Source organism: Nisaea nitritireducens (assembly GCF_014904795.1).
GTDB classification, from domain to species: Bacteria; Pseudomonadota; Alphaproteobacteria; order Thalassobaculales; family Thalassobaculaceae; genus Nisaea; species Nisaea nitritireducens.
Genome location: NZ_JACZFS010000017.1, coordinates 114,246 through 170,492 on the forward strand (window position 1 = coordinate 114,246; position 56,247 = coordinate 170,492).

General features: G+C 59.5%; 55 protein-coding genes (1 of these 55 cut by a window edge). 19 read left to right on the forward strand and 36 right to left on the reverse strand.

Annotated features, from left to right (window positions below; genetic code table 11):
• Positions 1-69: 69 nt before the first annotated feature.
• Positions 70-864 carry a 2-keto-4-pentenoate hydratase gene (locus tag IG629_RS06780; protein ID WP_193171201.1) on the reverse strand — a complete coding sequence of 265 codons (795 nt, stop codon included), beginning with the start codon at positions 862-864 and terminating at the stop codon, positions 70-72.
• Positions 861-2,102 (reverse strand): M20 family metallo-hydrolase, encoded by a 1,242-nt coding sequence (locus tag IG629_RS06785; RefSeq protein ID WP_193171202.1) that lies wholly within the window; start codon positions 2,100-2,102, stop codon positions 861-863. Before IG629_RS06785 ends, IG629_RS06780 begins: the two co-directional genes overlap by 4 nt.
• A 174-nt stretch (positions 2,103-2,276) precedes the next feature.
• Between IG629_RS06785 and fghA the strand changes: the two genes are divergently transcribed.
• Both fghA and IG629_RS06795 read left to right on the forward strand, forming a co-directional pair.
• On the forward strand, positions 2,277-3,128 hold the full coding sequence (gene fghA / locus IG629_RS06790; protein ID WP_193171203.1) for an S-formylglutathione hydrolase: 852 nt from the start codon (positions 2,277-2,279) through the stop codon (positions 3,126-3,128).
• Positions 3,129-3,176: 48 nt separating this feature from the next.
• A complete protein-coding gene (locus IG629_RS06795) occupies positions 3,177-4,802 on the forward strand; it encodes a Na/Pi cotransporter family protein (RefSeq protein ID WP_193171204.1) in 1,626 nt (541 codons plus the stop codon).
• Positions 4,803-4,811: 9 nt separating this feature from the next.
• Here IG629_RS06795 and IG629_RS06800 read toward each other — a convergent pair whose 3' ends face one another.
• On the reverse strand, positions 4,812-5,414 hold the full coding sequence (locus IG629_RS06800) for a class I SAM-dependent methyltransferase (RefSeq protein WP_193171205.1): 603 nt from the start codon (positions 5,412-5,414) through the stop codon (positions 4,812-4,814).
• A 59-nt stretch (positions 5,415-5,473) separates the two neighbouring features.
• Between IG629_RS06800 and IG629_RS06805 the strand changes: the two genes are divergently transcribed.
• The gene (locus IG629_RS06805) at positions 5,474-6,700 is read left to right on the forward strand and encodes an MFS transporter (RefSeq protein WP_193171206.1); all 1,227 of its coding nucleotides are present in this window, start codon (positions 5,474-5,476) and stop codon (positions 6,698-6,700) included.
• Positions 6,701-6,707: 7 nt separating this feature from the next.
• On the opposite strand, the gene IG629_RS06810 is transcribed toward IG629_RS06805, so the two are convergent.
• Positions 6,708-7,679, reverse strand: coding sequence for an alpha/beta hydrolase fold domain-containing protein (locus IG629_RS06810; RefSeq protein ID WP_193171207.1), 972 nt, complete (start codon positions 7,677-7,679; stop codon positions 6,708-6,710).
• A gap of 148 nt (positions 7,680-7,827) precedes the next feature.
• Positions 7,828-9,378, reverse strand: a complete 1,551-nt coding sequence (locus tag IG629_RS06815) for an alkaline phosphatase family protein (RefSeq protein ID WP_193171208.1) — start codon at positions 9,376-9,378, stop codon at positions 7,828-7,830.
• 191 nt (positions 9,379-9,569) lie between these two features.
• Between IG629_RS06815 and IG629_RS06820 the strand changes: the two genes are divergently transcribed.
• Positions 9,570-10,676 (forward strand): M14 family metallopeptidase, encoded by a 1,107-nt coding sequence (locus tag IG629_RS06820; RefSeq protein ID WP_193171209.1) that lies wholly within the window; start codon positions 9,570-9,572, stop codon positions 10,674-10,676.
• A gap of 89 nt (positions 10,677-10,765) precedes the next feature.
• On the opposite strand, the gene IG629_RS06825 is transcribed toward IG629_RS06820, so the two are convergent.
• The 5 genes from IG629_RS06825 to IG629_RS06845 all read right to left on the reverse strand — a co-directional run bounded on the left by IG629_RS06825 (position 10,766) and on the right by IG629_RS06845 (position 15,743).
• Entirely contained in the window at positions 10,766-11,512 is a 747-nt protein-coding gene (locus IG629_RS06825; protein WP_193171210.1) for an OmpA family protein, read from the reverse strand.
• Positions 11,513-11,819: 307 nt separating this feature from the next.
• Positions 11,820-13,070, reverse strand: coding sequence for an NAD(P)/FAD-dependent oxidoreductase (locus IG629_RS06830; protein ID WP_193171211.1), 1,251 nt, complete (start codon positions 13,068-13,070; stop codon positions 11,820-11,822).
• Between the two features lie 8 nt (positions 13,071-13,078).
• The gene (locus IG629_RS06835; protein WP_193171212.1) at positions 13,079-14,029 is read right to left on the reverse strand and encodes a 3-hydroxyacyl-CoA dehydrogenase NAD-binding domain-containing protein; all 951 of its coding nucleotides are present in this window, start codon (positions 14,027-14,029) and stop codon (positions 13,079-13,081) included.
• 69 nt (positions 14,030-14,098) lie between these two features.
• Positions 14,099-15,319, reverse strand: coding sequence for an O-antigen ligase family protein (locus IG629_RS06840; RefSeq protein WP_193171213.1), 1,221 nt, complete (start codon positions 15,317-15,319; stop codon positions 14,099-14,101).
• A 7-nt stretch (positions 15,320-15,326) separates the two neighbouring features.
• A complete protein-coding gene (locus tag IG629_RS06845) occupies positions 15,327-15,743 on the reverse strand; it encodes a DUF6165 family protein (protein ID WP_193171214.1) in 417 nt (138 codons plus the stop codon).
• A 131-nt stretch (positions 15,744-15,874) separates the two neighbouring features.
• Between IG629_RS06845 and IG629_RS06850 the strand changes: the two genes are divergently transcribed.
• Positions 15,875-16,915 carry a glycosyltransferase family 9 protein gene (locus tag IG629_RS06850; protein ID WP_193171215.1) on the forward strand — a complete coding sequence of 347 codons (1,041 nt, stop codon included), beginning with the start codon at positions 15,875-15,877 and terminating at the stop codon, positions 16,913-16,915.
• Positions 16,916-16,933: 18 nt separating this feature from the next.
• Here the strand turns inward: IG629_RS06850 and IG629_RS06855 are convergent, their stop codons facing one another.
• Both IG629_RS06855 and IG629_RS06860 read right to left on the reverse strand, forming a co-directional pair.
• Positions 16,934-17,605: a helix-turn-helix domain-containing protein gene (locus tag IG629_RS06855; protein WP_193171216.1), complete on the reverse strand. Its 672-nt coding sequence runs from the start codon at positions 17,603-17,605 to the stop codon at positions 16,934-16,936.
• A gap of 233 nt (positions 17,606-17,838) precedes the next feature.
• Complete coding sequence (locus tag IG629_RS06860) at positions 17,839-18,486, reverse strand: methyltransferase family protein (RefSeq protein WP_319025030.1); 648 nt, start codon at positions 18,484-18,486, stop codon at positions 17,839-17,841.
• Positions 18,487-18,891: 405 nt separating this feature from the next.
• Here IG629_RS06860 and IG629_RS06865 point away from each other — a divergent pair, with 405 nt between their 5' ends.
• A complete protein-coding gene (locus IG629_RS06865) occupies positions 18,892-19,356 on the forward strand; it encodes a VOC family protein (protein ID WP_193171217.1) in 465 nt (154 codons plus the stop codon).
• A gap of 125 nt (positions 19,357-19,481) precedes the next feature.
• Here the strand turns inward: IG629_RS06865 and IG629_RS06870 are convergent, their stop codons facing one another.
• Together IG629_RS06870 and IG629_RS06875 are read right to left on the reverse strand one after the other, a co-directional pair.
• A complete protein-coding gene (locus IG629_RS06870) occupies positions 19,482-20,288 on the reverse strand; it encodes an enoyl-CoA hydratase-related protein (protein WP_028465481.1) in 807 nt (268 codons plus the stop codon).
• 147 nt (positions 20,289-20,435) lie between these two features.
• Positions 20,436-21,131, reverse strand: a complete 696-nt coding sequence (locus IG629_RS06875) for a S1C family serine protease (RefSeq protein ID WP_193171218.1) — start codon at positions 21,129-21,131, stop codon at positions 20,436-20,438.
• Between the two features lie 176 nt (positions 21,132-21,307).
• Between IG629_RS06875 and IG629_RS06880 the strand changes: the two genes are divergently transcribed.
• The 3 genes from IG629_RS06880 (at position 21,308) to IG629_RS06890 (ending at position 23,783) form a co-directional block, all read left to right on the forward strand.
• On the forward strand, positions 21,308-21,541 hold the full coding sequence (locus tag IG629_RS06880; protein WP_028465483.1) for a hypothetical protein: 234 nt from the start codon (positions 21,308-21,310) through the stop codon (positions 21,539-21,541).
• Positions 21,542-21,880: 339 nt separating this feature from the next.
• The gene (locus IG629_RS06885; protein ID WP_193171219.1) at positions 21,881-23,095 is read left to right on the forward strand and encodes a DUF3419 family protein; all 1,215 of its coding nucleotides are present in this window, start codon (positions 21,881-21,883) and stop codon (positions 23,093-23,095) included.
• A 40-nt stretch (positions 23,096-23,135) separates the two neighbouring features.
• Complete coding sequence (locus IG629_RS06890) at positions 23,136-23,783, forward strand: class I SAM-dependent methyltransferase (protein ID WP_193171220.1); 648 nt, start codon at positions 23,136-23,138, stop codon at positions 23,781-23,783.
• Between the two features lie 22 nt (positions 23,784-23,805).
• Here the strand turns inward: IG629_RS06890 and IG629_RS06895 are convergent, their stop codons facing one another.
• The 5 genes from IG629_RS06895 to IG629_RS06915 all read right to left on the reverse strand — a co-directional run bounded on the left by IG629_RS06895 (position 23,806) and on the right by IG629_RS06915 (position 27,769).
• The gene (locus tag IG629_RS06895) at positions 23,806-24,171 is read right to left on the reverse strand and encodes a response regulator (RefSeq protein ID WP_193171221.1); all 366 of its coding nucleotides are present in this window, start codon (positions 24,169-24,171) and stop codon (positions 23,806-23,808) included.
• Between the two features lie 111 nt (positions 24,172-24,282).
• A complete protein-coding gene (locus IG629_RS06900; protein ID WP_193171222.1) occupies positions 24,283-24,867 on the reverse strand; it encodes a PAS domain-containing protein in 585 nt (194 codons plus the stop codon).
• Between the two features lie 182 nt (positions 24,868-25,049).
• Positions 25,050-25,931, reverse strand: coding sequence for an NAD(P)-dependent oxidoreductase (locus IG629_RS06905; RefSeq protein WP_193171223.1), 882 nt, complete (start codon positions 25,929-25,931; stop codon positions 25,050-25,052).
• A 93-nt stretch (positions 25,932-26,024) separates the two neighbouring features.
• Positions 26,025-26,498, reverse strand: coding sequence for a YHS domain-containing (seleno)protein (locus IG629_RS06910; RefSeq protein WP_193171224.1), 474 nt, complete (start codon positions 26,496-26,498; stop codon positions 26,025-26,027).
• Positions 26,499-26,797: 299 nt separating this feature from the next.
• On the reverse strand, positions 26,798-27,769 hold the full coding sequence (locus tag IG629_RS06915; protein ID WP_319025031.1) for an MBL fold metallo-hydrolase: 972 nt from the start codon (positions 27,767-27,769) through the stop codon (positions 26,798-26,800).
• Between the two features lie 219 nt (positions 27,770-27,988).
• On the opposite strand from IG629_RS06915, the gene IG629_RS06920 reads away from it, so the two are divergent.
• The 4 genes from IG629_RS06920 to IG629_RS06935 all read left to right on the forward strand — a co-directional run bounded on the left by IG629_RS06920 (position 27,989) and on the right by IG629_RS06935 (position 30,504).
• Positions 27,989-28,372: a hypothetical protein gene (locus IG629_RS06920; protein WP_193171225.1), complete on the forward strand. Its 384-nt coding sequence runs from the start codon at positions 27,989-27,991 to the stop codon at positions 28,370-28,372.
• Between the two features lie 110 nt (positions 28,373-28,482).
• Positions 28,483-28,797: an ArsR/SmtB family transcription factor gene (locus tag IG629_RS06925; protein WP_193171226.1), complete on the forward strand. Its 315-nt coding sequence runs from the start codon at positions 28,483-28,485 to the stop codon at positions 28,795-28,797.
• Complete coding sequence (locus tag IG629_RS06930) at positions 28,794-29,294, forward strand: SRPBCC family protein (RefSeq protein ID WP_193171227.1); 501 nt, start codon at positions 28,794-28,796, stop codon at positions 29,292-29,294. The genes IG629_RS06925 and IG629_RS06930 overlap by 4 nt, the downstream gene beginning before the upstream one ends.
• A 100-nt stretch (positions 29,295-29,394) precedes the next feature.
• Complete coding sequence (locus IG629_RS06935) at positions 29,395-30,504, forward strand: pyridoxal phosphate-dependent aminotransferase (protein ID WP_193171228.1); 1,110 nt, start codon at positions 29,395-29,397, stop codon at positions 30,502-30,504.
• Positions 30,505-30,516: 12 nt separating this feature from the next.
• On the opposite strand, the gene IG629_RS06940 is transcribed toward IG629_RS06935, so the two are convergent.
• The 3 genes from IG629_RS06940 to IG629_RS06950 form a co-directional block, all read right to left on the reverse strand.
• Positions 30,517-31,740, reverse strand: a complete 1,224-nt coding sequence (locus IG629_RS06940) for an aminotransferase-like domain-containing protein (RefSeq protein ID WP_193171229.1) — start codon at positions 31,738-31,740, stop codon at positions 30,517-30,519.
• Positions 31,741-31,831: 91 nt separating this feature from the next.
• Positions 31,832-32,686: an FkbM family methyltransferase gene (locus IG629_RS06945; protein ID WP_193171230.1), complete on the reverse strand. Its 855-nt coding sequence runs from the start codon at positions 32,684-32,686 to the stop codon at positions 31,832-31,834.
• 146 nt (positions 32,687-32,832) lie between these two features.
• Positions 32,833-34,008 (reverse strand): M20 aminoacylase family protein, encoded by a 1,176-nt coding sequence (locus IG629_RS06950; RefSeq protein WP_193171231.1) that lies wholly within the window; start codon positions 34,006-34,008, stop codon positions 32,833-32,835.
• Positions 34,009-34,636: 628 nt separating this feature from the next.
• Here IG629_RS06950 and IG629_RS06955 point away from each other — a divergent pair.
• Positions 34,637-36,688 carry a methyl-accepting chemotaxis protein gene (locus IG629_RS06955; protein WP_193171232.1) on the forward strand — a complete coding sequence of 684 codons (2,052 nt, stop codon included), beginning with the start codon at positions 34,637-34,639 and terminating at the stop codon, positions 36,686-36,688.
• A 54-nt stretch (positions 36,689-36,742) separates the two neighbouring features.
• Here IG629_RS06955 and IG629_RS06960 read toward each other — a convergent pair whose 3' ends face one another.
• Both IG629_RS06960 and IG629_RS06965 read right to left on the reverse strand, forming a co-directional pair.
• On the reverse strand, positions 36,743-37,657 hold the full coding sequence (locus IG629_RS06960) for a c-type cytochrome (protein WP_193171233.1): 915 nt from the start codon (positions 37,655-37,657) through the stop codon (positions 36,743-36,745).
• 66 nt (positions 37,658-37,723) lie between these two features.
• Complete coding sequence (locus IG629_RS06965) at positions 37,724-38,197, reverse strand: c-type cytochrome (RefSeq protein WP_193171234.1); 474 nt, start codon at positions 38,195-38,197, stop codon at positions 37,724-37,726.
• A gap of 197 nt (positions 38,198-38,394) precedes the next feature.
• Here IG629_RS06965 and IG629_RS06970 point away from each other — a divergent pair, with 197 nt between their 5' ends.
• The 3 genes from IG629_RS06970 (at position 38,395) to IG629_RS06980 (ending at position 40,512) form a co-directional block, all read left to right on the forward strand.
• On the forward strand, positions 38,395-38,919 hold the full coding sequence (locus IG629_RS06970; protein ID WP_193171235.1) for a hypothetical protein: 525 nt from the start codon (positions 38,395-38,397) through the stop codon (positions 38,917-38,919).
• Positions 38,920-39,050: 131 nt separating this feature from the next.
• Positions 39,051-39,521, forward strand: coding sequence for a PAS domain-containing protein (locus IG629_RS06975; protein ID WP_193171236.1), 471 nt, complete (start codon positions 39,051-39,053; stop codon positions 39,519-39,521).
• Between the two features lie 343 nt (positions 39,522-39,864).
• Positions 39,865-40,512, forward strand: a complete 648-nt coding sequence (locus IG629_RS06980; RefSeq protein WP_193171237.1) for a hypothetical protein — start codon at positions 39,865-39,867, stop codon at positions 40,510-40,512.
• Here the strand turns inward: IG629_RS06980 and IG629_RS06985 are convergent.
• Positions 40,499-41,215 (reverse strand): hypothetical protein, encoded by a 717-nt coding sequence (locus tag IG629_RS06985; protein ID WP_193171238.1) that lies wholly within the window; start codon positions 41,213-41,215, stop codon positions 40,499-40,501. The two genes, IG629_RS06980 and IG629_RS06985, sit on opposite strands and share 14 nt — an antisense overlap.
• A gap of 30 nt (positions 41,216-41,245) precedes the next feature.
• Here IG629_RS06985 and IG629_RS06990 point away from each other — a divergent pair, with 30 nt between their 5' ends.
• Positions 41,246-41,533: a hypothetical protein gene (locus tag IG629_RS06990; protein ID WP_193171239.1), complete on the forward strand. Its 288-nt coding sequence runs from the start codon at positions 41,246-41,248 to the stop codon at positions 41,531-41,533.
• A 158-nt stretch (positions 41,534-41,691) separates the two neighbouring features.
• The gene (locus IG629_RS06995) at positions 41,692-43,257 is read left to right on the forward strand and encodes a S8 family serine peptidase (RefSeq protein WP_193171240.1); all 1,566 of its coding nucleotides are present in this window, start codon (positions 41,692-41,694) and stop codon (positions 43,255-43,257) included.
• A 104-nt stretch (positions 43,258-43,361) separates the two neighbouring features.
• Here the strand turns inward: IG629_RS06995 and IG629_RS07000 are convergent, their stop codons facing one another.
• The 11 genes from IG629_RS07000 to IG629_RS07050 form a co-directional block, all read right to left on the reverse strand.
• Positions 43,362-43,700: a hypothetical protein gene (locus tag IG629_RS07000; protein ID WP_193171241.1), complete on the reverse strand. Its 339-nt coding sequence runs from the start codon at positions 43,698-43,700 to the stop codon at positions 43,362-43,364.
• 11 nt (positions 43,701-43,711) lie between these two features.
• Positions 43,712-44,236 carry a hypothetical protein gene (locus tag IG629_RS07005; RefSeq protein WP_193171242.1) on the reverse strand — a complete coding sequence of 175 codons (525 nt, stop codon included), beginning with the start codon at positions 44,234-44,236 and terminating at the stop codon, positions 43,712-43,714.
• 33 nt (positions 44,237-44,269) lie between these two features.
• The gene (locus tag IG629_RS07010; RefSeq protein WP_193171243.1) at positions 44,270-44,836 is read right to left on the reverse strand and encodes a pesticin C-terminus-like muramidase; all 567 of its coding nucleotides are present in this window, start codon (positions 44,834-44,836) and stop codon (positions 44,270-44,272) included.
• A complete protein-coding gene (locus tag IG629_RS07015; RefSeq protein ID WP_193171244.1) occupies positions 44,833-45,150 on the reverse strand; it encodes a phage holin family protein in 318 nt (105 codons plus the stop codon). The genes IG629_RS07010 and IG629_RS07015 overlap by 4 nt, the downstream gene beginning before the upstream one ends.
• Before the next feature lie 82 nt (positions 45,151-45,232).
• A complete protein-coding gene (locus IG629_RS07020) occupies positions 45,233-45,712 on the reverse strand; it encodes a DUF4376 domain-containing protein (RefSeq protein WP_193171245.1) in 480 nt (159 codons plus the stop codon).
• Positions 45,709-46,341 (reverse strand): hypothetical protein, encoded by a 633-nt coding sequence (locus IG629_RS07025; RefSeq protein WP_193171246.1) that lies wholly within the window; start codon positions 46,339-46,341, stop codon positions 45,709-45,711. The genes IG629_RS07020 and IG629_RS07025 overlap by 4 nt, the downstream gene beginning before the upstream one ends.
• 1 nt (position 46,342) lies before the next feature.
• Positions 46,343-48,832, reverse strand: a complete 2,490-nt coding sequence (locus IG629_RS07030; RefSeq protein ID WP_193171247.1) for a hypothetical protein — start codon at positions 48,830-48,832, stop codon at positions 46,343-46,345.
• Positions 48,829-49,968, reverse strand: coding sequence for a hypothetical protein (locus IG629_RS07035; RefSeq protein ID WP_193171248.1), 1,140 nt, complete (start codon positions 49,966-49,968; stop codon positions 48,829-48,831). The genes IG629_RS07030 and IG629_RS07035 overlap by 4 nt, the downstream gene beginning before the upstream one ends.
• Positions 49,968-50,885 (reverse strand): hypothetical protein, encoded by a 918-nt coding sequence (locus tag IG629_RS07040; RefSeq protein WP_193171249.1) that lies wholly within the window; start codon positions 50,883-50,885, stop codon positions 49,968-49,970. Before IG629_RS07040 ends, IG629_RS07035 begins: the two co-directional genes overlap by 1 nt.
• Positions 50,882-52,480, reverse strand: a complete 1,599-nt coding sequence (locus IG629_RS07045) for a hypothetical protein (protein ID WP_193171250.1) — start codon at positions 52,478-52,480, stop codon at positions 50,882-50,884. Before IG629_RS07045 ends, IG629_RS07040 begins: the two co-directional genes overlap by 4 nt.
• Before the next feature lie 8 nt (positions 52,481-52,488).
• Positions 52,489-56,247, reverse strand: partial view of a coiled-coil domain-containing protein gene (locus IG629_RS07050; protein ID WP_193171251.1) — the 3' portion only. 459 nt of this gene lie beyond the right edge of the window; 3,759 of the gene's 4,218 nt are visible here — the last part of the coding sequence; the start codon falls outside the window, past its right edge; it ends in the stop codon at positions 52,489-52,491.

Consider the following 56,247-nt stretch of genomic DNA (forward strand, 5'->3'; position numbering starts at 1 on the left):
TATGATGAAATTTCAATAACCGCGAAGGATGCACGAATCGCGCGGCCCGAAGCGATCCGTCCGCCTCGGTCAGATGAAATTCACCTCAATGCGGCCGAGTTCGCCAAGATCCGCGACACATTGGGCCGGCTCGTCAAAATGCACTGTCTTGACGATACTGCCCAGAAGCACAAATTCTCCGGCCTTGAGCGGACGCCCCTGCTTGCAGCGCAGATTTGCCAGCCAGGCGAGGGCTTCGAACGGATGGCCGAGTATATCGGCCCCAACACCGGCTCCGGCTTCGTCGCCGTCGACATAGAGATTACCCGTGACCGCCGCGAGATCGAGATGTTGCCAGTTCAGTACCGGCGCTCCGAGAACCGCTCCGGAATTGAAGAAATTGTCCGCCACAAGCATCGGGACCGGCAAGGACGGGTAATCGACGTAGCGATCGTCAACGAGTTCGACCGCGGGCAGGACCGCCTCGACGTAACCGCCGACCGTCTCCCGCGTAAACGCCTCGTCCTTGACCAGATCGTGCAAGAGCAGGACCCCGATTTCGACCTCGATACCGATCCGGTGATAGAGCTCTATCTGAACATCCGCGCGCTCATGAAACTCCATGGTGGCGAAAACCTCGCCGGCACATGGCTCGCTGATCTTCATATAGTCCTGCATCACCTTGGTGGTACAGCCGATCTTGTGACCGACCACCGGCCCGAACCCCGCCTGTGTAAGATGCGCGTTCAGCTGGTTCTGCAATTCGTATCCTTCCGCGACCGTCGCCGGCATAAGCGCGTCGGGAAGACGGTCCGTCGGTCCACCGCCGAGGCGCGCCGCCGCGAGAATCTCGACAGCGCGCGCCGTGTTTTCGGCTGAGGTCATGATGTCTCCTTCTGGGAGGTTTTGAGGATGGACGCAGCCGCATCGGCCAGCACCTGGCACCCGGCGACAATGTCTTCCTCATGACTGTCCTCGGCGAAATCGTGGCTGATGCCGCCGATGGACGGAATAAACAACATGGCACAGGGCAGCGCTTCGCTCAGTACCATCGGATCGTGTCCGGCCGCACTCGGCATCCGCCGCCATTTTCCCGGAGACGTCTTCTCTGCAGCAGCCGCCAGATGGTCCTGGAAGCTTTCATCCATGTCCGACGGCGGAACCGGTGTCCGGGAGCGCTCGGCGCTGGCCTTGATGCGGCCCTCCGCATTCACTTCGGCGATCAGCTCCGCGACGATTTCCTCGAACTTGTCGAGCAACGCCTCTTCGCTGTCCCGGAATTGCAGGGTGAGCTCGGCATAGCCCGGCACGATTGACGCCGCCCCCGGCTCGATCACCACCCGTCCGAGTGTCCAGACCGTGGTCGGCTTGGCATGTTTTGGAAATTCCTCGTGGATACGGCTCGCAACCCGGAAAAGCGCCGTTGCCGCATCCTTGCGTCGCGCCATCGTGGTCGTGCCGGCATGGTTCTGCTCGCCGACAAATTTCAGGGTCATGCCGCGAATACCGACGATGCCGGTGACGACACCGATCTGCTCTCCGGCATCTTCCAGCCAGGCACCCTGCTCGATATGCGCCTCGAGGTAACCGACATAGCGGCCCTCTTCCATCCGCAGGCGCGGAACATCGGTCAGCCCCGCATCCTTCAGCGCATCGGTCAGCTTCACACCATCCCTGTCAGTCGCGTTTGCTTCCACTTCGGGATCGAGGGTGCCAATCCATGACCGGGACCCGATGCAGCCATAAAACCGGCTTTCCTCGTCCTGCCAGGAAATCACGTCGACAGCGAGATCGGACGTTTCCGGATCTTCCGCCAGCGCACGCGCGACCTCCAGCCCATAAATCACGCCAAGCGCACCGTCCAGCCAACCGCCGCGCGGCTGCGTGTCCGAGTGAGAGCCGACGATCAAGGCCGGGCCGTTCTTGCGAGACCGGCCGAGTACATTGGCGACACCGTCCAGAGTGGTATCGAGCCCGGCATCTTCGAACCGCTTTTTGAGCCAGCGCCGCGCATCCATATCCTTCTCGCTCAAGGCAGGCCTGACCACCCCCGTTTCGACTGCTCCAATGGAGCGCAGGGTTTTCAGATCGTTCAGCAAACGCTCGGCATTAATTCTAGGCATCGGTCCCTCTTGGAAAATCAGCGGGCATCCTAAAGATCTAAGCCGCCGGACATAACCCCGATAACCTGAACGGGACCCTTCCTGGCCCCTCGCCGCCGTTTTTACGGGACCGTTCCGCGCACCGCCGCCATGGTGTAGCCTCCGGCGCGTTCGATCGATAAAGGATAAAGAGCAATGACTGTACCGGCCCTGACAACCGTCTCCGAAGCCAAGGCCTTTGGCGGAAAGCAGTTTGTCTATTCCCACGCCTCGGCAGAGACCGGGACCGATATGCGTTTTGCGGTCTACCTGCCGCCGGCAGCCGAAACAGCCAAAGTCCCCGTGCTCTGGTATCTCTCAGGGCTGACCTGCACCGAGGAGAATTTCACGGTGAAGGCAGGCGCCCAGCGCGATGCGGCTGCGTTGGGAATCGCTCTGATCGCCCCGGACACCAGCCCGCGCGGCGATGGCGTTCCCGACGATCCGGATGGCGCCTACGATTTCGGCCTTGGAGCCGGTTTCTATGTCGACGCGACAGAAACTCCATGGGCTGCTAATTACCGGATGCGCAGCTACATCGAAAAGGAACTGCCTGCTCTCGTCGAACAGGCTTTGCCGCTCGATATGACGCGGCAGGCGATCACGGGACACTCAATGGGCGGTCATGGCGCGCTCACCATCGCCCTGAGAAACCCGGACCGGTTCAAAAGCGTTTCAGCCTTCGCCCCGATCTGCTCACCGATGAACTGCCCGTGGGGCGACAAGGCGCTGACCGGCTATATCGGCGCGAACAAGGCCGACTGGCGGGAGTATGATGCCTGCGCCCTGATCGAGGATGGCGCCCGGGTGGCTGATATCCTGGTCGACCAGGGACTGGCGGACGGCTTCCTCGAAGGTCAGCTGAAGCCCGAGCTTCTGGAGGCGGCCTGCGATAAATCCGGAATCCGCCTGACCATGCGGCGCCAGGAAGGTTACGATCATTCCTACTATTTCATCGCCAGTTTCATGGAAGATCACGTGCGCTGGCATGCGGAAAGGCTGGTCTGAAAAGCCTCGCCTAGTCCCCGGAGCGATTAAGGGGTTGATTATAAGACCATGATCGCAAGCGCTGCCGTTGCCATCGGCGGAATCGGCTTGTTCCTGATCGGGATGCTGATTCTGACCGATGGCCTGAGAAGCCTGATCGGGAACAGTCAGCGCCGTGTCATGGCGCAATTGACGAACAGTCCGGCGACGGGTGCCCTCACCGGGGCGCTCATGACTGCGGTTGTCCAGTCCTCCAGCGCGACGACAGTAACGGCAGTCGGTTTCGTCGGCGCCGGTCTGCTGACCTTTACCCAGGCATTGGGTATCATTTTCGGCGCGAATATAGGCACCACCCTGACCGGCTGGATCGTGGCAGTCCTCGGCTTCAAGCTGCAGCTTGGCGCCATCGCGTTACCCATTCTCTTGCTTGCCGTTCTGGTGAAGTTTTTCGGCAAGGGACGGACTGCCCTCGCCGGATGGTCTCTGGCCGGGTTTTGCCTGATTTTCATCGGGCTCAACACGATGCAGGACGGTATGGAGCTGTTCGGCGGCGTGATCACACCTGACGATTTTCCGGCAGATACTTTCTTCGGCCGCCTGCAGCTCGTCGGCATCGGCATTGCGATCACGCTGGTAACCCAGTCCTCCAGCGCCGGTATTGCGACGGCGATGGTCGCGCTCGGCAGCGGAACGATCAACCTGCCCCAGGCGGCGGCGATGATCATCGGTATGGACGTTGCCACCACCTTCACAGCCGTTCTCGCGGCCACTGGCGGATCGACCGCCATGCGCCAGACCGGCTTTGCCCACTTGATCTACAATGTCCTGACCGGGATTCTTGCCTTTTCCCTGCTGACCCCCTTCGCAAACATCGCCGCCCAATTCATGGACCCAGCCGCGCCCGGCTCCGACCAGTTGGCACTGGTCGCATTTCACACCTCGTTCAATACACTTGGTGTCCTGCTCATTCTCCCGGTCACGGGCCTGTTTGCGCGGCTGATATTGTGGCTGATACCGGACGACGGGACCGATCTTGCGCGCAGGCTGGACAACAGGCTTTTGCCTGATACCGCCGCCGCGACAGATGCGCTGGCCGGCACCTTGACCGAGTGCGCCATGATCCTCTTCGATCACCTGCATGGCGCGATAGATCGCTCCCATAGAGGGAAAACCCGGCTCGATCTGGCAAGAATCCGGGATGCCATCAGCAAGTCCGAACTCTATGCCACCGACATTCAGGCTCGACGCGCGGCCGTAACAGGGATTGGACGGTTCACTGCCGCGATTCATACCCTTGATCACCTGCGCAGGCTCTGTCACCGGGCAAGCCAGTCACAACGGATCGTGACGATCGCCCATGACCCGGCCCTCCGGGAGGTCAGTGCGCAATTTGTCACCCTGCTCGCCAATATTTCCCAGAGCCAGGACCTGAAAGCGGCAGAACATGACTTTGATGCCCTGCGCAAAGGACTGAGAGATCAGCGGCACCGCATTCGGGAGGACGCAGCGCAAAACGCCGCAGCCGGACTGCTATCGTTTGATGACACAATCAATCGGCTGGACAGCATCCGCTGGCTGCACCGCAGCGCCTATCACGTCTGGCGCATCGCCCATCACCTGAGCGATATCACCGCTTTGGAAAAGCAACATGACGTCCCGGCCAGTGACGTTGAACTTGAAGCCGAGCTGGACTGACCGGCGTCATCACCCCGGCACACGATAGCGATAAATCTGAGCGCTCGAGGCTTCCGGCACTGTCTCCACTACCTCCGCCGTCCACTCCGGAAAAGCGAAGGTGCTCGTAATCACCACAGAACCCGGTCGTAGATCGCCTGTGAGTTTCCGCTCCAGGCCGCGCATAGGCGTGACCATCAGGTAGCAGAATACGAGATCTCCATCCGAGAGATCGGTTTTCATGAAATCCGTCCGGCGGATTTCGAGGTTCGTGCGGCGCTGGACGAGACGACGGACTTGGCAGACGAGCCATGGCACAGGCGAAAGCTCGAGGGCCACGACCCGTGCCTGCGGATAGCGCGCAGCCAGCGCGAAGGCAATCCCGCCCCAGCCGCATCCGAGCTCGTAGATCGTCGCCGGTGCAAAATTCTCCGGTATCAGCCTGAAGATGGCCTGGCGAACTGACGGATGTGACGGCATCGGCGGTACACCCGTCCGCACGGTATAATAAAGGATTGAAAGCGCGCTCAGCAGCAGGACCGCAAACAGCGCTGCCTCGGCCGCTCCATGATCGAGCAACTCGCCAAGAAGATTGCCGAGGGACGGGGCCTGCGTGCTAATTTCATCTCCCATCATCCAATGCCCTTGTGCGCTCGATCGAGGCGACAGCCTCACAGTAACCCGGAGCCCCCATGTCCCTCACCGAACGCCTGACCGGGCTCCCGTTCCGGGAAAACTTTCCGATCGCACTGGTTGGCCTCGGCCACGGCGCCATCCATTGGACGGACGCGGTCTTCTACCTGCTGCTCCCCGCCCTGTCGACGACGCTGGGCCTCAGCTACACGGAGACCGGGGCGCTGGTCAGCGTGTTTCATTTCAGTGCCTTCGGCGCAAATTTCTTCAGCGGGCCGTTGGTGGACCTCTCCGGTCGTCGGGTCATCTTCCAGGTTTTGTCGGTCGCTATCGGTGCGTTGGCATTGATGGTCATGGGGCTCGCCACCACCTTCTTCGCCCTCGCAGGGCTTGTCGTGGTGCTCGGCGTCACCAGCAATCTCTGGCACCCTCCGGCAATCTCCTTCCTGTCAAACCGCTATCCGAAGAACCGGGGTTATGCGCTGTCCATCCACGGGCTCGGCGCCAGTGCCGGCGATACACTCGCGCCATTGACCGCCGGCGCCCTGATGGCCGCGTTCGGCTGGCAGCAGGCAGCTGAAATCTCCGCGCTCCCCGCGCTCGCTGTTGCCGGCATCCTCTTTATCGGCCTGATGCGCTACGAGACAAGAAAAGCGGAAGATACGGCCGCGCGCGGTGTCGGGTTGTCGGAATATTTCGCCGGTATTCGCTCCGTCATCGCGAACCGCGCCATCCTCGGTCTCTGTGTGATGAGCGGATTCCGTTCGATGACACAGGGCGGGTTGCTGGCCTTCCTGCCACTTTATCTGGCCAACGTCATGCATTCCGGCCCCGTCATGATCGGCATCGCCATGGCCGCGATGCAGGTCGGCGGCGTCATTGCGACGCCCGCCGCCGGGATCTGGTCGGACCGGGTCGGGCGGCGCACGGTCGTCCTCGCCGGGCTGACTGCCTCCACCGTCCTGATTGCCAGCCTGACGTTCCTCGGCAACGAAGCAGCCTTCATCGCTGGAATATCTCTGCTCGGCTTCGTGCTCTACGCGGTGAGACCGGTTGTGCATAGCTGGATGATGGACCTGACACCGGACCATCTCGGCGGCTCTGCCACCAGCCTGATGTTCGGCACGCAAAGCGGCTTTTCCATCGTCATGCCGATCATCGGCGGCATGCTGGCGGACCAGTTCGGCCTTGCTTCCGTCTTCTATATGCTCGCGGGCACCATCCTGATGACCAATATCCTGACCCTCGGCCTGCCGAAAGAACGGCCCGCCGCATCAGCCGGGTGAGAGCCCGTCAGCGAAGGGCGAGATTACGCCGGATCGCGGTCGCGGCATCGTCGATCAGCTCATGCGCCTGATCCACCATCCGGGTCAGGTTGATGAAAGCGTGGCAGACCCCGGGATAGAGCTTGTAATCGACAGGCACGCCAGCGGCTTTCATCCGGTCATGCATCAGGATGGAATCATCCCGGAGCGGATCGAGACCGGCCGGATAGAGTTGCGTCGGCGGCAATCCGGCAAGATCCGCCTTGAGAGGACAAGCCAGCGGGTTGGCCGCATCCGCATCGTCGCGCAGATAATGGTTCCAGTACCACCGCATGGAAGCGGTCGAGAGCCCAAAGGAACCGTCGCCGAACAACGTGTGGGACTCATCTTCCAGATCCCGGTCGAAGCAGCCGTAGAACAGGGTGAGAGAGCGGATCGGACTGCCGCCCTTGTCGCGCATCGCCAGAGCCGACCCAAGCGCCAGGTTGGCGCCTGCACTGTCGCCGCCGACGGCGATCTTTGCCGTATCCAGGCCCCAGTCCTGCCCATTGTCCCGGACATGCTCAATAGCGGCGACACAGTCCTGCAATGGCGCGGGGAACTTGTTCTCCGGCGCGAGGCGGTAATCGACTGCAACCACAGCGCATCCGCTCTGCAGCGCGAGATAACGCATCGCCCGATGATGGGTCTCGAGAGAGCCTACAACCCAGCCACCACCGTGGAAATAGACCAGAGCCGGTGCCGGTCGCGGTACGTTCGGATATAGCAGGCGCACCCGGATCGGGCCATTCGGGCCTTCGATATGCTCTTCGCGCACATCCGCCATTTCCGGCAAGTCCTGGTTCCACCAGGATCGCTCCGCTTCCATCCGGACTCGGGATTCCGGCGGGGTCGGGTCCAGGGGGAGCGGCGGAAGCCCTTCCTCTTCGACGATCTTAATCATCCGCTCCATGGCCTGCGCCATCTGCGGATCAATCGAATAGTCAGCCGCCTCGCTCATAGCATCCCCCGAATGCGCTCGCTGTTTTCAGCAACTTAGCAGCGCTTTGCATGCACCGCCAAGATACGGCGCGGAACCGGATCAGTAACGATCCGCGAAGGATGGCAAGGTGCCGTCAGAAGCGCTCCGCAAAGCTCCGCGTAAATTCTCAGAAACGCTCCGCAAAGCTCCGCTCGACCGGCCCCTCTGCCGTGACCTCGATCCCGTTCAGGGTGCGTTCGCTCATCGCCTGACGCCAGGACAGCATGCCCCGCGCAGCCGCCAGCTCCTCGGTCGCATAGTCCGGATTACCGGAAAGGTTCACTAGTTCATGCGGATCGTTCTCCAGATCGAAAAGCAGCGGCGCTAAACCGGCGAAATGGACGTATTTAAACCTGCCCTCCCGGCGCACCGCGAGCTGGCACTGATCGAGCCGCAAACCGAGTTCTTTCTCCGGCACCCCGCCGACGACATCCCGGAAATCGAATTCCCAATGAGCGGCATCGCGCCATGTGGACGGCTCCTTGCCCTCCAGAAACGGCAGCAGCGACCGACCGTCATACTGCAACGGTGTCGGGATACCGGACCATTCCGCCAGGGTCGGCGCGATATCGATGGATTCCGTGAACCGGTCGACCCTGACGCCGCGCGGGCTATCCGCTCCCGGCATCCGGACAATGAGCGGAATATGATAGCTCTGCTCGAAGTAGCCGAGCTTGCCGAACAGATGATGGTCGCCCAGCATTTCCGCGTGATCGCTGGTCAGCACGATCAGTGTGTCCTCATAGACACCTGCTTTTTTCAGCCCGTCGACCAGTCGGCCGAGCTGCGCGTCAACCTCGGCCACCATGGCGAAATAGACCGCCCGCACCGCGCGGATCTCGTCGTCGCTCCAGTCCGTCACCAAGCGGTCCCCGCCGCCGGGCACGAAAGACTTGGACGGCACCCGGTCCAGCATGAAACGCAGGAAAGGATGCTGTGCCGCTTCCGCTTCGACGGACGTCGCCCGGTTCGGGTCCGGCACCAGCGCATCCTCGATCATGGAATTGTATGGCTCCGGCACCGAAAACGGCGGGTGCGGCCGGATAAAGGACAGATGCGCGAACCAGGGCTTGTCCGCATCCTGCTGGCCGAGATAGTCGAGAAACCGCTCGGTGATGTAGCCGGTTTCCGTATGCTCCGAGGCAAACTTCGGCGTCAGATCCTCCCGGCTGAAGGGACCGTCCTGCGGCACCGAACCGTAGACACCCTTGAGACCGCCGGACGCATCCTCACCCTTGCCCTCCAGCCAGTCCAGCCAATCGAGCGCATGTTCGTCATACTTCGTGTGCCGCTCGAATCCCGGCAGCACTTCTTCGTAGGTTTTAAGACGCGGGTCCTTCGGGTGCCGGGTGCGGGGATCGAGAGTCTGGTCCGTATAGCCAAGCAGCACCGGACCATACCCGGCCCGGCGGCCTTCCTGCGCGATGTTGGTGAACCGCGCATCCAGCGGGCTGCCATTGCGGCAGACCCGGTGGTTCATCTGGTAGAGCCCGGTGTAGAGCGACGCGCGGGCCGGCGAGCAGGGCGCCGCCTGGCAATAATGTCTTTCGAACAGCACGCCGTCGGCAGCCAGCGCATCAATATGCGGCGTCCGCACCGCCGGATGGCCAAGGATCGAGAGACAATCGCCACGCCACTGATCGGCGGTGATAAGCAGTGTATTTCCGGGTAACGCCATGACGCCTCACATTCACACTTTTCTGGCACACACTTCCGGCACGCACTTCTGGATACCGAGGCGGCAACGCTGCCAACTTGTCCCGATTAGCTCAACAGATATTTCCGTTACGGCAATGGCGCCGGGGTCCGGCAGTTTGCTAGTCTCTGCCCCTTAACGGCTTTCGCCATCATCCCCATGGACTGGACCAGATGAGCATCCTCGAATTCATCGATCACGCCTTTTCCGAAGATTACCGTCAGGCCCGCGAGCGTTTCCTTTCCGCGGCCGAGCGCGAAGGCGCCACTGTCACGACCTACGAGAACCCCAACAAGGGCCCCTATGGCGAAACCCTCGCCTGCGATGCCGCCTGGGTCGGTCCGAAGGATGCGAAAAAGGTTCTGGTGACGATCTCCTCCACCCATGGGGTGGAAGGTTTCTGCGGCTCGGGCGCACAGATCGACTGGTTCCTGTCCGGCGCACGGCAGGGTCTCGACGCGGATATGGCCGCACTGCATATCCATGCGCTCAACCCGCACGGCTTCGCCTGGCTGCGACGGGTCACCGAAGAAGGTTGCGACCTGAACCGGAACTATATCGACTTCACGAAGCCCATTCCGGAAAACCCGGGCCATGACGAATTGGTCGATGCCCTCGTCCCGCCGTCCCTCGACGACGAGACCATGGCGAAGGCAAAAGAAAAGATCGCCAAATACCGGGCCGAACATGGCGAAAGCGCCTTCCAGACGGCCCGCAAGGCCGGCCAATACAAACATGCGCATAGCATGTTCTTCGGCGGCTTCGGACCCTCATGGGCGCGGCAAACGCTGGAAAAGATCATCCGTGACTTCAAGCTTGCGGACCGCTCTCTGGTCAGCGTCATCGATTATCACACGGGCCTCGGCCCCTATGGCTATGGCGAGCCGATTTGCGCGCACTTGCCCGGCAGTGCGGGCATGAAGCGGGTTGTCGAAATGTACGGAGATTCCGTCGGCGTGCCGGAACTGGGCACTTCGTCCTCGATTCCGCTACACGGCACATCCCGGGAAATGTGGAATGCCGAACTTGGCGACAATTATACCTATGTCGCCCTTGAATACGGCACCTTCCCGACGGACCGGGGGCTGCTTGTGCTGCGCGAGGACCATTGGCTGCACAATCAGGGCGAGGTTGACTGGTCGGCACCGGAGACCAAGCGCATCAAGCAGCAGATCCGTGACCACTACTCCCCGGACAAGGCCGACTGGAAGGAAATGGTACTGTGGCGTTCCCGCCAGATCATCCGGCAGACCCTGGAAGGCATGGCCAAGTTTGGGTAACGGGCCGAACCCGGAATAAAACGGCAAAGACCCGGGACAAAAAATAAGGCCGCCCGAGGGCGGCCTTATTCGAATTCGTTGCTCGCTTCTTAGCGAATGATTTCGATCTTCACGCGGCGGTTTTCAGCTTCGCGAACACCGTCCTCGGTCTTCTTCTTGTTGTTCTTCTCACCGTAGACCTTGATCTCAGTGGACCCGGCGATCTTCATGCGCGACCGGATATCGAGCGCGCCCAGAACGGCCTTCGCGCGACGATCCGAGAGCTTCATGTTGTAGGCTTCCGAACCGGCACGGTCGGCGTAGCCGGAAAGGATGATGGTGCTCGCCTTCATCTCGTCGACTGCCAAACCGGCTTCAGCGATGATCTGGCTGGCCTTGCCCGTGATCTGGTCCGAATCAAAGTCGAAATTGACCGTGTAGGTCGCGGCCATACGCTGCGGAGCTTTCGGAGCCGGAGCGGGAGCCGGAGCCGGAGCGGCGGAAGCCTTCGGAGCGAGAGCGGAACGCACGGCATTCATCGACGCCATGTAATCTGCACGGCATTTGGCGATATCGTCAGGCTGGAAGTTTTCTTCCTGCTCCTGCATCCAGCAGTCGAATGCAGCCTGTGCCTGGGCGGCGTTGACCGAGGCTTTCTCAGTCGCCGTGGCGGCCAGCGCTTCGACCAGCTCACGACGGGCCGTTGCCATCTCGCCCTGGTTTGCGGCCGGAAGCTTACGTGCGCTCATTTCTTCCGGAGCGGTCGGGTTGTTGCTGGCGGCGGACATCGCCCGCCGCGCGAACGCGTCGGAATCAGCGTAATCGCCCTCAAGGAATTCAAGCTCGGAGAGAGCCATATATTCTTTGTACAGCGATGTACTGAAATTACTTCCCTCTGGTTGAACCATACGTGCCTTGTCGAGCTGCATACCGGCACAGCCGGATAGAAGTACCGCGCCAAAAATGGCTGCGGACTTTTTCAAAATTGGGTGCTGAAAGCTTTTCATGCTTCTCCCTTTCATACTGGAATCTCGTAGGTGCCGGTGAGTCCCCACAGAACTCTTACTCTGTGGCGCGTCGCAAGCAATGGTTTTCTCACTATAACAGCCTGTAAGCCGAATTTGTCAGAAAGCCGTAATATGATTAAATCTCTCTTAACGAGATTTAGAAACGGTCGGCACTGAAGGGCATCAGGTCAACTGTAGGCTCCCGACCAGAAACCAGATCGGCCAGAATATTACCGGTACGTGCCGCCAGGGTGAGCCCGATATGCCCATGCCCGAAACCCAATGATACGTTATCAATTCCCGGCGCCAGACCTATCAAAGGCTTACTATCCGGGGTCGAGGGGCGATGCCCCATCCATTCACGGGTGATGTTTCCAGATAGCCCGGGCAGCGCTTTCTGGGCCAGCGGCAGTATCCGCCTGATCCGCCTGAAGTCTGGCGGCGCATCGACACCGGCGAACTCGACACCGCTGGTCAGACGGATTCCGTCCTGCATCGGCGCCAGTACAAAACTGTGATCCCCGATCACCACCGGACGGCTGAGTTTCGGGCCGTCTTCCGAAGCGATATTGAGGTGATACCCGCGTTCCGTGTCCAGCGGCACCCTGAATCCGAGCATTTCGCAGATCCGGCCGGACCATGCACCGGCGCAGACAACGACGTTGTCCGCTTCATGCATGCTGAGATCCGTCACCACCTTGCGTACCCTGTCGCCATCGAATTCGAATCGCGTCACTTTTTCAGCCAGGAAGCGGCCGCCAAGCCCGGCAAAAGCCTTGGCATACGCTTCCGTAAGCTTGAGCGGACTGGTGACGAAATGGTTGTCGGGCTGGAAGGCGCCATGGGTGAACCGTGGCGAAAGGGCGGGCTCCAGCTGGCGGAGTTCATCCTGATTCAGGATCTGCACATTGGCGCCCAGCCGCTCGATGGTCTGCCGCTCCTCAAGCGTGCCCGCGAAAGACTTCTCGCCGGTATAGACCTTGAGCCAGCCGAGCGGCTTGACGATACCCTCGATCCGGTGCGCCTTCATCAGCGACAGATGCGCCTCGGCAGCGGACGGAACGATACTCGTCAGCTCGCGGGAGATCTGTTCCACCCGGGACGGCCGGCTCGCCGCGAAGAAACGCACGAGCCAGGGCATCATTCGCGGCAGGTAGGACCAGCGAATGGAAACAGCGGAGGCCGGGTCCATCAGCATTTTCGGCACTTGCTTCAGATTACCGGGAGACCCTGTCGGATACATCGCGCCGATGGCGATCGATCCGGCATTGCCGAACGATGTCGCGGTTCCGGGAGCCTTGGGGTCGAGCACCGTCACCCGGTGCCCTTCCATCTGCAGGCAGAGCGCGGTGGCGACGCCGACAACCCCGGCGCCGACAACGATCACGGATTTCCCGGAACCGGTCATTTCAGGATCTACCCTTTCGCCTGCAGCATCTTGAGCAAGGCGATCAGCTTGTCGTCCCGCTCCGCCTCAAGCTGGTCGATGGACCGGCCGGCCGCTTCCGCGTCCACGCCCTCGATCAGTTTCGCCCGGAGGTCTGCATCCAGTTTCGGCGTCTCCTGCATGGTCTCCCACCAGGCTTCCATGGCCGGGCCGATGTGGTCGTAGAAATGGCCCATGCCGCCCTTGCCGCCAGCGAGCCCGAAGATCATGTGCGGGCCCATCAGGGCGAGCCGCAGCCCCGGCCCCTGAGACATTGCGGCGTCGATATCCTCGATGGAGGCGACATCCTCTTTCACCGCCATCACAGCCTCACGCCAGAGCGCGGCCTGCAGCCGGTTCGCAAGATGGCCCTTCAGCTCCTTCTTCAGGCGGATCGGATGCTTGCCGACATGCCGGTAGAAATCCATCGCCCAGTCCGCCGCCGCCGGATCGGAATCTTTCCCGGCGACCACCTCGACCAGCGGGATCAGGTGCGGCGGGTTGAACGGATGGCCGACGACGAACTGGCTCGCATTCTTCAGGCCCTGCTGCAGATCGCTCATCACCAGCCCGGATGTGCTGGAGGCGAAGATCGTCCGAGGCTCGATCACCGCATCGACGCGAGCATAAAGCTCCTGCTTGATATCGAGCCGTTCCGGCGCGCTTTCCTGAATGAAATCGCAGCCCACGACGGCCTCTTCCGGTGTAGCGACGAACCTGAGCCGCGCCACCGCGGCACCGGCGGAAAGTCCGAGTTCGGTCAGTTGCGGCCACGCATTGTCGATGAAAGCCCGCATCTTGGCTTCCGCATCCGGACCCGGGTCCCAGGCCACGACGTCATAGCCTTTGGAGAGAAAGAAAGCGGACCAGCTCGCACCGATCGTACCGCCACCGAGAATGCCAATTTTGCGGACTGCGTCGACCGCCGGATACTGAGCCACTTTGGGCCTCCCTGTTTTTTTTATGTTCTTGCGGTAACTAAACACCAGGGAGACGCGCTGGAAAAGAGATCAGTCGGAAGGGCTTTCGTTGCGGCAGAGCACGCCGAAGGCAAGCACGGTGAAGCCGATGATGCCGAGCCATGTTTCCTGCCACAGCCCGTAGGAGACGGCGGCGATCACCAGCCCGCAGCACAGCGCCGATATGGCGGCGGCCCGGGCCGGGCGCGGCAACGGGTCCGAGGCCACGACCAGACGCCAGAGCAACACCAGCGCCGCCAGAATTCCACCAAGGCCAAGCTCAAGCCAGATCTGGATCGCCGCGTTATGCGGATGGATCGTGCCGTGCTTGAAGAAGCTGTATGTCGCCCTCACCGCCTCCGGCACCTCAAGGCTGCGCATCGCCCCAAGGCCGAGACCGATAAACGGTTGATCCAGCGCCACTGACGATGCGCTGTGCCAGATCTCCAGCCGGTCCGCGAAGGATGGGGGGAACACCGCGACATAGTCCGGAATCCAGACCAGAAGATTACCGAGCAGCCATGGCGCCGCGATCATCAACAGCACGGCGAGCAGAAGCACAAGCCGGGAGGCCATGCGTCCGTTCAGCACCGCCAGCGGCAGCACCAGCACCCCGGCCACGGCCGCGAGCATTGCCGATGCGGATTCTCCAATGGAGGGGACAGCCAGTCCGACCAGAACAATTACCAGCGCCACCGCTCGACGACCGGCGAGACACAGCCCCGCCGCCGCAGGCCAGCTCAGCAGCACGAGCGCGGTGCTGCCCCGGTTGAAGCGGGACGGCGCCACGTCAACGTCCCAGCCCTTGCCGGAGAAGAACCGGTAAAGCGGCGCGTCGAAATTCAGCTCGATGGAGAAAATCACCGCGCCGAGAAGAATGCTGGCGGCCAGACACAGCACCAGCGGCCGTGTGGAGAGCCCGGCCCGGATTTCCGGCGCGGCCGTGACACACACCAACAACAGCCCAAGCAGGCCGAGCTTTTTCAGCATCCCGGCCAGATGCAGCCCCTGCCCGCCGAACCAGGCGCCGAGTAGCGACAAGGCAACAAGGGCGGCAAAGGCGATCAGGACCGGCTTTTCCGGCCATGCGATCCGCCGCTTTTCCAGCCAGACGGCGCCCAGCAGCAGGATAGCCAGCGCGATGAACAGCGTCGCCATCGCCTGCTTAGCCAGCACGCCGACCGGCACGAACAGCAGCAGCACGACTGCCAGCACCCAGAACCGGAACCGGACGAACCGGGGATCGGGCGTCATCGCGCCGGAAAGTGTCATACCCGCCTCACGAGCCTTCCGTTTCCGGCGCGAGGTATTCCTTGTAGGACTTTTCCTCGACCAGGGCGGAGCCGAGCAGGAGGTTGATCTCCTTCTTGATCGCCGCTCGCTGGTCGTTGACGCGGTAGACGCTGCGCGCCAGCTCGATGAATTTAGGCCCGAAATCGCCGCCCCGTTCGCAATCGCGGATATCGTCCTCGATTACCCAGAGCGTCTCGTTCACCGCTTTCAGGCGGGCATAGGCATCGGCCAGTTCCGGGCTGTCCGGAATCTTTTCGCCGCGCACCTGCTGCAACATTGTGTGTTCGCGTTCGACATTGGCACGTTTCGCCGCGTCCTCGATCCGCTCCAGTTTGATTTCCAGAATGGTGATCTTGTCCAGCATTTCGCCGGGCGCAACGGGAACCAGAATTGTATCGCTCATAGGGGCTTTCCAGATATCTGCCGGGTGAATGCCGACCAAACAAAAATGGTCCGCTTGGCTACCATGTGTGGTTTTGGAAGCAAAGATTCGTAATAGTGCGCACCCACGACAAAATGAGCCGATCACGCGCAATGACAGCCACACCCGCCGCTCCGCGAACGCCCGAGACGATCCTGATCTATTCCTGCGGGGAGACAATCGGCGATGGCCTTTTCAAGCTGCCCTTCCTGAAGGATCTGCGCGCACGCTTCCCGGACGCGCGGATCACCTGGCTGGCGGGGCTCGGCCCGTCCATGTATGCGGGCCCGCTCGCTCCCGTTGTCGCGCCGCTGCTCGACGAGGTGATCACCGAGGCCGGGATCGGCGACGACATGAACCATATCCTGCCCTGGGGGACGCGCCCGCTTGACGGCCGGCATTTCGATCTGGTGATCGACACCCAGATCACCCTGCGCCGCACCCTCTCCGTCCGCCGGATCAGGCACAACCGCTTCATCAGCGCCTGCGCGGGCTACTGGCTCTCCGACGCGCGCCCGACCGCCGCCCAGAAGCCGGGCCGACACCTCCTGAAAAACCTCACCCTGCTGCTCGACCTCGCCGCACCGGACCGTGTTGCCCAGGCCCATAAAGGCCATGTCGATGTGGTGGCGCCGGAATACAAAACGCTCGCGGCAAAGCTGCTGCCGGACGGCCCCGTCTATGTCGGCATCGCTCCCGGTGCGGGGGACAAAGTAAAGGTCTGGCCGGAAGCCAACTTCCTCGCCGTGGCAAAGGAACAGGTGGCAAAAGGCCGGACACCGGTCTTCTTCGCCGGGCCGGAAGAAGCCGCAAAAGTGCCGGAATGGCGCAAGGCGGTGCCGGAAGCCCTCTTCCCAGAATGGGACCGGACGGACGATCAGCCCCACCTGAAAGGCCCCGTCCTCGCCATGGCCCTCGCCGGCCGCCTGCACGCCGCCCTCGCCAACGACAGCGGCACCGGCCACATGATGGCCACAGGCGGCGCCCCGCTGGTCTCCCTCTTCAGCAAGCACAACCCGGCGAAATACGCCCCGAGCGCGGTGCGGCTGAAGATCGTCGATGCGAAGGATTATGGCGGAAAGGATCCGGAGCTGATCCCGGTTGGCGATGTGGTGGAGGCGGTTGAAATACTATTCAGCCGTCGACCGAGATAGATTGAGATTTGAGGTCCACTATCTCAAAGGAAATTCTGAACAATACGAAGCAATAACGAGACCATAAATCTCGACGCCAGGGTCACTTAGAGGCACAGGTTGCTGGTTTAAAGGATGATCCGATTCCGGCCAAAGCCAAGCCTCCCCATTATTCTCAAACCGCTTGATGGCTAATTCTATCTGACCGTTATGATTTGACGTCTTTGTAAGAACCAAGCTGTTTACCTGCAACTCCTCGTACTGACCTTCTAGACGCACACACACCAAAAGGTCACCAGCCGAAAAACGCCGATTCATCTCGACGCCGCGAACACATACAGCAAATCGGCTCCGTGTCAGATATTCGCTATTTATCGGTACCCTGATTTGGAAATTTTCCTCTTCGGGGGAGAAGAGAGTTTCCGGCGACTTCCAAATCCCGCCCGCAACGGCTCCAATTACCGTCACACGTTCAACAGAAAACGTACCCCTCGCGAATGTTCCCTCTGAGGGCTCCTGGAATACGTCAGTGATTTCGCAGTTCATTACATCTGAAAAGCGCTTAGCCCATGAAAGCGTAAGCTGACGGTCGCCACGCTCAAGCTTGCTCACGGTAGATACAGCAACTTTTCCACCAAGCCTTGCAGCAACGTCACTTTGCGTCCAGCCGCGTGCTTTTCGGAGTTCTGCAATCCGGTTCTTTGGCAACAAGCCCACGATTTCGCCTACAAGATACGACTCTTAGAAACAAACAGACGATTTAACTTCATAACATGACCATGCAATTGGACCCCATGATAATAATGGACACAGTCGTAATCGCGTCTGGTCATGCTCCGTGTCTGTGTTGCAAGGACTGTTTTAGCAGCGCCTAAAGGCTATGAATGGAGCATGGAGAAATTAAGGGAATTAAGGGGACACGGTATTTAATTCGAAGATGCCCCTCAATATATCCCAGGAAACAACCGATATCGCACGCGACCTGCATAGTCCCGATAGCCCGGCAATTCTTCCTGCAAGGTCTGGTCTTCGAGTTGTGTTCTGAATATCGAGATGATTGAGGCCACCGCCACGGGAATCAGTGTCCATACCGATCCCAGGGCGAGAACGATACCGAACAGTGCATAGATATTTCCAGTATAGCCCGGATGCCGGACAATTCGGTATGGACCAGTGTCACACACCGCATGCCCCCGGTCCGTCCGAATGACCACCACGCTGTAGAAAAAGCGGTTCTCGGCCAGCGCCCATGCAGCGAAAGCGTATCCGAGAGAGATTAAAACGAAGCCAATGACATTGAGCCATAACGGAAATTCCGGAGACCAAGTGTAGCGGTGATCGAGGCCTGCCACGATGACCAAGGGGTATCCGATGCTCACCGCCATCAGCGGCGCGAGCACTTTGTCCCAGGCTTTTGCGTTTTGCATAATCTCAGTATTTTGCCGGTCGGCCGTCAATCCGGGATGCCGCTGTTCCGCCCATATGCGTCCGCCTAAACCGGCGGCAACGATCAGAACAGAATAGAGCCACGCCTGCCACCATCCGAGGTCCCCGCCGCATACAAATAAAATCAGCGGGATCAGGAGATACACCGCGACTAACCTGATCCAATGCAGAGGGGATACTGTTTGAGCTGCCCCTTCACTGCTCCTCTTCGCTGACATATCGCTCCCCAACCGCGCGTCCCGTTTAAGCTGCATCAGTTAAGGGTATCCCCACCTGAAGTGGGAACCGAAGCGGTTTCCGCCTTGATCCGTCGCGAAATGAAAGGCACCGGACGCGAAGAGAGTTCAGGGGACCTAACGCTCAACACCCCACCCAAAAACGTCATCCCGGCCGGAGAGCCGGGATCCATCTGTTCATAGGGCGGAGCGGCGGAACTATGGATCCCGGATCGGGTCCGGGATGACGGCTCTTGCTGGGGGCTCCAGTACTTGCCTTCCTCAAGCGTCACGCTTATTATTCAAGAATAAACTTGATTAAAAAAGAGACGCGCTATGATCGTTCCCATCAAAGGCCTGTACGAGGCCCATCTGACTGTCCGCGACCTGGACCGCTCGGTCGCCTTCTACCGGGATGTGCTCGGTCTGCCGCTGGCCCATGTGGTCAAGGACCGCAACGTCGCGTTCTTCTGGGTGCCGGCGCCGGAGACCGCGATGCTCGGGCTCTGGGGTGTCGGATCGGCGCCGATGGGGATGAAGCTGCACATTGCCTTCAATGTCGCGCTGGAAGATGTCGAGCGCTCGGTCGCGAGACTGAAAGCGGCGGGGCTGACGCCGACCAAGAACGGCGAGGAGCCGATTGACGAGCCGGTGGTGCTGAGCTGGATGCCCGCCGCCAGCGTCTATTTCGACGATCCGGACGGGCATTCGCTGGAATTCATTTCGATGCTGCCGGAAGAACCACGGCCGATCCCGAGTTTCCTGCCGCTCTCGGAGTGGCGGGCGGGTGCGGGGTTGTGAGCTGAGCCCAACCCTCCAAAACCGTCATCCTCGCGAAAGCGGGGACCCAGGGATCATAGAGTGCCGCCCTTGTTCCCTGGGCCCCCACGTGCGTGGGGATGACGATGTTAACAGAGGCAGGTCCCCTATTTCCCCTTGAACACCGCCTTGCGCTTCTCGTTGAAAGCCCGCACGCCTTCCAGGCGGTCCTCGGTCGGAACCATGCGGTTATAGGCCTCGATCTCGAAGGCATAGCCGCTTTTCAGGTCGAGCTGGGTCGACATGTCGATGGCCTTCTTCACCTGACGGGTGGAGATCGGCGCGTTGCCGGCGATCCGCTCCGCTGTCGCCAGCGCGTCCTCCAGCAGCTTGCCATCCTCGCAGAGCTTGTTGGCGAGGCCCCAGTCCATCGCATCATTGGCGCTGAAGGGGGTACCGGTCAGGATGATTTCCTTGGCCCGGCGGACGCCGACCGCGCGCGGCAGGTTCTGGGTACCGCCCGCGCCCGGCATGATGCCCAGGGTAACTTCGGTCAGCGCAAAACGGGCATTCGGCGCGCAATAGACAAAGTCGCAGCAGAGCGCGATTTCGAGGCCACCCGCAAAGGCGGCTCCGTTCACGGCGCCGATCATCGGGACCGGGCAATCCATCATCGCCCGGACAGCCTGCTCGAACAGCGCATGCTGCGTCTGCCAGGCCTCGTCCGTCATGTTGTTGCGTTCTTTCAGATCACCGCCGGCGCAAAAAATCTTCTCGCCGCGCCCGGTGACGACGATGCAGCGAAGATCGCGCTGGTCGTGATAGAGCGCGGTGAAGAGGTCTCGGAGGTCGTAGCCCATCTGGGTGTTTAGTGCGTTGCCGCGCTCCGGCCGGTCCAGGGTCAGTAGCAGCACATGCTCGGACGGCGTCTCGAGGCTCAGGGTTTCGAACGGACCCGGAAGGGTGGCGGGCATCTTTATTCCTCCATGACTTTCTTAAGGCCGGTTGCGCGACCATTGGTGGCATAATCCCGTCCCGGCTGCTCCGGGACAAGTCCGCTCCCGGCATCTCACCCGATCCCGAACGGGAGTAAAAGGCGGTGCAGGCGTAAAACGTGCGGGCTAGCGTAATTCAGCCGGCAGGCTTTTCAGCAAGAGCTCCGTCGAGACCGCGAAATTCACCCCGATATCGGAGTCCGAGTCCTTTGTGAAGATCGCCGACAGCATTCCGACCAGCCTGCCTTCCAGATCGACCAGCGCCCCGCCGGAGGAGCCGGGATTGATCGAGGCGTCGGTCTGGATGAAATCCTCCGTGTGATTGAAACCGATGCCCGACCGCTTGTTGGCGGAGACCACGCCACAGGTGATGCCAATGCCAAGACCGAACGCGTTCGAGAGTGTGCAGACCGGCGCGCCGGTTTCCGGTCGGGCTTCGGCCAGCGTGATGGGAGAGGTCTGAAGATCGACAGTCAGGAAGGCGACATCCGTCTTCTGGTCGATGGCGAGGATGGTGGCCGGCAACCGGGTGCCGTCCGGCGCGCGGACATGCACCTCCGTCGCCTTGGAGACGACATGGGCCGCCGTTACCAGCAAGCCCGAACGCAGGATCGCGACACCCGTTCCCTCCGGCGCGGTGCCGGCCGGGGCACCGAAGCCCGGCTTCTGGTAGCCGGGCCAGGTCGGCTCCACCTCGAAGATCGATGGCGACGCAGCGGACCAGGCAAGCCGGGCGTCGGTCTGGGCCCGGGCGTCCGCCGCCATGAACAGTACCCCGGCAGCGAGACATGCTGCGGCAACCATTCGGCCAATGTCATTCATCCGGAGTGTCTCCCGCTGATCGTTCCCGCGCGTTTAACCCCGCACGTTTAACAGAGTATGCCATCGCCGCCTTCGCCATCGCCCGAAACTAAATTCGCAGTCTCGAAACCCGAAATGCAGATACGCATTCCAAGCGTGCTAGAATAACCGGTCTCTGGCCGATCAAGGAGTACATCATGAGCGACACACCGATGCCACTGATCCTCGACCTTGTGGAATGGGTCGCCGAGAAACCCCGCCCCTATGGCGAGGTCATGGATGCCTGGCGCACCTCCTGCCCCCGCCTCACCGTCTGGGAAGAAGCTGTCGATCAGGGCCTCGTCGTCCGGCGCTACGTCTCCGGCACCGGTGCCATCGTCGAGGCAAGCCAGAGCGGCAGGGACGCTCTCGTCAGTCACGGACGCGCCTGACCTCCGATTCGAGTTGCCGTAAACCGGCCTCTCCGCGAGCGCGCCGGGTTGCCCAGTGACCAAGCGGGTACTGATTTTCTTGCTGGCGTTCCCGTATCAGATCACGCCAAGTTATATTTCCATAAATATTCATTTTATCAAATTACTAGACATTTTTATTAATCTAGAAACTTAACTCTACTTGTCACTTTTATCGCGTGCGATCCTGACCTCACAATCCCCACCTGTCCGCATGGCCGCAACAAAGCTGCAACACGAATCCCGTATGAGGGAGAGCGAAATATGGACCGGTCCGGCGGCGCTCGCACGGAACCGCGCCATCCGGGAGAGTGCGCCCCCATGACCGCCAACAGCCTCCTTACCGACGCAGTCATCAAGAACAAGCAATTGTCGAAGCGCGGCATCCTCGAGCGGATGTTCACGATGGCCTTCAAGGGCTTCGTCTATCCGCAGATCTGGGAAGATCCCGAGGTCGATCTGGAAGCGCTGCAGCTCGACAAGGACAGCCGGATATTCACCATCGCATCGGGCGGCTGCAACATCCTGAACTACCTGACGGAGCAGCCGGCGCATATTCAGGCGGTCGATCTCAATCCCGCCCATGTCGCCCTCACCCGGCTGAAACTGACGGCGCTGGAACAGCTGCCGGACCACGAGACTTTCTTCCGCTTCTTCGGCCATGCGGACGAGCGGGAAAACAAGCGGGTCTATTTCCGCGATCTCGCCCCGCACCTCGATCCGGAGACGCGAGCCTACTGGAACAAACGCGGGCTGCGCGGACGGCGGATCGACATGTTCACCCGCAATGTCTACGAGTTCGGCCTGCTTGGCCGCTTCATCGGGCTGCTGCATTTCGTGGCCCGACTGCATGGCAAGAACCCGCGGCACATCCTCAGAGCGGAGACCATGGAGGAGCAGCGCACCCTGTTCGAGGACGTGATCGGCCCGGTCTTCGACAGCCGCATCGTCAAGGCGCTTTGCCGGATGCCGGTCTCCTTCTACGGGCTCGGCATTCCGCCGGCCCAGTTCGAGGCGCTTTCGGCCTCGGCGGGTGGCGACATGGCAGGGCTGATGCGCTCCCGCCTGGAGCGGCTGGCCTGCGATTTCTCGATCAACGATAACTACTTCGCCTGGCAGGCCTTCGGACGCGGTTATGACCGTCAGCGGCGGCAGGCCATCCCGCGCTATCTGCGGGACAGCAACCATCAGGCCCTGAGGGACAACGCTTCGAAAGTCGATGTCGTGCAGGCCTCGATGACGGACTTCCTGGCTGACTGCGATGCCGAAAGCCGGGATCGCTATATCCTGCTGGATGCTCAGGACTGGATGAACACGGAGCAGCTGACCGCTCTCTGGACCGAAATCCTGCGCACCTCGTCACCGGGCGCCCGGGTCATCTTCCGCACCGCCGGCGAAGAAAGCCCGCTGCCCGGACGCGTTCCGGCGGAAATTCTCGACCGCTGGGACTATCAGGCTGAACAGTCCCTCGACCTCGGCCGGCGCGACCGCTCGTCGATCTATGGAGGCTTCCATCTCTACATCCGCAGAGATTGATCATTCCGGGGACGATGGCCCCGAGGATGCCGGGGAGAAGATGGACCGGATCTATCGGATCCAGCGGCATTTCTACGACCTGACCCGGAAATACTATCTGCTGGGCCGGGACCGGCTGATCCGGGAGCTGGAGCCGCTTCCGGGTCAGAGCGTCTGCGAGATCGGCTGCGGTACGGCGCGTAATCTGGTGAAAATGGCCCGGCGCTATCCGGACTGCCGGTATTTCGGCATCGACGCCTCGGCGGAGATGCTGGAAACGGCAGAGACGTCCCTCCGCCGCGCGGGCCTAGAGGCGAAAGTGCGGCTCGGGCTTGCCTATGCGGAACAGTTCGATCCGGAGGCAACCTTCGATGAGGCGGACGGTTTCGACCACATCGTGTTTTCCTATTCGCTTTCCATGATCCCGCCCTGGCGGGACTCGCTGGAGCGGGCCGTCGCCCTGCTCAGGCCTGGCGGAACCCTGCATATCGTGGATTTCGGCGATCAGCGCGGCATGCCCGGTTGGTTCCGGCGACTGCTGTTCGCCTGGCTCTCCTGGTTCCATGTCGAGCATCGCCCCGGCATCCGCCTCTGGGTCGAGCGCCAGGCGAAGGCTGGAAATCTGACCGTCTCCACCACATCTCTCGCCGGGCACTATGCCGATCTCTTCAGGCTGCGGAAGCCCGAGACCAGAGATACCCAGGCGTAAAGTTCGCCGGAAAACAGGATTTCTAGGAGAGCATCCGCTCGACGGTAGTGATCAGGTTCGGCAGCTCGACCGGCTTCCGGATCGATTCATGAGCCCCGATCATACGCGCGTACTCAAGAACTTGAGAATTGCCCATCGACCCACCGGTGGACATGGCAATGATCTGAACTTCCGGATAGAGCGCGCGGATCTCCTTGATCGTCTCCATGCCTTCCTTGCCCGGCATGATGATATCGGAGATCACCATTTCGAAACGCGTGCGCAACATCAACTCCAGCGCCTCGCTTCCCTCTTCCGCGGTTTCCACGTCATGGCCTCGTTCCCGAAGCACCACAGACAGCAGATCCCTTAGAGACTTGTCATCGTCCACGACGAGAATTGCGGACATCAGAACCCCCAAACGCCTCAGCGCTGGTCATTATTGAACAAACTATGGGCGAATATTAGCAAGAATTCGCGTCAGGGTTAACGCTTATCCACCATTCGGCAGAGAATAGGCTCAAACCGGTAAGGATTCCTCGACAACGGCACCCGTATCTAAAGTGACGTAGATATGCTTCTGGAATTCCGGCAAATAGCGCGCATCCGCGTTCTGCCTCGGAATGATCTCGGCAGTTGCACCGATGAGCCCGTGCACGGTCTGCCCATCGTCGGAAAGCGGCAGCAAGAACCGCTCGCCATGAATTGGATTGGATGTTTCCGCGTAGAGCCGTCCGTAGATGTACAGCACTGCCGGGAAATCGATGACATTGCGATAGTAGCGGTGAACCCGCGGGTAATAATCCGGGTCCGTATTGTCATCGAGATAGTGTTTGGAGAGTTTGTGGCCGAACCGTTTCGCCACTTTCTCGCCGGTCAACCTGTAGCGAAACCGGTCCACGTCCCGTTCATAGTCGCAAAGCCAGACACTCGACAAAACCTGCGCCAGTTTTGATGGGTCGATCAGGTGCCTGCTCGGCCCCCGGTCCGCCCCCTTGATCGTGCGCCAGTGTTGCAGCAGGTTGCGCGTACTTTCCGTGCGCAACCTGGCCTCAATCTGGTCAAGCGCATCGCCAACTGGCGACCCAGAGTCTCCATAGGTCATTAATCAGACCGCCCCACCTGAACACGATAAAGCTATGGAACCCCACTCAAGGCTGCCACTTTCACCGCCGAATAATCTTGTCGGTCCTAGCACAAATCAACCCGGGCACACCATAAGGAGCACCAACTGGAGGCATATTTCACGATATGCGGCAGGGTTTCCGAACGACTTGAGAGGCTCGGTCAGCGCTCGAAGCTAATGCCGCACCAGTCTTCCCATAATTTCGCCAAAGCGGCGTAATCCTGATTACCCATTTCCTTCGACTCGGCAATCTCATAGGGCGTATGCGAGGCCAGCGTGGCGAATAACGGAACCCCAAGCTGCTGCGCGGTTTCGAGGGCCAGCACGGAATCCTTCCGCGCGTTGCTGACGGACATCCCGCCCTCGTAATTGCCGTCCTGCATCCGTTCCCCGATACGGTGGATCAACGGCCTCAGCAAACCTTCTTCCCTGTTCAGGATTTCGACCAGCGTATCCGTCGGAATATCGAGCTTCCGTGACATGGCGAAAGCCTCGATCAGGACCACCATGACCGCATGCATGACGCCGTTATTGACGACCTTTGTCCCCATCCCGGCTCCCACCGTACCGAGATCGTGAATCCGGGTGGCGATACGGTCCAGGACCGGTTTTGCGGCTGCCTTGTTTGCGTCTGTCCCGCCAAGAAAAAACGTAATCTCTCCGGCAGCCATGCTGGCAACGCCGCCGGCGATCGCGGCATCGACAAAGCCCACGCCTGCGGTCTCCAGAAGTGCCGCCGATTTCTGTGCGGTATCCGGGGTCACCGTGCTGGTCTCGATGACAAGCTCCGGAAGGCTCGACCATGCGGCAATGGCACCGGCCACCGCCAGAGAAGCCTCCGGCTTGGGCAGAGACAGCAGCACGACCGGCGTGCGGCCATCAAGGCGCTCCAGGGCTTCCACCACCTCGATACCGGCATCCTGCGCCAGCTTGCAGCGTTCTTTCGAGCGGTCGTATCCCAAGACCGGACCGTGCTTCAGCAGCGCCGACGCCACCGCCAGGCCCGCGTTACCGAGCCCGACTATCCCTGTTGCTTCCGACATCGTTTCCCCCATTTGTCGATTTTACGATGAGGGTAGTCGAGCGACAGGACGATGGCGAGCGACCGAAAGGCCGTGAATCAGAACTTCAGAATTTCATTCGATAATCCGAGGCCAGTTCTGATCCGCTGATTGGATGTTCCCGGAGATATCCCGCTCCCACCGCGTCTGGATATCGGCATTATAATTCAGATAGAGCTTACCGTTGACGATCCGCCAATTCATCGGATCCCCCTTGGCAGTACTCCCTTGCGCGACGGCCCAGGCGCAATACCCTCCGTATTGCGGAGCATAGCGCTCTGGATCCTGCCGAAAAGCCTCGCGGTTTTCGGCTGATGCAAAGCGCCACTCCGCACCCATGTAATCGAGCGTGTAGTCGGCCTTTCCTTCAACCGGCCGCCCCTCAAGGAAGTAGGCGACGGGATCGTAGCCATTCACAGCAAGATTGGAGAGGAAGCCTGTATAGACAGGGTTCTCTCCCGCTTCGAGCGGTGCCGGGGTCAGAAACAAGGAGCCGGCCACAATCCCGGCGGCGACCAATCCGGAACGCAAAACCAGACTTACTGACATCAAGCACCTCCAATGCTGGATTTCCAATGCCGTCTGTTTTGCCACGATTACCGGCTCACCGGCCTTCAAACCCAGATCACATTGCTGCGACATCCGACGCAGATGTCCAGTCGGCGATTGGCCAAGACATTACCGGCCGGCTGGCCGGCAAGATCGGGGGAGCGAAAAAGCTTTGAAATGCCTGCGCCAGCCCCTCTCTTCGAATATCGAGCCGCAAAGCTGAGCCGAGAGGAGCCGCGACCGCGCGCGGCTCCTCACGTAAAGATCAGGGCGAAACGCCCAACGCTGCCATCAGGTTCCTAGCAGCCTGATGTACATTTTCCTGCACCGTCGAAGGCCATGACCTTGCCACTGAGTGGCAAATGCGCCGGGACCTTCAGCGCTTTGATGAAAGTGTCCGTCTTGGTGCCGGCGATGACCTTGCCGCCCTTGGTCCCGATCTCGTTCGCATGCGAGGGGATCACGGAAACCGGCTTGATCAGCTCGTTCACAACAAAAGCTGCCTCGGTCGGGCCTGTGGTGTAGGTATCGCCGATATTCATCACCACGAGTTCGGCACCATACTGTTCACCGACCACTGTGCGCTGCTCCGCGGTTACGCCGGTGTCACCGGAAAGATAGGTCACCAGACCATTGCTGAAAGTCAGCACATACCCGGTCGGCGGGCCTGCATAGGCCGTCAGACCCGATGCGTTCAGCAATTTTCCGAGCTCTCCACCGATGAACGCGCCCGCCACACCGTTGGAATGCACAGCCGGGACGGTCGTGATGGTGACCCCGCCAACTTTACGGGACGCGCCGAAGCGGACGAGTTGGGATTTTTTCGGATCGCCGCCGAGCGCCTTCAGCTTGCTGGCGAAAAATCTCGGCATCTCGCTGCCGGTGACAATCAGCGCAGACTTGCCAAGGGCGATGTTCACACTGTTGGTGTTCGGCGCATCCACCTTCGTCATAGCCGGCGCACCACATTCCCCGGCATTAACCGCGTCGATATGGCGGTCCCCGACATGGTCGCCGTGCATATGGCTGACCAGCAAGGCATCCACTTTACCCAGACGCGGGTCATCCACCCCGGCAACCGTGCGTCCTGCATCGTACAGAATGCGCGTGCCGTCCGGGTCCTCGAACATCATCGCACGGTCGAAACGGCAGAATTCGCCATCGTGACTGCCAAGCGGCGTTACGCTCACGGTCTGTGCTTCGGCTGCCCCTGTCGAGAAGGCCAGACTTCCAATTAGAGCAACTGCCAGTCCTACGGATCTCACAAGCACTGTTACCTCCCTCGGGATATCATCTGAATCTGTGCTGCATTTCGGACCATCCGGACACGAAATGACACAAGGAGCATTCAACCATTCCTGACAGCATCCGGTACCGTGGTTTTCACGCACCGAAATGCGACCATCACAAGGTTGCCTCTGCAGAGGCGCGACCTATCTGGCTTTCGGAGAGCGATGCCAGTGAGTTCGGCAACGCAGCGGATACGTCCGATGGAAGCAATTGAAAATGCAGCGATCGTCTCTGTCGGCAGAGCCTCCGGCTTTGCCGCGCTGGCGATCATCTGCATTGTCATGAGCCTCAGCTACGAGCCGCTCGTCGCCGCGCGCGCCGGCTGCATCCTCTGCCTGATCGTCGCCGCCATCCTCTTTCACTATGCGATGCGCGCGCCATCGCGGCCTTACCGGCAGACCGAACTCTGGATCATTCTCGCCAGAGAGGACCGGCCGCCGAAACCGGTCGCACAGCGGATCATCGGTTCAATCCTGCATCAGACCTATCGAAAGTTCGGCCAGTATGCGGTTCTTTCTGCCCTGATTTTCATGACCCTCTCGATCATCCTGCTGTTTTTCCCGGATTTCAGACTCGGCGCCTGAACGGCGGCGTTCATCACCCGCTTCTCACTGCATTTAAGTGAACCATTTAGTTGACTAATTATTTTCCACACCATAAAGTCAACCAACAAGTTCATTAACGGACGTGAGCCATGCCAGCACTCGATCAGACATTCGCCGCCCTTTCGGATGGGACACGCCGGGCCATTCTGGCGCGCCTGCATGACGGAGAGGTCACTCTGTCGGAAATCGCGCAGCCATTCGACATGTCCCAGACCGCTGTCTCGAAACATGTCCGCGTGCTTTCCGATGCGGGGCTCGTCTCCGTCCACAAACGCGGCCGAACCCGCTATTGCGCCCTCAATGCCGCCCCCATGAAAGACGCGACCGACTGGCTCAACACCTACAAACAGTTCTGGGAAGATGGCTTCAAAAGCCTCGCCCGTTTTCTGGAGGAAGAAAAATGACATTCGCCTATCTGAAATCGCCGCATGGCGCCGATCCGATCATTGTCGAAGGCACTTTCCCTGCCTCTCCCGAGCGGGTTTTCCAAGCCTTCACCGCGCCGGAAGATCTCGTCCAGTGGTTTGGCAACCACGCGCTGGAAAAAGCAGAGGTCGATCTCAGGGTCGGAGGAAGCTGGACCTTCACCTTCGCCGAAAAAGACGGCGAACGGGATATCCTGCATGGGCAGTATGAGGAGATCGACCCGGGCCGGATTTTGGTCTTCAGCTGGCGTCACCACAAAGAAACCGCGTCAGGGAAAGGGGAGACCTCTCCCACATCCGAGGTTGCCGTCTATTTCACGGCAGTTGAGAACGGCACACGGGTCCGGCTGATCCACTCGATGGTGGAAAGCGAAAGCTCACGGCTCAATATCTGCGGCGGCTGGGACGCCTGCTTCGGCGATCTCGAGCGGCTATTGCAGAGCGATGCTCCGGCTGCCAAGGCAGCCACCGCCTAATGCCCGTCTCCTAGAGAGCACGCCAACTCCCCCTCGCCGCTTTTCGCCACCGATGCTAGAGACACATAGATCGGTTTGCGAATAGCGGCGGGACAGGAAAATGACGGAGCAGCGGGGCCTTCAGGAATTTTTCGACGACCCGGCGACAATCGCCACCCGTCACAAAATGAGCGCATCTGCATCGGAGCCCGTCGGCCAGGCCGAACTTCTCGCGCTTGAGCCGGGTGCCGCGGAACGCTTCGTCACTCTCGGGCTCGATTATCCGGAGCGCTTCGGGCCGTCCGAGCTGCGCACGGCCATCGCGGCCAAATACAGCTCTGTCCCGTTCGATGGGGTGCTGATTACCAGCGGCCTCGATGAAGGACTCGCCCTGCTCTTCACCGCGCTGATCGAACCCAGGGACCGGGTGATCGTGCTGACGCCCTGTTATCCGCCGCACCTGCTTCTGCCTGAATGGCGCGGCGCAGAGATCGTGCCCTGGCCGGCACGGCCGGAAAATGACTGGGTGCCGGATCTGGATGAGCTTGCGGGCCTGCTCTCGAAACCGACAAAGGCGGTTATCACCACCTTCCCGCAAAACCCGACCGGTTTCATGCCGGACGAAGCCTATCTTTCCGCTTTTCTGGCGCTGCTGGAGCGTTCCGGCACGGTGCTGCTTTCAGACGAAATCTATGCCGGTCTGCCCGACGGCACCGCTGCTCCCAATCTGGCGGACCGCTACCTGAAGGCTGTCTCCCTGCATGGCCTTTCCAAGACTTGCGGATTGCCCGGCCTGCGGCTCGGCTGGCTCGCCAGCCGGGACGAGAAAATGATGGGAGCGGTCAAGCAGGTGAAAGACCTCTTCAACTGTTATGTCCCCGCTCCGGTCGCCTTTCTGGCGGGTGTCGCTTTCCGGAACGAAACGAAGCTGATCAGGCGTAACAGCGATATCCTTGAAGCCAGTATCATGGCCGTTGAGGAATTCATCGCCCGGCATGGCAATCTCTTTTCCTGGGTGCCGCCCGGCGCCGGCACCGTCGCCTTTCCGCGATGGCATGGGCCCGGCGGCACACAGGCACTGAGCGACCAGCTGGTTCGGGAAGCCTCCATCGCGCTGGCGCCGAGCCTTTGCTTCGACGCGGGCGACGATCATGTCCGCTTCGGCATGTGCCGGCGCAGCTTTCCGGACAGTCTCGCGGCGCTGGAGAAGTTTCTCTCCAGCGCTCTCTGACCGGGCGTCAGCTCAGGCGTTCGCGATGGTCTTCGGCAGGCCGAATTCCTCCCGGCAGACTTCCGCCAGCGCGGCAATACCCTTACGAATCGTCTCGACCGGAGGATTGGCGTAACAGATCCGGATCGCCCGTTTCGCTCCCGGCCCCTCGATGGACCATTCGGCGCCCGGATTGACCTGGATGCCGTGCTTTGCCGCTTCCGCCGCAAGGCGCGACGTATCGATCTCCGCAGGCAGCTTGACCCAGAGGAAGATGCCTCCTGGCGGTGCTTCGAATTCCGCCACGGTGCCGAAATTCTTCTCCATCGCCTCGATCAGCACGTCGCATTTCTGCTTCAGCACCTTGTTCAGCCCGGCGACATGGTTTTCAAAGTGCGCGTTACAGAACTCGGCCAACACCATCTGCTCAAGAGAGCCGGAACCTGCATCGGTCTTACAGGACAACAGGCGCGCCATGAACGGCCAAGGGGCGACGACAAAGCCAACGCGGAGTGCCGGGGCGATGGATTTCGAGAAGGAGCCGACAAAGACTACCCGTCCGCTCTTATCCAGCGCATGCAGCGCCGGCGGGCGTTTTCCGTCCCAGATCAGGTCGGAGTAACATTCGTCCTCGATCACAGCGACATCGTACTGTTCGGCCAGCCGCAGCAGCTCCTTGCGCCGTTCCAGAGGCATGATCGAGGCGGTCGGGTTCTGTACTGTCGGGATGACATAGATGAATTTCGGCTTTGTCCCATCGGCATCCAGCTTCGCCAGAGTGTCCGCGAGATGGTCCATCCGCATGCCCTGCTCATCGAGCTTGATACCGAGCGGCGTGACGCCCAGGCGCTGGAACCGGGTCAGGCACCCGCCATAGGTTGCCTCCTCGATCAGCACCGTGTCCCCCGGCGCCAGCATCACCTCATTGATAAGGTCGAGCCCCTGCAGGGAGCCGGACGTCAGCAGCACATCATCCGCCGTACAGGTCATCCCGGCATCGCGCCCGAGTTTTCCGGCGAGGAACTCACGGAGCGGACGATAGCCCTGAGGGCCGCTTTCCAGACTGTAGGTGGCGAGTGTCGTTCCCTCGCGCTGCAGAACACGTGTCGCAGCATCAACCAGTGCATCGGTTGGAATGCTCTCCGGCGCGTTGTGACCGCCGACAAAATTGAAGTCCGGAAAACCGTTCCAGCGCCCTGCCGGTGCCGGCAGGTCTTGCCGTACCACGGCTTCAAAATCAAACTCCTGCGATGTCATCGCACTTCCCCACCTGATGATTCCCCAATTGGAAAGCAGCGTGGCCGGGATCAGCGGTCAGGACAAGGTCCGGACGCACGAACGACGCGCACTAGTGACGTTCCAGTTTCCGAAGATATGCCTCGCCGAAGCGGGTGCCGAGCATGGCATCGCGGGTCAACAGCGCCCGCAGCGCGACATCGAAAGAACTGTATACGTCGTGCAGGATCAGCGCGATTTTCAGCAACTGCATCGGGTTCAGGAGATCGAAGCGGGTGAAATCCCGAATGAAGATCGCATCCGCCCATACGGACTGGCTGAGACCTGCGTAAGGATTGTTATCAACAATAAGCGGCTTCACCACCCGGCTGACCGGCTGGACGAAGCGGTGGAGCATGAACCCATGCTGCCGCAAGAACAGATCGACGTCGGAGAACAGCGGTTGGTTCTCGTACATCTGCATGAATTCGACTTCCGACTGGATAACCAGGCAGTTTGCGAGTTTGTCGGTTCCGTTCCGGAATACCTCCAACTCCGCCCCCTGAATGTCGATCTTCAGAAAGTCGAGATTATCGATCTCGGCGACATCATCCAGACGGACTGTCTGGATCGTCTCCCGGCCGATTACCTGCCCCCATTCGTCGAAGCCATGAAAGCAGTTCAGCACCGCCGGGTTCGGCTCCAATAAAGAGGTCATGCCCGGTGCTTTGCAGATCCTCAAAGTCTGCTCGGTTCCATCGTAAACCGCATGGGGGAGATAGGTTTCATGCGCGCTTTTCCGCGCCTGAAGCTCGGCCAGAGCGTCCCTGTTCGGCTCGAATCCGACGAGCCGCACTTTCCCGCTTTCAAGCAGATCCTGGTAAGGCGGACGGCCGTCGACCGCAATCGGATTGGCGCCGATATCGACGACATCAATCGTCACGTCAATGTCGAGCAATTCCGTCAGAGACGGTCGTTCAGCACTCATTTTGCCCCCGCGAGGAAACACCGGTCCAGATTGAATGCGAAGGCTCGCATCTCCGCTCGGGTCCGGCAACAGAAAGCCATATTCCCGGCATGCAAACGGCGCCCCTGTTCCCAGAGGCGCCGCCGAAATGATTTATCGTTTCCGGATCAGCCGGCGCGCGGCAGTTCCGCCTCAACCAATGCCGCCCAGAGGCTGGCACCCGTGGTCAGGGTTTCGTCATTGAAGTCATATTCCGGATGGTGCACCGAGTGGGTGTGGGTCTCGTCACCGCCACCGAGGAAGATATAGGCGCCCGGACGTTCTTCCAGCATGAAGGAGAAATCCTCGCTGCCCATCAGGGCCTCGGTTTCCGGATCGACTGCTTCCATGCCAACGACGCTGGCCGCTGCGGAGATGATCCGCTCAACCTGCGCATCATGGTTAGAGGTGACCGGATAGCCCTCGCGATACTCGCATTCGATCTCGATCCCGTTGGCCAGCGCCAGACCTTCGCAGAGTTTCTGGAACTTCTCCTTGATCAGCGCCTGGACCTCTTTGGTCATGGTGCGGACAGAAGCGTTCAGGATGGCCTCACCCGGAATGACGTTATTCGCCGTGCCCGCATGGAACTGGGTGATGCTGACCACGGCGGTATCGAACGGATTGATCGAGCGGGACACGAAGGTCTGCGCTGCCTGATAGATCTGCGTGCCGATGGCGATCGGGTCGATGGCCATGTGCGGCATCGCGGCATGACCGCCGCGCGCCTTGATGGTGATGGTGACGCTGTCCGCGCCAGCCATCAGCGGGCCTTTGCGGATACCGAACGTGTTCTTCGGAAGCTGCGGCATATTGTGCAGACCGTAGACCGTATCGCACGGAAAACGCTCGAACAGGCCGTCCTCGATCATCGTCCTGGCGCCGGCACCACCTTCTTCAGCGGGCTGGAAATACAGATTCACGGTGCCGTCGAAATTCCGGGTCTCGGCCAGATATTTCGCCGCGCCGAGCAACGTGGAGGTATGTCCATCATGGCCACAGGCATGCATCTTTCCGGGAACAGTCGACTTGTATTCCGGGTTCGATACTTCCTGCATCGGCAGGGCGTCCATATCCGCCCGGATGCCGATGGAACCAGTGCCAGAGCCATTTCCCTTGATCACACCGACCACACCGGTCTTGCCGACGCCTTCATGGGTCTCGATGCCCCAGGAACGCAGCTTTTCCGCAACGATCCCGGCCGTCCGGGTTTCCTCGTAGCAAAGCTCCGGATGCATGTGGAAATCATGGCGCCATTCGCGCATTTCACATTCGAATTCGGCGATACGGTTCTTGATCGGCATCTCTACCTGTTCCTTTCAAATTCCTGCCACGGCGAGGAAGCCGTAGAGGGAGCCATAGCGCTGCCGCGCAGGCCGGGCGTGTCTGAATAGTCCGGGAAACGGTCGTACCAACGACCTTAAGGCCGCTCGAATTACAGCCTGAAAAGAAATCCTATCTTACTGCAACCAAGCACCTATCGGGAAGCAGGAACCTTTCCCTAATTCAGAACCAACGCACCATCGCCGAAGAGCCCCCCCTCAATCCTTCATATCGGATCTGGCTTGCGAAAATCACTTGGCCGCAATCATGCAATCTATGAAAGATTTAATCTTACAAAATTGTGTAAAATGCTTCCCATAATACGAACAGAAAATGTGTGCCATTACTTAACGGCGAAGAGCTCCTAACTTGCGGAAGCTTAACGAATATTTACATTAATGGCTTATTAAGGCTTCCATTTATAAACTCAGGATAGCGAATTCCATACAGATGGATGACATCAGCGCTCTAAAATGTAAAAATTTCCCGTGAAAAAACACTGGAAATATGGGTAGTTTGTGCATCAAGTAACGGTATGGGCGAAGTTTTGATTATACAATTTTTGATACAAATCCTTCCAATGGAAGATCACGCAAAGGGCCGCTTTAAATGTTTTCCAGTCTCTCGATCCGGAAGAAAATCATTGGCGTATGTCTGGTCACTCTCCCTCTCCCGATAGTCGCTCTGGTCTATGCTGTATTCTCGATGAATTTGATCGGCATTGAGCTCAAGGAGATTGCAGAAGAAGACATGCCGATCACCCGGCAATTGACCAAGGTGACCGTCTTGCAGCTTGAGCAAGCCATTCATTTTGAGAAAGCCATGCGATTTTCCGGCATTCAGAAGAAGGATGCCGATCTGAGCGCGGTGCTCGCCAAGGAAATCAAAAAATTCGAAGAACAAAGCAAGAGTGCGGATGCGCTGTTTCTGGACCTTGAACGCAGACTGGAGCATGCGATTGAGGTGAGTTCGTCCCACGGGGCGACCGAATCCGTCGAGGAGTTTTCATCGGTCGCGGAACAAATCAAAGAAGCAAAGCGCCTCCACGCTGATTACGAGGTTCAGGCCAAAGGCGCATTCAAAGCCCATGAAGCGGGTGATATGGATGCGGCAACCGGCTTTGCTGAAAAAGCGGAGGCACTGGAAACCACTCTCGATCACAAGATGGAAGAGATCCTGAATGAGATCGGGGAATTTACGCAGCGCTCTCTCTATGCTGCTGAAGAGCACGAACAGCAAAGCTTGAAGATCATTATCGCTCTGGCCTGCCTGGGTCTGGTCGGCGGGCTTGTCAGCGGTGCGGTAATCGGCAATGCGGTCGCCGGACCGATCGTCAAGCTGACCTCCGCCATGGCTAAGCTGTCCACCGGCGACTATAGCGCAGAGGTTCCGGCGCGCGGCCGCAGAGACGAAATCGGCAGCATGGCGGAAGCCGTTTCGGTTTTCAAAGAGGCCAGCATCGAGCTTGAACAGATGACCGAGTCCCGGCAGCAGGAGCAGGAGGAGCAGCAGCGCCGCCTGCAGGAAGAGATGCTGGCGCTCAGCAACAAACTGGAAGAAGAACTGAAAACCGCCGTCGCCTCCATCGCCGACGAAATGGAGCAGATGCGCCAGCGTTCGGAGACCATGAATAGGTCAGCGGAAAATGTGAGACAGGAAAGCATGGCCGTCGCAGCCGCCTCGGAAGAAGCGACTGTGAACGTCAACACCGTGGCAGCCGCATCCCAGGAAATGTCGCAATCAATCCAGGAAATCAGCCGCCAGGTCGGTGCATCGACGAATATCGCCAAGGACGCGACAACCGAGATCCAGAAAACCAATGCGACCGTCGAAGGGCTTGCAAGCGCGGCCGAAAAGATCGGCGCAGTAGTCAATATGATCACCGATATCGCCGAGCAAACCAACCTTCTGGCCCTCAACGCAACCATCGAGGCCGCACGCGCAGGCGAAGCGGGTAAAGGGTTTGCGGTTGTCGCATCGGAAGTAAAATCCCTCGCCAACCAGACAGGCAGCGCGACCGAAGACATCGCAGAGCAGGTCCAAAGTATTCAGAGCATTGCCAGCGACGCGGTCCAGGCGATGCGCGGGATCGGCGAAACCGTTCTGCGGATTAACGAGATCTCGGAACAGATCACGACCGCTATCGAGCAACAGACCGACACGACCAATGAAATCACCCAGAATGTCCAGGAAGCGGCCATGGGCACTCAGGAAGTCTCCGGAAAAATCACGGGCGTTGCCTCGTCGGCGGAGGAAAACGGCACGATTTCTCAGGAGATCAGTAACTCCGCGACCACGATCACAAACAAAATGCAGGAACTACAGACCAGGCTGACGGCCATCGTCCGGGAATCCGCGGCAGGTAACCGGCGTGAAGCGGAACGTAAAACGCTCATGGAAGCGTCCAGATTCCGACTCGGCGAGAGCTGGTATGATTGTGTCATCCACAACATCTCGGAAACCGGCCTCGAAATCGGTACTGATGAACAGGTCCCGGAAGGCTCGGCTGTCGAGGTTGACCTGACCGGTCTCGGCAGAGTCCAGGCCCGGGTCGTGAGGCAACGCAAACGTGTCAAAGGGTTCGGCGCTGAGTTCATCGAGCTCGACGAAAGCATCCGGGAGACCATCCAGGCATGGGACCAAGCGGCAATCGCCGCCTGACGGAACGGTCTGCAGCAGCTGCTCCCACACTCGGCCAGCACACCTCAAGGCGAATCATTCCGCCACAGCAACCGGCGGAATGGCCTTGAGGTAGCGGGCAATTGCGAGGCGGTCGTCGTCGCTCAGCAACCCTGTATTCTCGACCACCTCCGTCATGGAGCCTCCGACCGTATCGAAATCCGGGGTGAACCCGGATTTCAGATATTCCGCGATATCGGCTTCCGACCAGGAGGCGATATCGCCTCCAGCCGGGGTCAGGTTCGGAATGGTGCCCTCCCCGTCCGGATTGGGCGCACCGGCAAGCCAGCGCGAATGATCGGGGCCTCCGATGGCGGAACGCGGTGTATGGCATTCCCCGCAATGGCCCGGCCCCTCAACCAGATAGCGGCCACGCTCCAGGTCCACGCCGACCGCCACCACCGGTTCCGGATCGAGATAAAGCCGCTTCCAGAGACCAAGGCCGCGCCGGATCGAGAATGGGAAGCCGACCGCATGCGGCGTGTTCGCCTGCTTGCTCGCCGGCAGCGATTTCAGGTAGCTCCAGAGGTCCAGCAGATCTTCGGTCTTCATCCGGGCGTATGACGTGTACGGAAAAGCCGGGTAATAATGACTGCCATCGGGCGACACGCCATGCTTCATGGCGTTGATGAAGTCCACCGCGCGCCAGGCCCCGATACCTGCTTCGGGATCGGAGGAAATGTTGGGGGCATAGAACGTCCCAAATTCGGTGACGAAAGACCTGCCGCCGGCAAGAACCAGCTTCTGCTCCCCCTTGGCACCGTCCACCGCATGACAGGAAGCGCAGCCGCCGATGATGAAAATCGTCTGGCCGCGCGCGGCATCGCCACCATCGGCCGTCACGCTGTCTTCCGGCAGCGTCTCAGGTGCCGTCAGAACCCATCCGGCAACCACTCCGGCAACGGCAAGAGCCACACCCCCGAGCAATGCCCGGCGCACCCCACCTGTCATCACACCCTCTTTCGCACGCCTTGCAGGGCCCGGACACAAGCCGGGCCCCGGTAGAACCTGATTTGTCTATTTCGGCACGCGGAAGGGTTTATGGCACCCGCCACAAGTTTTCCCGACATCGCCGATCGCAGCTTGCAGGGCCGGCAGGCCATCACCGGCGACCTTTGCCATCGCAACCGACGCTTCGGCAAGTGCCTTGCTCTTCCCGTTGACCTCGGGATAGGTCGACCAGATTTCCGCCTTGGCGCGGGTCTTGTCAGGCATCGCGGCTGCGTCCGAGCCTTTGGGCCACAACGCGCCTTGATCCAGCGCGGCCAACGCGGCGAGGTTGCCGGCGGCGGCGCTCGCTGCCGCTGCGTCGTAAGCTACATTGCCTTTCGCCATTGCCCCAAGCTGGCCGAGGTTGAAGGAATAGAGCGACATCACGGCCTTGCGCGCCTCGATGGCCTTTTCCAGATGGCCGTCCGCAAACACCGGCGCCGTTACAAGAAGCGCGGCAGAAAAGCCGAAGGCGGTGAGTACTGTTTTGATTTTTTGCATGTTCGATCTCCCACTGCAGGCAAGTTTGCCTGCCTTTAGGCTACAACAGCAGAAATTCCTGTACATTCACTAACAGGTCATCGGGGCATCTATCGTGAACGACACCCCGCGGAAACATGAAGGACAGAGCGCCTCCGTGACGCGATTACACACTCTACCCTCTGTGCAACCCAGCAGGCAGACCTATATCCGTCCTTATGACCGGCCGCGCGATCCTCACAGTCCTGATATCCCTGCTGCCCTCGGCCGCTCTGGCCGATCTCGTCGTGACATTCATCGAGGCCTCCCCCTCCGACCTGTTCATCGTCGAGAACCGGGACGATTGCGAATACTACGACTTCGGTATGCAGATCGATCTGCGCAGCTCTGCCGGCGGCCTGTTATTCGACATTTCCGAGGGCGGCGCAGGCGCGAGTGTCTATGAACCATTCGGCATCGCCGAGGGCCGGGATGCGGTCCGGAGCTTTACCCCCGTGACGGACGGCGACCGTGTCGCATCGATCCTGTTCGACAGGCTCGAAGGACGCGGACGCGTCGTCTTTACCGTGGATGTCGACGACACCTTACCCGAAGGCCCTTATGGGCAGACGGTCGTGGATTCATCGGAGATCGCGGGCGCCATGATTGTCATCACGACGATAGGGCAAGAACCTGCGACAGCCCTCTTTCTGCCGAACGGGAAAGCCACGGCAAAGCTCAAGGGCTGCGGGCCGGTATCCTGAAAAACCTCTGGCCACCGCCGAATTCTGACCCGATTCTGAAACGGGTCCTTGATGTATCGACGAAGCCTGATATTTACACGCCATGATTGGCGTTTTCAGAAATCAGGCTCGAAACCGATGCGGTATTGCACTTGAGTGTCGATGAAAAAGAGTTCGAGAGAGTGCGATCGCCGCTTCTTCAGGAAGCGTTCACGCTCTGGAACAGAAAGCGGGGCAATCGCCTCATGGCCAGCCGCGCTGATTTCGACCCGTTGGAGATGCCACGATTGCTATCGTCGATCATCTTGGTCGATGTCGAAAACGACGGCGCCAAGTTTAGAATTCGTCTCGTCGGGACGAAAATCGTCGATATGTTCGGCAGTGATTATACCGGAAAATATTTGGACGATATCGATTTCGGTGATGTCAGAAGCAAGGTTCTGAACGAATACCGTCTGCCAGTTTCCGAGAAGCGTCCGGTATTTTCGGACCATGATTTCCGAAAGCTAAATGATTACCGCCACACTATCGAACGCGCGATCTTCCCGCTTTCGGACGACGGCAAAACCGTCAACAAACTCATCGCATTTCTTGATTTCGAGCGAATCACAACACCCGAATAACAACCCCACAAGGCCGCTTCCGCTTACCAATACTGCCTATCGGCTGGCTATCCCACGAAATCGCAACGTGCTTTCACCCACGGGGCCCCAATAGAAAAAACCGCCGTCACGTCCGTGCAGCGGTTTATCAAGCTACCGATTTCAAGGCGGAGAGTGGTGGGCGCACAAGGACTCGAACCTTGGACCCGCTGATTAAGAGAAGGTGTAAAGCCAAGGCATTCTGCGGCCATTCCGACAAGTTCTACATTCGTTCACCATAGACATTTCAATGACTTACGACGCTTGTCGGAATCAAACAAGCTCGGTGAAAAGCGCCCAAACGCAGGCGCGGGAGTATGAAGCCATGCATAAGATAGTGGATCGAATGAGGGCGCGGGCAGCGGAGCACGCACCCACCCGACGCGGCTTTATCGCCAATGCAGCCGTGTTCGCTGTGGCAGGGATTGTTGGTGGCGCCGGCGGGATGCTGCGTGACGAGGCCCTTATGTGGGGCGCAGAGAAGGCCGCTGACATGGCCGGTGTCGGCAGCGGCGATCCGATCCCCACCGCCGCCTACGCAAGCACGCCGCGCACCGTCGAGCAGTTTATGTCGCAGGCGGCCGACTACCAGCTGGGCGGACTTGAGGCGTGGCGTGACCGCCGCGGCATGGATGACTTGCCGGAGATATGCCGGGACAGGGCGGCCCGAACGTTCGAGGGGCCACACGGTCTCCGTCATGTGAAGGAGATTGGGAAAGGACTCCGCCTATGGGGCTCTGAAATCGAAGGCATGCCTCTGGTGCAAGCATTCGATGCGGAGTACGGGAGATGGTGTGCCAGCCGACTGAATAAATGCCGACTGAAGCAAGAGGCTTATGCGGAGGCCTGTGTAGCCGTCATAAGGCGCGCGGACGGGCCGCCACGCTATGTACGGTATCTGACGTTGCTGTTGCCTTGGGAAAACGGCGACGTGGTCAGCGTCTCGCGCCCGCTCGAAGTCAGGGACGCATAACCTCCCTGCACCGCTCCAGGACGAAAGCCGGGCTGCTATAGCCGAGGCTGTGATGGTTCACGAGAGTCCAGTTGTTCCGGTCTTCCTGCGCTTCCTTCGGCACACCTGCCGGCTTCCTGAGCCAATTCACCCGCCGTGCCAGGCTTTCCGCGCGAAACCTCTCCTCCACCTTTCGGCCGTCCTTCGTGAAATAGAAGTGATGCGGCGCCGCCCACCGGGCGCGGCCGGCGGCGCGGATCGTCGGCGGAATCAGTTCGTCCACGAGGACGCGGCTCAACTCAGTTTTCCGGAACTCAGGCGCAACGCAGATGGCGCCGGTGAAAATAGCCCGGTCGGTTATAGCCTCGCACACCCCTATCGCATCCCCCTCCACTTCCCACACGTCAAGCGGCTCGGCTGTCAGCCCCACCGCCTCCAGGTGCTCGCGTAGATCCGTGACCAGTACAATCTGGAACCCACCGCCCGTAGCGATCGTCCGACCGTCTTTGCAGATGTCGAGCCAGAACCCGGAGGGGTTCGCCCGATCCGTGTAGCACTCAACGAACGGATAGCCGCAAGCCTCCCAGAATTCGCGAAGACCGTCCCAGGACCACCGCAGCGTTGCATCGAGGCCGAGCGCGGCAAAGCGCCGGTCAGCAGCGGCAAAAAATGCGGATAGCGTGTCCCGTTCGGGTGCTAGGATTTGGGTATCGGCAAGAGCCATTTTTTTGACCTTTTGAGGATTGGTTTTGAGATGGCGCGCACGAAATCCCGCTCCCGCATGCAAAAGCTCGCAGAGAAGGTGTTTCGGTTCGCAGTGGAGTTGGAGACGCCCGAGGGCGGTTTCGGTCACCGCTTCCGGGATATGGAGGAGTGGCCCGCAGCCAGGGGGCTAGAGGGCTGGCTAGAGAAACACGGACGCGACAGTGCCGGCCGATGGTTCATGTTCGGGGCGACGTTCTATTTCGCCGACGCTGAGACTGCGGAAGCGTTTAGGGCGGAGTTCGGCGGCAAGCAGCGGTCAAGTTCGCGGCCTAACTGAAGGCTCCCAAATCTAAAGCATTTCTCTTTCACTAGGAATCATTGGTGATATCTGATTTTCCAGGGCTACTTAAACTATTGTTGTAGCTGCTTGCCTTTGAGCGCACCATGCAACCAAAAATAGACTTCTTGCGCTCAAAAAAAGGGGGCATCTAGATCGTGCGTTCAAAGTATCTCGATTATGATGGCACCGATCAGACCGTGATCATCATCGACAGCGGATGGGCAAACGGTTACAGCGTTGGCAATCTCGCTTATCAGTGGGACTTTGCAGAGAATGATAGCTCTGCCTGGAATTGGGACAGCAAGACCCATGGCGCAATGGTCGGCTCAGTCGTCCTCGATTACGCTGATGACGTAAACATTATCCACCTCAAGGTCTTCGACGATGGCCCGAGTGGTGGCGCCTCATTCTTAGATGTCGAGCGCGCCCTTCAATGGGCAGTCCAGAATGCAGGTTATTTCAACACTGCGAGCGTAAACATATCGCTCGGAGCCGGACGGTCGTATTTTGAGACGACTACATCTCTCAGCAATGAGATCACAGCGCTCTACAATATGGGCATCATGACAACTGTCGCTGCCGGTAATTCGGGCGGTTACGGTGTCAATGTGATCAGCGCGAGTCCAAATGCGGTAGGCGTCGGGTCGGTCGATGCTTACGGGAACCTGTCTTACTTCAGCCAGACCCACTCCAGTCTCGTTGACCTCTATGCTCTGGGTGAAAATGTTCCAGTTGTAGATGTAAATGGAAATACAGACATCATTAGCGGTACCAGCTTCGCGGCGCCCGTAGTCTCGGCATCTTATGCAGCTCTCCAGGAAGCATCTCTGTCAATCACCAACTCTAATGTTACGATCGACCAGTTCTTGGACATGGCGATTAGCAGCGGTCGCAATGTGAATGGAAGCTCCAACAATTACATCATCAGCACCGATGACCTGATCTCGCACTTTGTCGAAATTCAGGACAGCAAAGGCGACGGGACAGGAGGAACCATTTCTTTCGATGAGTCATACTATCTATCGAACAATCCTGATGTGTTGTTGGCGGTTGCGAGCGGCCTTTTGGAGTCTGCTAAGCAGCATTACGATGTGCATGGCTTCCAAGAGGGACGAGATCCGTCAGCCTCCTTCGATTCGTCCTTCTACTTGGAATCTAATCCTGACGTCCGGGCGGCCGGCGTCCCCCCCCTGGATCACTACAATTCGTTTGGCCGTTTTGAGGGGCGCCTTCCGACGGCAGATGCGTCAAGCGACCAGGGCGACGATGGCGACGAAACGCCGGTTATTCCTCCTACCGATCCTCAGAGTCCCTGGGCTGAGAGCGCTCCGACAGTCTTTGCTCGAATCTATAGCCCAAACGGCGGCTCTTATGACTTCCGGGCCGGAGGTTGGTCGAATGACGTGATAGTCGGGACCAGCCAAAACGAGTATTTCGACATTAATTACGGCTTTGATACCCTAACTGGAGGAGGTGGATCTGACGTGTTCGCCTTCAACAGCGTTACAGACAACGATACGATTACCGATTTTGATCCGCGTAATGATTTTCTGGATCTCGGGTACTGGGCCACGACCACATCGACCACAATCCACGAAACCGGAACCGGCAGCTCGGTCATTCAGATAATCGACACCAGGAGCACAATCACCTTAACGGGCGTCACCGTTGACGAGTGGAGCTTGATAAGAGACGCAGACCACGGGGTCATTTTTGGGTAATATTGGTTTGTATAAGGTCAGTCAGTTCGATTGACGGCTCCGGAATTATTCGGGCGCCGCCGTCACCGCCTTCGCGATGACAGACAGCGGAGCGAATATATTGCTCACCGGCCGGTATCAGTGGAGCCGGAGACGGTCTCCGGAGGAAAGGGCGCCAACACCTTATCGGCTACCCGCTGCGCTCCTTCAGCGGTTGCCGCGCTTTCGGGCATGAGCACCGCCAGCTCCACAATCTCGTCATTCAGCTTGCGCGCGATATCGGTTGCGGAATCCGGCACAATGAAGCCAACAGTAGGCGCCAGAATAATGACAACCTCCAGGACAGCATCATAATCCACCGGATATCCTGCGATATTCAGTGCAGCGGCTACCGCAAAAGCGACAAGCCCAGACAGACCGGCGGCCCAGACCCTGCGCCCCGGAATCCATTTCTTCCACTTCATGGGAATGCTCCTCAGTTTTTCATGGTGTTGTCAAAGCGAGCCAGCGTCATCGCGAGCGCTGAATCGTATGCGGTCACGTCGGCATCCACCGCCGCCACCAGGTCCGCCAGATCGGTAAGACCGGCCCGGGCGCCCTCCACCGTCTTCAGCGCATCGAAGGCGGTGCGGATCTTCGCGAGCGTCGAGAGGTCACCCGGCGGAACGTTGTCCTCGGTGAAGCGGTAAACCTCGTCCAGGAGCGCCACCGCGGCCGCGGAAACGCTTGTCTCGAAATAGCCGTCAATCACGGCCGCCGCGACTGAGTCCGAGGCATCGCGTAGGCGCTGGCACGCGGCCACGGCGCCGGCGGCGCCCTCTTTCTTGAGAGTGGCGCAGGTAAGTTCGGCGGCGCCCACCAGGCGCACAGCACGGGCCTTGTTGCTTTTGGCTGCGATCATCTGGTCGGCGGCCAGATCAAGCGGGGCCGGGACAGAGGCGCAGGCGGCCAGAAGCCCTACCACCAGGCAAAGCACAGGCATTTTCGCCAGTCGTTTCATGGCAAATCTCCAATTCAGGTTTTCGGAAAGAGGTCAGCCGGCGGCGAGGCCGGCCTTCAGGTAACCGGCCTCGATGTTCCTACGCGACGGGTAGCTGTCTCCGAAGTGCTCCAACTCCTGGACCAATCCGGGCCAATCCCGCCGGCAGGCAAGCCGCCAGAATTTCGGCGCGCCGCCTTTGCCGGCGGGAAGGTAGAGATTCGGGCCGTACTGGTAGGCGACGGACGCAATGACCGTCTGGGCGGCAGGTGGCAGATCGAAGAATGAGCCGCCGGCATCGCGCTCATAGAGTGAGGCCAACGTTTCGGTGATCGACCCGCGCGCCGCGATCGACAGGAACCGCGCGTCTTCTTTGGTCACTTTGAGCGGCGCAAGCTCCAGTGCGGCGGCGGCCATCTCTTTCTTGAGGCCCAGATAAGGCCGCAACTGGTCGACCAGGCCCGCGCTGCAGCCCCACCGTTCCAGTTCCGCCTCGTCGCGCTGCCCCAGGTCCACGCCACAACCGACCGTGACACCGGATTGCGACTTTTCGGACACCGGCACATAGCCGACCAACTCGAGACCGCCCTCGCGGGCTTCAATGAAAGCGTGATCGATCATTGCCGCGCCCTCTTTTCGAGAAACCGCTCGAGGTATGCCTCGATCCCGCGCGGCCCGAGGTAGGCTACCGCCGTCGAAACCGCCAACGTCCCCCGGATACCAAGGTCAAGGAATTCGGCCATGCCGGCCGCGATAATTCCCATACCGACCGCAAGCGGGAGTTCCCAGGCCAGCGACCAGGACCAGAACCGGCGATCACCGCGGCGGCATATCCCGGCCCGATACATCACCCGGCCAACGAAAGAGGCGCCGAAGATCGAGCCCCACGGCCATACTGAAGAAACCCACGCGGCAAGCTGGTCGCGCCAATCCATAAACTATCCCCCCCTCAAAAGAAAAACCGCCCAAAGGGCGGCGGAAATACGGAACATCGCGGGTTTCCTGAATTGGCGGACTCTAACTCAGCCAGCCCACCGTGATGTCGATGGCATCCAGCTCGACGTCGTCTGTCGCGGCGCGGCAGGCGGACTTGAGCGCGTGCGCGGCCCGGATCAACGCCATCTTGTACGCTTTGGCGGCCCTGAACATGATGCGGACTTCGTCGTCCGTGAACACGATGTTCTGGTTGTCCGCTGCCCGCCAGTACCCGTCGTGGGCATCGACGGCGCCGCCCAGAAAGTCGGCCTCAATGGCCAGCATGTTCGCTTGGGCGGCATCGTCTATGTCATAGACATATTCCGGGTTAGCCGGATCCGGATCGACATGCGGGATGGCATAGGAGAAGCCCGCCGCAATGCGCTTTTTAAACTCGGCGTCGATCTTGTCGCAGAGATCTTCTTTGCGCTTCGGGAAGTTGGCCAGGTATTCCGCCGCGCGGGTCGCGGTTTCTTCCGCTGACAGACTGACGGGTACGCCGGTAACGAGCTTGAGGGTCATACCAACACCGTTCCTGCGTCGTTGACGCCATAGATCCGGATTACGCTGCCGCTGGAAAACTCACCAGCGCCGAGGAAAAACTTGAAACCGGAAACTGTCGCCGGAAAATCTCCGGCCCCATGGAATCCGCCGTTTCCGAACGAGAACGGATAACTGGCTTGACCGAACTGCCGGACTTCACTTGTGTATGGATGCTTGCCCCCATAGTTGTGGGGCGATACGGGCAGAGTGTTGTTTGGGTGCATTCGGACGCGAAAACCAAAATTGTAATTCGCGTTAAGACTCCCGTGTAGCTGGAATGATGCCGAGTTTGAAGCTGAGCTGCCAGATAGCGCACTAGCGGACAGCGTCGTGTAGGTATAGTGATGGACCGCTTCGCTGTATTCGCCTGCGTCCGCGAAATATCTCATATAGAGAGCGTTCGTTGTCGTGTGGCTGTGGATCCCCTCGAACTCGGCTTCGTAAAACTCAAAATCTGGGTATTTCTGGAAGATTTCCGGCCATTCGAGTGACGCCGTATTCGCCTCCAGGGTTGCTTCCGAAAGTAGAAATCGAGCTTTAGCGGCGGCGACGTCTGCGAGTGTCGCTGGTCCGTTCCCCTCTCCAGGCTTGTCAATGGTTTTAAGCATTTTAAACCCTCTCAAGATGGTTGATAGCAGCGACGAGCTGGTTCTTGTGACCCGCCTTCATCTTGAGGCTTTCGCCTTGCGGGAGCGTCAATCGACACGGCAGCTCATCCGTCTCTCTCATGACAAATTCCCGCTCCCGGACGAGGGGAAAATCCACGGTGCCGCCCTCGCAGGTCATGTAAAGATCGACGGTTGTATCTGTGGCACCCCACACCTCTTTCAGCCATGAGGCGTCGTCGGCGCGGAGCGTAAATGTCGTGCGCGTGCCATAGGCGTTCGCATCCGGATTATCGGTTGTCGCGAAAGCGGCGATGTCCGTGGCGCTGACGATGACCGAATAATCGTGCATCAAGTACGCATCGTAGCGGTATGCGCCGTCATTGGTCGCCACCATGGCAATGACCGCGGCTGTGTCGCTGCACCAAGCCTTGCAGCGATCCATGTTGTCGCGGGACCAGTTGCCTTTCTCGTCGGCAGCGTCAGTACCGTTTGAGACGATGATGAGGTCATGGTGAACGCCGATGAACTGGTGCGGGCCCCACTGACTGAAGGCGCCCAACATTGCATGGCCGGGAAGGGTCGGCGTAGTTGACAGCACGGTGTCCCCACCCTGCGAACCATCGGCATTCACAGAGTCTTTGATCAGTCGGATTCGTTCTGTCACATACGGCAGGCTTGCATAGATATTGCGCTCTGCGTCGCAGCCGATCCAGTAACACTCACCCCTAAGCGCCGACCCGCTCACGGCGCCGCCGCCGACGTCCTGGGACCATTTTACAGCACTGCCAACCTCCAGTACGCCGTAGCGCGGATAATAGCCGGATGAATAGTACCACCCCACATAGGCGTAATGCATGCCGCTGACCGGTGCGAGCCCCTTGATGCGAAGCCCGCTACTCATGGATATACTGTCGGTCGTGACATCGGTCGGCGTTGACCCGTTGAAACCGACTGTTCTCAGTCCATCCATCACCTTGAAAGTCTGCCCGCTATAAGCGGTATAGCCGGAGACGCTGCCGGTTACAGCGGCGACCGTATTGCCGCTGTTGCCCTGGCAAATTGATTCATACGTACTGCCGAGATATTGCAGCCCAACAGGGTCGCCGTCGGCATTGAAGAATTTCAGGTAATATCCGCCGTCAATCGTCACCCAGAGGTTCAGCTTGTCGTGCCAGAACGCCGCATTCGGGCGCGTCCCGAAAAACCCCGGCGCGTTAACTGAATTGGCGACGATTGGCAGCGTCGTGATTTGGTCCCCGACATTCCGGACCGGGTAAGTATAAGTTCCCGTGCCCCGGCAAAAGTGATGGACCTGTTTCGCGGTGCCAAACAGCCATCGCCGGGTCATTCCGGAATCCGACGGCATAGAAAGTGTGATCGCGCCGGACGTGTTATCGATAGAAAACGTCACATACGCATAGCCGGACGAGTTTGAACTGACGAGCGCGAACGTATTGCGGTCGACCTGCATCTTACTGGCATTGCTGATGTAGTTCGAAGTTGTGCCGATCGTCGCCGAATTTGTGTCGGTGAGTGTATTGTCTCGAAAGACAACCACCGCATACGGCAATTGAGTTTCCGCGCCCGTGCAGCGCCCGATGACAACACCATAGGCATCGTCGGCACGCACCTTGCGCATGATAGTCTGCTCACTGTCACCGCCGGAGCCGGCCGTCACCAACTGCGTGCCGGTCTGGGTAGCCGTATTTGTGCCGGTATCGAATGAGAAAGCAGAAACGCGCTTATTCGTCGCGTCTCCATACCCCATCAGGACGAACTCAACCGTGTCGTTCCGAGCGCGGACGAGGTCGCTAAAACTGCCGTTGCCCGGGAATGTCACGGTTGCCGTCGTTGCGTCGGCAGACATGGTGATCCCACCGCTGTCCGGAACCGCGAGCTGCGCGAGCTTCCACTCGCTATCGTAATAGAGCGCCAGCGCGTTATCGTCATCGATCCTTGCGATCGAGGCCAACGTGATACTCGTCACGGCCCCGGCGTTTTTGCCAATCGGAGAGATCGACAAGTCCGGGTTGATGCGGAATGAGACGAAGTTGTTGTGCTCCGTATCCTTCGTGACGAACTTGTCGTCTGTCAGGAACGCGAAGCGCTGAGAGTATGTCTGCTCCGAGTGCCGATAGAGGAGATACGGCGGGCCAGAGCGGTTCCGGCCCTTTGCCGCGTCCCACTGACAGACCTGCATGTAAACGCAGTAGCCGTCTCGCGAGTCCGGCTCGCCGAAGATCGTCAGGCTGCGCTCATCATTGATGTAATAAGTCTGCGCGACGTCCGAGCTGTCACCATAGATCAAACTCGTCCCCAAGGGCAGATGAGCCCCTGTTCCGGGGCTATCATCGACGCGCGAGGGGTCGCCAACGTGGCTGACCAAGACATTCTGGATGGCGCTTCCGCTCGGAGACGTTGCCGTGTAAATCGTTTCGAGCGCATCGGGGGAAATGTCGGCCTTGTATGTTGATGAATGTACGAGCGTCATCGGATCGCCTCCATAAGAAACTGGTCTTCTTCGTGCTGTGCGAGCGTCTCGCGGGCGTTCGCCGCTGAAATTCTTCGTGTCCCTCCGGCACTGGCGGAGTGCACAACGAGCCAATCCGCGTTGGCCAGTTCGGTTATTTCCGCCTGCTCAGTGAGGTTGCCGATGTTGCCGGCCGGACCGGTGCCGCCGTTATTGCCGCTCCGGCTGTATGACAGGTAGAACTCCTCATCGGCGGCGAGTACGCCGGCGCCGGACAAAGGGACGACCGCCAGCGTCATGAAGCCGTCGCCCGCTGTGACGCCCGTCAGGTAATAGCGGCGCGATGTCGAAGGAGTGGCCTTGCTCCGCAGAACAACGGTCGCCTTTGGCGAGTGCGTGATGGCATCGAGTGCGACGATCTCCGCAGAAATATCGACGCCAAGCGCGTCCAGATCGGACACATAGATCTCTGTCGCAAGCGACAGGTCGGCGTGGTTCGCGGCTCCCGAACCCGCGCCCGGATCGCCGCCGCCGTTCTCGGCGCTCCAGGCGAAAGACAGCGACGTGCCCGGGTCGCCCCGATCGCCAGTGCGGGTGAAACCAAGCGTCAGATCATCCGCGGCCACGAACGGCAGGGTGGTGCCGGACGCCGAGGGGTTCCGGATGCTGATCGTGAAGTAGCCGTCATTCTCTGTGACCGCGATGACATCGGCGCGGAACCAATTCGAAAAGTCGATCATGTTGACCAGCGAAATGCGGCCCTTCACGGTCGACGTAGAACCATTGAAGAGAGCAATGGTTCCGGAGAAGTCTTTGCCATCCACGCCGAGACGATCAACATAGAGTTCCGTGATTTCCGCGACGATGGCACTGTTCGCGCGGACGGCGCCGGGCCCGGGATCTTCGTCGGCCGTGTCGTCCGAAAACACAACGCGCCAAGAGTTTCCGTCGCCGCTGACCGCCGACGCAAAGGCAAGCGCCTTGTCCGCTTCATCGCGGGCCATGAGAAAGTAGGACGCAGTCACCGCATTTGCCGGGGAGACCTGCAGTTCACCCACCAGCACAGTTTCTTGTGACCAGCGAAAACCATTTGTGCCGGCTACATCTTTGGGCCAGTCCGGGTGCGAGTAATATTTGGTGTCGACAGGCATAGCCATCAGTCAAGAACCTCCTCGAATTCAACTGGCACTTTCGTCATACCGAAGTCGGTGAACTCCACTTCACCCAATATGTTCATTCGGAAAAATCCGGCACGACGCTGCTTATGAACCGTCTCGAACGGACTGAATCCGAAGAAAAACGGGATATCGATTCCAAGCTCACGCATCATCTCGTATAGATTGATGAATGCCTCGTCCTCTTCCATGTAAAGCATGAAAGACCAGGTCCGCAGGCGCGGCCCATTTTTGCTGTAAGCAATGCCGGCATCGTTCTTTGAGACACGTGACAGATCTACGAGCCCCGTCTTGGCGCCGTACAGCATATTGATTTTTGGCTGAAAGCCGGGCGAAACAGACAAAAAGGGCACCTGGAGATGCGCCAGATCCGAGGCCGATGCATCGATCTCGAACAGTATATGCCGCCCGAGAACCTCTTCATTGATCCAGTGCCACCAAGGCTGTTTCCAGCCATACTTGGCAGCCGCTTCCGGCGTGATCTTACCGGTCATGAATGACGGGTGGGTGGATCGAAGCTCCGACCGGTTGTAGATCACCGGATGCTGTTCAACGAGGCCTGAATCGTAGATCACATCAGAAGACTCACTCGCCTCTTCAAACACCCGCGCACGAACGGTGAGATCAAGATATCCCGAGATCACGTTGGCACTGGTCCACCCCCGGATCCATGGGATAGAGAGCACCTTCATATTTCGATGCTCCCCAAGATCAACCCAGAACCTGGTCGCGGCGTTCGTCACATTTGCGGATATGGCTGGCTTCGAAAGGCGCGGATTGAGAATGTTATCCAGCGGCTGCTGCGATATCCAATCACCACCGGAGACCGAGACCGTCGCGAAATTAGTGTCCGGCAACAAGTAGTTCGGCCACGCCATGAAGCAGTTTTCCAGCGTCATATCTTGCCCCGGAACTCAAGTTTTGCTGTTTTTCTGCGGTGATCCTCTTCAGCGCCCTTTAGAACCAGATTCACACCATCTTCGAGACCCTCACCCGGATAAGTGACGCAGAGCACGTCATTCGGACCCGCCAGCCGCGTCACACCGTCTTTGGTTACGGTCGGATAATGATCAATGTGCAGATCAATCTGCAGCGTGGCTGTGCCGGGGCTGATAAGGTCCTGCCAGCGGGCCGCTTCGGCCAGCGCTGCGGCCCTGCTATCGAGATAGGTCTCAACAATTAGTTCGGGGGCGCTCGGGTTTCTGGTCAATCGGCTTTCATCGGACACCGAAACGCTGCGCAACTCATTGAGTAAAAATGCTAACTTGTCGTCGTCTTCCTCAATCGAGTCGGCAATGACCGAAGTGTCCAGAACGGTATAGTTTCGCTTGTATTGAACGCCCACGCGCCGTGGCGGTAGCTTGAGATTGGCATCAACGTCGTCAAAAATTTTGATCGGCGTTTTCGTCGCCAGAGCCTCGGGGATTGTCAGTTCACCGTCAGCGATGCCTGTCGGCTCTTTTATGCGGCCCACACGGAAGATACCGTCCCGTCCCGGAAGGAAGTAAATGCCGCCACTCTTAGCAATCGGGATAATTACATCCCCGACAGTGGCCTCTTTCGTGCCTATCCAGATCCCGCATATGTGCGGGAATTCGCCGTCGAGTGCCGTAAAACTGTCATCGTCTAGATCTGACTCGGTGAGTTCACCAGGACCAAGCGCCACCCGCTTGATGATCTGAGCCGCTGTTCGGTCCGCATCTGTCGCGCCCTCGGCGACATCAACGGTCACATTTTTGACGGCTGATCCTGTTCTGAAATAAGCCCCGTCACTGACCTCGCCATCATATGAATCCACCTCTTCGCCCGCGACAGTGGCGTCCTGAAGCGCGACTAGGCTTGCATGGCTCGTTCCCGGCGTGATCACCGCCCCTTGGGTAGAGACATCAAATATTTCGAAGGTTTGCGGCCCGGCATTGGCAGTCGCCACCTGACGCGTGTATTTCGATCTGTTCACATCGATCGCAGTGACACCCCGACAAAGACCGTAGCAGACTGGCTTCTTCTTGCCCTCGAGATCCTCTGGCCCGCCTTCGACACCGTCCGGCAGTATATTCGAGCCATCATATTCTTGTTTTGTGAGCGGCCGTTTCAGGACTTCGGACAGCCGATCACGGATGATGAGCCGTATGAGACCCGGCGGCCTCTCGCGGCGCTCCATTGTCCAATTAAGTACAAGCTGCCAATCGTCGGGATAGGTAGCGTTGCGGTCCTCTGATCGGTAGAGAACGAAACGCCGCCCATCGACGGCATCAAACAGGCCAGTTAGCCCACCGTCCGCATTATTCAGTTCGGCTATGCCGCCACTAGCCCTCGACGGGCCGAGTAATGAGCCCGGGCCATACAGGCTCCACGAGAAATTGCCCGGATTGATTATCCGGCCCTCGAACGTTGTGAACGCCGGCGTGTCAAACGGTCCAGTCGTATCGGCATGCGTGGAGTAATACCGGCGGACTACAGCCCCAAGAGCATCAGACCACGCGTCCACTTCCATTCGGTAAATCATCCGACCGCCCGCTCTGCATGTGCTGCGAGGATCTCCTGCGCGTCCGAACCTTTCTCGACGGCCACCGCGATTGCTCGCTGGCCGGCGGCATTGCGCTGAATAAGTTGCTCGACAAGTAAAGCCAGGTTGTTGAGCCCCGCCTCCATCACCTTCAGGCCGGTGACAATCTCGGACTTGCTTCGGTAGTCCTCCGACTGTTTCGGGTCGAGCACGCGCATTTGCCCGGCTGCCGGCGCCTGAACCAGAATTTCGTCCGGAAGCGCGCGGAACATTTCACCGGGGTAAGGATACCCGCCGGTGTGGAAGGTCCGACCTTCTTCCTTGCCGTGTCGTTCCCAATGCTGCCACGCGGCGCCATAATTATTCGCCCCAAATGCCGCCAAAAGATCGGGATATCGTTCGATATACGCCGCTGCGCGCGAGACGAGGTTCGGGGCAGTGTCAGTAACGCCAGACGGCAACGTCACCACATTGCCAGATACAGAGCCGCCACCAGTCGATGCGGCTACCGCCGCACCGCCCGCAGAGGCACCTGCCGCGGCGGCGGCGCCTCCACCGGGGACAGTACCGCCGAGGTTCTCAATAATGGCCGCCAGGTGTTCAAGGTGCGTGTTCGCCTGCTGCAGCTCTGAGAGCTGGCGATCCGCTACGGAGAAATTGTCATTAGCGATCTGCCGCAGCGCGTCCTGGCTGTAATTGAAATCGCCCCAGTAACCGCCGGCTTTTCCATAATAGGCGATACTCGCTTCCAGAAACGCGGCGTCGGCAGCTTCGATGCGCTGTAGCGCATCCCGCGTTTCCGGATCGTCCGTGCCGTCCGTCGCCAGCCCCAACAGCCTGTCAAACTCTGCTCGTGCAGCGTCGAGGCGGGCGCGCGGATCGAGCGGCGAAAAGCGTTCATCAGTCAGGCGGCTATCGGCAATGGCCAAAAAGCGCCGGGAAACATCATCCGTCGCGTCTGTATTGGCCTCAAGGGCCTCAATCTGATCAAGCGTGGCACGATATTGGGCCTCGTAAAGCGCCGCTGCAGGCAGGTTTACGCCAGCCTGCGCGAAAACATCTGCGACAAGCCCATGATCGACACCATCCACACCAGACAGCGCGTTCGACACCTGCAGGCTAAACAGCCGGTCAATCTTGTCCGTTCCGATGCCGGCGGCTGCAGCGGACTTGGAGTTGAAATCATACGCGGCAACAATGTCTTCCAGCGTGTTCAGGTAGCCCTGCCCACTCAGGCTCCGGATCTGACGCTCAAGGTCATTTTCGACGGCACGGACGGCTTCGGTAGTGAGTTCTGCGAAATGATCAACTACGGGCTCAAGGGCCAGCCCCAAGCGCTCGGCCTGCGTGCTCGCCGCCTCGGCCTGATCCGCAATGCCCTGAAACGTCTGCTCAACAGCAGTCAGGGGATCTTCGATCCCGGCGACGATTTGTCCATAGAAAACGCTGAAGTCGATATCGGCTGCGAGCTGCTCGGCATTGTCTGTAGCGGAATTCCGGATACCGGTTGAAACCGCGTCCATAAACTCTTGCGACACGCCTTCCAGCGTGCCTTCATCGATCGCCTTCAGGATGCCCTGGCGGATCGACAACGCCACCGCGAGGCCACTGTCTTCCAGGTTCGTGAAGTCCGCGCCGGTTGCGAAGTCGCCGGCCCCTCCGGCGAAGAAGCCGTGCCCCAACGCATCGGACCGGCCCGAGGCGTAACCAATTGTTGCAATGCGGTTCAGGTCACCGGTCAGCGTTCCACCGGAACTGGTGAGGAAGCCCTGCAGGCCGGCGACTACGGCCTGCGTAAGCTGTGCAGCGCCCTGCTCGTCGCCATCATCGAGACTATCGGTCGTAAATGACAATCCGCCGCCGGACAGGTTCACGTCGCCTTTGGCGAATGGGTAATCCTTGTCTTCGAAAAGAGACCCTAGAGCCGACGCAGCGAACGCGCCGAGGATCGCGCCGATGGGACCGCCAGCCGCGCCCCCGATAAACGCAGACCCGGCCGCGCCACCAAGGAACGACCCGGCGGCGCCAAGGCCAGTATCAAGAATGGCGTTCCCGGAGCCAAGACCGAGGAACTGACCGAGAAGCGAGCCGATGATGCCATAAGGAGCAGCGCCCAGACCGCCCGTGAATGCGTTCCCCAAGCCAGTCGGCACCAGATCCCCTACACCGATATCGAAAGCAGACAGCCCGATAGCCTCGCCAAACGATGACGTGACGATGCTGTTGCCAATTCCACCGAGGCCAAACGAGGGAAGCTGAAATCCACTGGCGCCGCTAGAGCCACCGAAAACGGTAGTGAGCGTCGGGAGGTTTGTCCCGAAAACAGCGTTTTTGGCCGGATTAAGCGCCGAAAGGGCTATCCCGCTCTGGACCATCTCGGACACAACGGCCTTCCAAACGCTGCCCATGTCCAACGCCGCAATTTCGCCCTTTGCAAACGCCTCTGTAATCGCGTTACCGATACCGTCAAAGGAGTTGCTCAGCGTGTCGGATAGGTACACTGAGGAAGCGCGCATTTGATCCATGCGATCTTCAGCGTCAACGGTGCGCTCCGCCAGATCGCGGATCTCTTCAGCGGAAAGGTTCGTGTTCTTCGCCAGTAGTTCGTGCTCTTTGGCTAGAACCCGCGCGGCCTCCGATCCGGAGGTGTACGCTGCCGCCATCTCCAGGGTGTTGGCGATGTCGCGTTCGGCGCCATCTCTCACCTCTGCGGTATGATCAAGCAGCTTCTCATAAGCCGCGAATTCCTTGTCGATAGCCTTGGTTTTGGCCTCGATTGCGGCCGCATGCTCTTTGTCAGAGTTGGTTAGGTTTTCTGTTAAGTCCGCCGCTGCTTTCTCGACATTGACCAGAATCTTAGCCGTCAGAAGATAGTCATCAGCGGTTTTCTTCTTGAGTTGTCCAGAATTTATGGCGTCTTCGTTGGCGTCGTTGTAGGCCTCAGCCTGCCGCTCCGCGATGCCTTCCGCCTTGGCCAACATATCGAACGCAGCCGCCCCCTCTAGTCCGCCGGAGCGGAGCGCTTCAAGGCGATCGGTCGCGGCAGCCAGTTGCGCTGCAAGATTGGAAGAGTATCCAGTTACCTCCTCAAACCCTGGGTCTTCGAAGCGGAGAGTGCTTAGTGTATTGAGTTGAGCCTGCATCGACTCGGATCTGTCGATAGCCGCGTCGATTTGTTTTGTGACCTCTTCTATGTCCGCCTTTGTCTGCTTGTATGCGCCCTCATCAATCGTGGAGCTGGGGCCCCGTTCACCCCGCCGGGTCGCTTCAAACTCGCCACGCCTCTTCTGAAGATCATCCAGTTGCTCATTGAGATCTCGGAGGTTCTTAGATTCAATATCCAGAGTGGTTTCGAGCGTTCGCTGATATTGCGACTTCAGGCGATCGGGAACCCCGCCGAGATCATCATCGAAATCCTGACCAAGCGAGGTGGCCTTCTGTACCTCCACTCGATAGTCGGCAAGCGTTTTCGCTAGATCCTGAATAGCGCGATCCGCTTTTTTGGCCTCCTCCGAGGTTCGCCCAAACGCGAGGTATATCCCGCCCAAAATCGCAGCTGCCGCTCCGGCAACGGCTCCCACCGGCCCAAAGAAGCCGAGCAGCTGGCTGGCCTGTTGCGTGAATGCGACAACAGCACTCTGACCGCTCGCCACCTGCACCGCGAAATCGCCAATTTGGTATCCGGCCTGCTGCGCAACCGCCCCGTATTGCTGATATGCTTTTGAGCCCTTGGCGATCGCTGCGCTCGATATCCT

Excerpts from the sequence above, each read along its gene's own strand:
- IG629_RS06780 (WP_193171201.1), bottom strand. The coding sequence starts at position 864 with ATGACCTCAGCCGAAAACACGGCGCGCGCTGTCGAGATTCTCGCGGCG.
- IG629_RS06785 (WP_193171202.1), bottom strand. The coding sequence starts at position 2,102 with ATGCCTAGAATTAATGCCGAGCGTTTGCTGAACGATCTGAAAACCCTG.
- fghA (WP_193171203.1), top strand. The coding sequence starts at position 2,277 with ATGACTGTACCGGCCCTGACAACCGTCTCCGAAGCCAAGGCCTTTGGC.
- IG629_RS06795 (WP_193171204.1), top strand. The coding sequence starts at position 3,177 with ATGATCGCAAGCGCTGCCGTTGCCATCGGCGGAATCGGCTTGTTCCTG.
- IG629_RS06800 (WP_193171205.1), bottom strand. The coding sequence starts at position 5,414 with ATGGGAGATGAAATTAGCACGCAGGCCCCGTCCCTCGGCAATCTTCTT.
- IG629_RS06805 (WP_193171206.1), top strand. The coding sequence starts at position 5,474 with ATGTCCCTCACCGAACGCCTGACCGGGCTCCCGTTCCGGGAAAACTTT.
- IG629_RS06810 (WP_193171207.1), bottom strand. The coding sequence starts at position 7,679 with ATGAGCGAGGCGGCTGACTATTCGATTGATCCGCAGATGGCGCAGGCC.
- IG629_RS06815 (WP_193171208.1), bottom strand. The coding sequence starts at position 9,378 with ATGGCGTTACCCGGAAATACACTGCTTATCACCGCCGATCAGTGGCGT.
- IG629_RS06820 (WP_193171209.1), top strand. The coding sequence starts at position 9,570 with ATGAGCATCCTCGAATTCATCGATCACGCCTTTTCCGAAGATTACCGT.
- IG629_RS06825 (WP_193171210.1), bottom strand. The coding sequence starts at position 11,512 with ATGGCTCTCTCCGAGCTTGAATTCCTTGAGGGCGATTACGCTGATTCC.
- IG629_RS06830 (WP_193171211.1), bottom strand. The coding sequence starts at position 13,070 with ATGACCGGTTCCGGGAAATCCGTGATCGTTGTCGGCGCCGGGGTTGTC.
- IG629_RS06840 (WP_193171213.1), bottom strand. The coding sequence starts at position 15,319 with ATGACACTTTCCGGCGCGATGACGCCCGATCCCCGGTTCGTCCGGTTC.
- IG629_RS06845 (WP_193171214.1), bottom strand. The coding sequence starts at position 15,743 with ATGAGCGATACAATTCTGGTTCCCGTTGCGCCCGGCGAAATGCTGGAC.
- IG629_RS06850 (WP_193171215.1), top strand. The coding sequence starts at position 15,875 with ATGACAGCCACACCCGCCGCTCCGCGAACGCCCGAGACGATCCTGATC.
- IG629_RS06865 (WP_193171217.1), top strand. The coding sequence starts at position 18,892 with ATGATCGTTCCCATCAAAGGCCTGTACGAGGCCCATCTGACTGTCCGC.
- IG629_RS06870 (WP_028465481.1), bottom strand. The coding sequence starts at position 20,288 with ATGCCCGCCACCCTTCCGGGTCCGTTCGAAACCCTGAGCCTCGAGACG.
- IG629_RS06875 (WP_193171218.1), bottom strand. The coding sequence starts at position 21,131 with ATGAATGACATTGGCCGAATGGTTGCCGCAGCATGTCTCGCTGCCGGG.
- IG629_RS06880 (WP_028465483.1), top strand. The coding sequence starts at position 21,308 with ATGAGCGACACACCGATGCCACTGATCCTCGACCTTGTGGAATGGGTC.
- IG629_RS06885 (WP_193171219.1), top strand. The coding sequence starts at position 21,881 with ATGACCGCCAACAGCCTCCTTACCGACGCAGTCATCAAGAACAAGCAA.
- IG629_RS06890 (WP_193171220.1), top strand. The coding sequence starts at position 23,136 with ATGGACCGGATCTATCGGATCCAGCGGCATTTCTACGACCTGACCCGG.
- IG629_RS06895 (WP_193171221.1), bottom strand. The coding sequence starts at position 24,171 with ATGTCCGCAATTCTCGTCGTGGACGATGACAAGTCTCTAAGGGATCTG.
- IG629_RS06900 (WP_193171222.1), bottom strand. The coding sequence starts at position 24,867 with ATGACCTATGGAGACTCTGGGTCGCCAGTTGGCGATGCGCTTGACCAG.
- IG629_RS06905 (WP_193171223.1), bottom strand. The coding sequence starts at position 25,931 with ATGTCGGAAGCAACAGGGATAGTCGGGCTCGGTAACGCGGGCCTGGCG.
- IG629_RS06910 (WP_193171224.1), bottom strand. The coding sequence starts at position 26,498 with ATGTCAGTAAGTCTGGTTTTGCGTTCCGGATTGGTCGCCGCCGGGATT.
- IG629_RS06920 (WP_193171225.1), top strand. The coding sequence starts at position 27,989 with ATGGAAGCAATTGAAAATGCAGCGATCGTCTCTGTCGGCAGAGCCTCC.
- IG629_RS06925 (WP_193171226.1), top strand. The coding sequence starts at position 28,483 with ATGCCAGCACTCGATCAGACATTCGCCGCCCTTTCGGATGGGACACGC.
- IG629_RS06930 (WP_193171227.1), top strand. The coding sequence starts at position 28,794 with ATGACATTCGCCTATCTGAAATCGCCGCATGGCGCCGATCCGATCATT.
- IG629_RS06935 (WP_193171228.1), top strand. The coding sequence starts at position 29,395 with ATGACGGAGCAGCGGGGCCTTCAGGAATTTTTCGACGACCCGGCGACA.
- IG629_RS06940 (WP_193171229.1), bottom strand. The coding sequence starts at position 31,740 with ATGACATCGCAGGAGTTTGATTTTGAAGCCGTGGTACGGCAAGACCTG.
- IG629_RS06945 (WP_193171230.1), bottom strand. The coding sequence starts at position 32,686 with ATGAGTGCTGAACGACCGTCTCTGACGGAATTGCTCGACATTGACGTG.
- IG629_RS06950 (WP_193171231.1), bottom strand. The coding sequence starts at position 34,008 with ATGCCGATCAAGAACCGTATCGCCGAATTCGAATGTGAAATGCGCGAA.
- IG629_RS06955 (WP_193171232.1), top strand. The coding sequence starts at position 34,637 with ATGTTTTCCAGTCTCTCGATCCGGAAGAAAATCATTGGCGTATGTCTG.
- IG629_RS06960 (WP_193171233.1), bottom strand. The coding sequence starts at position 37,657 with ATGACAGGTGGGGTGCGCCGGGCATTGCTCGGGGGTGTGGCTCTTGCC.
- IG629_RS06965 (WP_193171234.1), bottom strand. The coding sequence starts at position 38,197 with ATGCAAAAAATCAAAACAGTACTCACCGCCTTCGGCTTTTCTGCCGCG.
- IG629_RS06970 (WP_193171235.1), top strand. The coding sequence starts at position 38,395 with ATGACCGGCCGCGCGATCCTCACAGTCCTGATATCCCTGCTGCCCTCG.
- IG629_RS06980 (WP_193171237.1), top strand. The coding sequence starts at position 39,865 with ATGCATAAGATAGTGGATCGAATGAGGGCGCGGGCAGCGGAGCACGCA.
- IG629_RS06985 (WP_193171238.1), bottom strand. The coding sequence starts at position 41,215 with ATGGCTCTTGCCGATACCCAAATCCTAGCACCCGAACGGGACACGCTA.
- IG629_RS06990 (WP_193171239.1), top strand. The coding sequence starts at position 41,246 with ATGGCGCGCACGAAATCCCGCTCCCGCATGCAAAAGCTCGCAGAGAAG.
- IG629_RS07000 (WP_193171241.1), bottom strand. The coding sequence starts at position 43,700 with ATGAAGTGGAAGAAATGGATTCCGGGGCGCAGGGTCTGGGCCGCCGGT.
- IG629_RS07005 (WP_193171242.1), bottom strand. The coding sequence starts at position 44,236 with ATGAAACGACTGGCGAAAATGCCTGTGCTTTGCCTGGTGGTAGGGCTT.
- IG629_RS07010 (WP_193171243.1), bottom strand. The coding sequence starts at position 44,836 with ATGATCGATCACGCTTTCATTGAAGCCCGCGAGGGCGGTCTCGAGTTG.
- IG629_RS07015 (WP_193171244.1), bottom strand. The coding sequence starts at position 45,150 with ATGGATTGGCGCGACCAGCTTGCCGCGTGGGTTTCTTCAGTATGGCCG.
- IG629_RS07020 (WP_193171245.1), bottom strand. The coding sequence starts at position 45,712 with ATGACCCTCAAGCTCGTTACCGGCGTACCCGTCAGTCTGTCAGCGGAA.
- IG629_RS07025 (WP_193171246.1), bottom strand. The coding sequence starts at position 46,341 with ATGCTTAAAACCATTGACAAGCCTGGAGAGGGGAACGGACCAGCGACA.
- IG629_RS07030 (WP_193171247.1), bottom strand. The coding sequence starts at position 48,832 with ATGACGCTCGTACATTCATCAACATACAAGGCCGACATTTCCCCCGAT.
- IG629_RS07035 (WP_193171248.1), bottom strand. The coding sequence starts at position 49,968 with ATGGCTATGCCTGTCGACACCAAATATTACTCGCACCCGGACTGGCCC.
- IG629_RS07040 (WP_193171249.1), bottom strand. The coding sequence starts at position 50,885 with ATGACGCTGGAAAACTGCTTCATGGCGTGGCCGAACTACTTGTTGCCG.
- IG629_RS07045 (WP_193171250.1), bottom strand. The coding sequence starts at position 52,480 with ATGGAAGTGGACGCGTGGTCTGATGCTCTTGGGGCTGTAGTCCGCCGG.